Raw genomic sequence first — 45,197 nt, forward strand, 5'->3', positions numbered from 1 at the left:
TCACGGAATCGCCCGTCAACCTCATGATCACCGGAGCTGGCCGAGGTCCGGGGTGGGGCTGGCCGGGGGTTAGGGGTTGGGGTTGGGGGTGCTGAGGCTGGCGGAGGCGGCGTCTCTGGCGGTTTCGCGGGGCATCAGGCGGCCGGAGCGGTAGCCGATGCCGATGCCGGCGATCAGCACGAAGATCGCGCCGAAGGTCTGGAGCGACCCGATCAGTGCCCCGCCGAGGCCGAGCAGCGGCGCGGCGATGATCAGCATGACGCCGTCGCCGAGGCTGAAGGTGCCCGAGCGGGCCACCGCCCACCCGGTGAGGAACCAGCCCGCGCTGTAGAACGTCGCGCCGAGCAGGACCAGCGACCGCGCGGTGGTGCCGAAGACCGGTGTCTGCTCTTCGAACCCGGCGAACGGCAGCATGAGCACGGTGCCGGCGATGCTGACCAGCAGCCCGGCGGCGGCCACCCGGCGGCTGCGGGTCGCGGCCAGCAGCCCGGTGAGCGCCAGCAGCGCGAGCAGGCCGAGCCAGACCGCGGCGACCCAACCGATGAGGTACACCGCCTGGCCGTCGGCCGGATAGGGGTCGTTGCCCACCCCTCCGTCGCTGGCCATCGCCACCGCGCCGTAGAGGATGGCGTACGCGGGCAGCAGCCAGACGGCCGCCCGGGCGAACCGACGCACTGACCAGGCCCAACTGGCGTTCGTGGCGGGGGCGCCCGGGGTCGGCTCGCCGACGAAGGGCAGTACGCCGAACCCGCCGCCGCTGCGCCGGGAGCCCAGCGGGGCGACCGGGTCGTGCGCGCCGGGCACCGGGGCCGAGGACCACATCCGATTCGCCGGATCCTTCATGCGTCACCTCGCTCGTCGTCGAGCGGTGCACCGACGCGCCGGGGCGCCCCGATTGCCTGGTCACCACCCGTCCTAGGACCGATGGTGGCAGGCGTCGGAGCGCCCCATGAGTCTTTCTCGCATTTAGCCGGCCGGGTGGCCGGTGTCCTGCGTCAGCCGCGCTCGCGCTGGTCGGCCGGGTCCTCGGTCAGGCTGGCCGGCGACACCGGTTCCGGGGCGGGCAGCCCCTGCGGCTTGTTGCCGCCGGTGGCCTGCGCCTCGGCGACGCGTACCTCGTCGTGGATCTGCTGGGCGGCGGCCGCCGCGGCCTGCGCCGCCTCCGCGGCCTCGCGCTCCACCTGGCTCGCGTGGTCCGCGGCCTCCGGTGCGGGCAGATCCCCCACCATCTGGCTCAGCCCACCGAGCGCGCCACCCATGCCCTCCAGGGCCTTGGTCAGCTCGGCCGGGACGATCCAGACCTTGTTGGCGCTGCCCTGGGCGATCTGCGGCAGGGCCTGCAGGTACTGGTAGGCGAGCACCTTCTGGCTCGGGTTCGCCTGGTGGATCGCGTCGAAGACCGTACGGATCGCCTTCGCCTGGCCCTCGGCCTGCAGGATCCGGGCCTGCCGGTCACCGTCGGCCCGCAGCACCGCCGACTGCTTCTCACCCTCGGCGGTGAGGATCTGCGACTGCTTGTGCCCCTCGGCGGTCAGGATCGCCGCGCGGCGGTCCCGCTCGGCGCGCATCTGCTTCTCCATCGAGTCGCGGATGCTGGCCGGCGGCTCGATCGCCTTGATCTCGACCCGGGTCACCTTGATGCCCCAGCGGCCGGTGGTCTCGTCCAGCACACCCGAGAGGTGCCGGTTGATCTCGTCCCGGCTGGTCAGCGCCCGCTCCAGATCGAGCGAACCGATCACGTTACGCAACGTGGTGACCGTCAACTGCTCGATGGCCTGGAGGAAGCTGGAGATCTCGTAGGTCGCCCGGACCGAGTCGACCACCTTGAAGTAGAGGACAGTGTCGATCGAGACCACCAGGTTGTCCGAGGTGATCACCGGTTGCGGCGGGAAGCTGACCACCTGCTCCCGCATGTCGACCTTGGTACGCACCGCGTCGATGAACGGCACCAGCAGATTGAGGCCGGGGCTGAGGGTGCGCTTGTACTTGCCGAGCCGTTCCACCACATCCTGGCGCTGCTGCGGCACGATCCGCACCGCCTTGGCCAGCGTAATCACGGCGATCAACGCCACCGCGATGATCAGCACACCGATGACCGTCATCCGTTCACCCTCTCGCTTCCGGCAGCTCGCCGACGGAAGAAACATCGTCCTGCCACACCAGGGCTGTCGCGCCCCGGACCTTTATCACCCGAACCCGTTGACCGGGCTCGAAAGTCTGCGTCGTGTCATACGGTCGGGCCGTCCACAGTTCCCCGTCGATCTTGACCAGGCCGTGCTCGGCGTCCACCCGTTCCAGCACCAGCGCCGTGGAGCCCTCGATCGCCTCCACGCCGAACGGCTGCTCGCCGCTCTCCAGCGCGGAGCGGCTGTGCCGCCGGATGACCGGTCGAACCACCAGCAGGCTCAATGCCGACACCACCGCGAAGACCAGTGCCTGCACGGCGACCGGCGCCCCCAGGGCGGACGCACCGGCAGCGGCGAACGCACCGGCTCCGAACATGATCAGAAATAGCGTCGTCGTGAAAATCTCGGCGACCGCCAGCACCACACCCAAAACGATCCACACCACGGCGTCCACACCGCAAGGGTGACACGTTAATGCACGAGCAGCCCACCCGTGATCATCAGTAGGCTCGGCGAAACGATCGCCGCCCACCGAATCCACCGGCCGAACGAGGAGATCCCCGTGACTCTGCTGCCCGCGACCGCCCGACAGATCGACACCCAGGTGGCCCAGGCGCAGATCGACGGTCGTACCCCGTCACTGGTGCTGGGCGTGGTCCGCGACGGCGCGCTGGTCCACCTGGCCACCGCCGGCGAGCACCCCCGCCCGGACGCCGATCTGCAGTACCGGGTGGGCTCGATCAGCAAGACGATGACCGCCACCTTGATCATGCAGTTGCGTGATGCCGGCCAGCTGTCCCTCGACGACCCGCTGGAACGGCACCTGCCGGGCACCGCGGTGGGCGCGCTCACACTGCGTCAGCTGCTCGGGCACGCCAGCGGCATGCAACGCGAACCCGAGGGCGACTGGTGGGAGCGGAGCGCGGGCACCGACCTGGCCGGGCTGCTCGACGGGCTGAACGCCGACAAGATCGCCTATCCGCCGCACACCGCCTACCACTACTCCAACCTGGCGTACGGGCTCCTCGGCGGCCTGCTCGAACGGCTCACCGGAACGCGGTGGGCCGACCTGCTCGACGAACGGGTGTTCGGCCCGCTGGGAATGCGCCGCACCACCTACACGGCCACCGAGCCGTACGCCCGCGGCTACGTCGTCCACCCCTGGCACGGCACGTTGCGCGAGGAACCCCGTACCGACACCGGCGCGATGGCCCCCGCCGGGCAGCTCTGGTCGACGATCGAGGACCTGGGCCGCTGGGCCGCCTTCCTGGCCGACCCCGACCCGTCGGTGCTGGCCGCCGGGACGCTCACCGAGATGTGCGCGCCCGTGGTGATCAACGATCTCGACTCCTGGACCGGTGGGCACGGGCTGGGGCTGGAGCTCTACCGCGACGGCGAGCGGGTGTACGTCGGGCACGGCGGCTCGATGCCCGGGTACGTGGCCAGCCTCGTGGTACACCGACCCACCCGTACCGCCGTTGTCGGCTTCGCCAACTCGTACGGCTTCCCGATCACCGAACTCGGTCGCCGGGTGCTGACCAGCGTGCTGGACGCCGAGCCGGCGCTCCCGCAGCCGTGGCGGCCGGCCGCCGCCGCGCCCGGTGCCGACCTGGCCGAGCTGAGCGGCCGCTGGTGGTGGATGGGCCTTCCGCTGGATCTGCGCTGGGACGCGGGTGACCTGGTGGCCCATGTCCGTGGTGAGCGGGTGAGCCGGTTCACCGCCGAGGGGCCGGACCGCTGGCGGGGACGCTCCGGCCCGGAGAACGGCGAGATCCTGTCGGTGCTGCGCGACGACAACGGGCGGGCGACGGCTGTCGACATCGCCACCTTCGTCTTCACCCGCAGCCCGGACGAAGCCCCCTGAGCCAGCCGCCGACAGGGCCGGGCGGCGGCGGAGCCGGGCGGCGGCGGAGCCGGGCGGCGACAGGGCCGGCCGCCGGCGGGGCCGGGCGGTCAGGGGGTCTCGGTGACGAAGTCGATGAGGCGTTCCATGGCGTTGATCAGGGGCGTTTCCACGTCGGCGAAGCTGTTCACCCGGGACAGGATGTGCCGCCACATGTCGGCCGGCTCGGCCACCCCGAGGGCCGCGCAGACCCCTTCCTTCCACGGCCGCCCCGGCGGCACCACCGGCCACGCCGCGATGCCCAACGCCGCCGGCTTGACCGCCTGCCACACGTCCACATAGGGGTGGCCGGTCACCAGCACGTACGGCGAGTCGACCCGGGCCACGATCCGGCTCTCCTTGCTGCCAGGCACCAGGTGGTCGACGAGGACGCCGAGCCGTCGGGTCGGGCCGGGGCCGAAGTCGCGTACGTCGGCGTCGAGGGCGTCGATGCCGTCCAACGGCTCCACGACAACGCCCTCGATGCGCAGGTCGTCACCCCAGATCCGCTCGACCAGGGCGGCGTCGTGGATACCCTCCACCCAGATCCGGCTGGCCTTGGCCACCTGGGCGCGGACGTTGTCCACCGCCACCGAGCCGGACGCGGTCCGCCGCCGGGCGGCCGGCACCGGCGCGCGGGTGGGGCGGCGCAGCGTGACCGGGCGGCCGTCGAGCAGGAACGCCGCCGGCAGCAGCGGGAAGTTGCGCCGCTTGCCGTGCCGGTCCTCCAGCACCACGGCACCGGCCTCGAAGCCCACCACCGCTCCGCAGAACCCGGAGTCGGCGTCCTCCACCACGAGGTCCGGTTCGGCGTCCACCTCGGGGGTGACCTTCCGCCGTCGCCAGTCCCCCGCCAACACGTCCTCGCCGTATCGCCCCGCCATGTCGATCACGCTAACTCCCGCGCCATCACCCCGCCCTCCGACACACCGCCCCACCTCGTCCACCCGCCACCACCGCGGCGATCACACAGTGGATTCGAGGCGACCCAGGTCGCTGTCGACCGGTGCCGGCCAGACGGATTCCTCGCCTCCGCCGCGGCCGGTCACGGCCAGCAGGACGCCTGGCGTCCACCGGGGTTGGGCGCTGGCATTGCGCGCACGGTCGCTCCTGGGTGAGTTGGTGTTGGCCTGCCGTTCTGGCATGCTGCATATGTGGAACTTGGTTCCGCTAAAACATACGGAACGAGGTTCCGTTTTCCCCAAGGGATGTGACGGAGGCAACGGTGGCCAGCACCGGGACAGATCCCGCGCGCAAGCAGCGGGCGGATTCGCTGCGCAACCAGACGGCGCTCCTGGAGGCGGCCGCCGCCGCGTTCATCGCCTCCGGGGTCAACGCGCCGGTGCGCGACATCGCCGCCAGGGCCGGCGTCGGGGTCGGGACGATCTACCGCCACTTCCCGACCCGCGCCGACCTGATCGTCGCGGTGTACCGACACCAGGTCGAGGCCTGCGCCGAAGCCGGCCCCGTGCTCCTGGCGCAGAGCGCCACACCGCACGCCGCCCTGGCCAGTTGGATCCACCTCTTCGTCGACTTCCTGGTCACCAAGCACGGTCTGGCCGAGGCGATGCGGTCCGACGACGCCGCCTTCCAGACGCTGCACGCGTACTTCCTCGACCGGCTCGTCCCCGTCTGCGCCGACCTGCTCGCCGCCGCCAGCGCGGCGGGCGAGATCGTTCCCGACATGAACCCCCTGGTCCTGATGCAGGGCATCGGCAACCTCTGCATCGGCGCCGACAACCCCGCCTACGACGCGCGTCTCATGGTCGACGTGGTCATCGCCGGCCTACGGGTGCATTAGCGGCCGGAAAGACCCGCACCCCGGACCGTGCCGCACGCGGGATCGGGCGAAGGGGGCAGTTCGGGGCACGCAGGGCGGCCGGAGCGGCAGTCGAGACAGGGCCGGTCGTGACCACGTACCCTTTCGGCATGTCCACCCCCGCAACGGGCGCGGCCACACTCGCGCCGCGCCGGTCGAGCCGGTTCGTTGCCTGGGTGCGCGCGTGGCGCGCCGGGTTGGTGCCGTACGACGAGGTCGCCGACGCCATCGCCGGCGACGAGGAACATCTCGTTGCGGACGCCCCGGGCACCTGGACCGACGTCCCGCTGGGTTCCGCGCTGCCCACCCTGGCCAAGCTCTCCCCCGACGAGATCCGCCTGGTGCTGCCCGCACCCGGCGACCCCCGGGGTCTGCCCGGCCCCGGCGACTTCGCCGGCGCGGCGCTGGTAGCGGGTGAGGCGGTGGTCGCCGGCGGGCTCGGGTTGATCCCGGAGGTCCGCTCGCACACCTCCGGCTCCGGGGACTGTTTCGAAACGGTGCTGTGGCGGGTGTACCCGCTGCCGGCCAACGCGCCCGCCGCGTCGCTCTCGTTGCCCGGCGCCGCCGAGGCGGAGGCCGAACTGGCCGCCGCGCTGGCCGAGACGACCGCCGCGCTGACCCGCCTCGACGTCGCCCAGTGGCGGCCCGAGCTGGCAGGCGCGCTGGCCGCGTTGCGCCGCCCCGACGGCACCACCGACCTGCCACCAGGGTTCGACCCGAGGGCCCGCCGGCTCTTCGCCCGAGCCGCGGTGCTCGACCGGGTGCTCGCGCTGGCCGGGCACTCCGCGCCCGGCGGGGCGATCAACAACTATGAGGCGCAGCAGCGCGACGCCGCGCTGCGTCCGCTCACCGCCGCCTGCCGCCAGGCCCTGGTGGCCGCCTGCAACGCCCCCCTGCGCCCCTGACCGCCCCCTGACCGACGCGTTACCGCCCGGGACCGCCCGGGGACCGACGCGTTACTGCCCGGGACCGACGCGATACCCCTCATGATCATGCTCGAACATGGATGTAGTGGCCTCCGGCTCCGCCGGTGACCCCTACATCCTGGTTACAGCGCGATCATGGGGGCGGCGCGGCCCAGGAGCGGCGCAGCGCGGCCGCAGCGAGGTCAGACCTCGTCGAGGAGGTCTGCGACCGAGTTGATGATCCGGGAGGGGCGGTACGGGTAGCGCTCGGCCTCGGTGCGGCTGCTGATCCCGGTGAGCACCAGGATGGTCTCCAACCCGGCCTCCAGACCACACAGGATGTCGGTGTCCATCCGGTCACCGATCATCGCGGTGCTCTCCGAGTGCGCGTTGATGGTGTTGAGCGCCGAGCGCATCATCATCGGGTTGGGCTTGCCGACGAAGTACGGCTCCACCCCGGTCGCCTTGGAGATCATGGCGGCGACCGAGCCGGCGGCGGGCAGCGCGCCCTCCACGGACGGGCCGGTCACATCCGGGTTCGTGCAGATGAACCGGGCGCCGTCGTTGATCAGACGGACGGCCTTGGTGATCGCCTCGAAGCTGTAGGTGCGGGTCTCGCCGAGCACCACGTAGTCGGGGGCGAAGTCGGTCAGCACGTAGCCGACGGCGTGCAGGGCTGTGGTCAGCCCGGCCTCACCGATGACGTACGCGGTGCCACCCGGCCGCTGGTCGGCGAGGAACTGGCCGGTGGCCAGGGCCGAGGACCAGATCGACTCCTCCGGCACGTCCAGCCCCATCCGGCTGAGCCGGGCCGTCAGGTCGCGCGGGGTGTAGATCGAGTTGTTGGTCAGCACCAGGAACGGCTTGCCGGAGGCGCGCAACCGGTTGATGAACTCGGGCGCGCCGGGCACCGGCTGGCCCTCGTGCACCAGCACGCCGTCCATGTCGGTCAGCCAACTCTGCACGGGCTTACGGTCATGCATGATGATCCTCAGAGGTCAGGGACGACGGGTCGGCACGCAACAGACGGTGGGGCAGGTGTCCCACATCGGCAGCTCGCCCAGGCGGCGGCGCAACTGCGCGCCGTCCGGGTCGGTCCGCTCGGTGACCAGCTCACGCACCATGGTCACGAAGCGCGGGTCGGTGCCCGGCGTGGCGGCCCGGACGAAGTCCAGGCCGAGCTGCTTCGCCGTCTCCAGCGCTTCGGTGTCCAGGTCCCACACGACCTCCAGGTGATCGGAGACGAACCCGATCGGGCTGACCACCACGCCGGTGGTGCCGCCCTGCGCGAGGGTGGCCAGGTGGTCGTTGACGTCCGGTTCCAGCCATGGCACCTGCGGCGGGCCGGAGCGGCTCTGCCAGACCAGGTCGTATTCCAGGTCGGGGGCGGCGGCCGCGGCGACGAGCCGGGCGGTCTCGTGCAGCTGCGCCTCGTACCGGCCGCCGTGCGGGCCGGCGTTGGCCGCCATCGAGCTGGGGATGGAGTGGGCGGTGAAGACCAGTCGGGTGGTGTCCCGCTTTGCCGGGTCGAGCTGGCCCAGGGCGGCCCGGACGGCGTCGACGTGCGGCTCGACGAAACCGGGGTGGTCCCAGAACTGGCGCAGCTTCTCGATCACCGGGGCGTCCGGGCCGACGGCGGCACGGGCGGCGGCGATGTCCTCCTGGTATTGCCGGCAGGACGAGTAGCCGCCGTACGCGCTGGTGACGAAGGCCAGCGCCCGGGTCACCCCGTCGTCGCGCATCCGGCTCACGGTGTCGGCGAGCATCGGGTCCCAGTTGCGGTTGCCCCAGTAGATGGGCAGGTCGACACCGTGCGCGGCGAAGTCGGCGCGGACGGCGGCCAGCAGGTCCCGACACTGCTGGTTGATCGGGGACACTCCACCGAAGTGCTGGTAGTGCTCGGCGACCTCGGCCAGCCGCTCGGGCGGCACACCTCGACCCCGGGTCACGTTCTGCAGGAACGGCATCACGTCCTCGGGCCGTTCCGGCCCGCCGAAGGACACCAGGACCACCGCGTCGTACGACATGGGGTCATTCTTGCCCCTCGGCCGGGACGCCCCGGCGACGCCCCCTGATCCGGATGCGTGGATCACGCGTCCGGACCTCGGCGGCGTCGCCGGAGAGCGTCAGGCGCCGATGGCGTGGTAGCCGCCGTCGACGTGGACGATCTCGCCGGTGGTGGCCGGGAACCAGTCGGAGAGCAGCGCCAGGCAGGCCCGCGCGGCGGGCTCCTGGTCGGTGAGGCTCCAGCCCAGCGGGGCCCGTTCGGTCCAGGCCTCCTCGAACTGGTCGAAGCCGGGGATCGACTTCGCGGCGATGGTGCGCAGCGGCCCGGCGGCCACCAGGTTGCTGCGGATGCCCTGCTTGCCCAGGTGCAGCGCCAGGTAGCGGGACGCCGACTCCAGGCCGGCCTTGGCCACGCCCATCCAGTCGTAGACCGGCCACGCCTTCGTCGCGTCGAAGGTCAGGCCGACCACCGCGCCACCGGGCGACATCAGCGGCAGCGCCGCCATCGCGAGGGACTTGTACGAGAAGGTGGAGACGTGCAGGGCGGTCGCCACGTCCTCCCAGGGCGCGTCGAGGAAGCCGCCGCCGAGGCAGCTCTGCGGGGCGAAGCCGATCGAGTGCACGACACCGTCGAGGCCGTCGACGTGCTCGCGTACCCGGTCGGCGAGGCCGGCCAGGTGCTCGGTGTTGGTGACGTCCACCTCGATCACCGGCGCCGGCTCGGGCAGCCGCTTCGCGATCCGCTCGACCAGGGAGAGCCGGCCGTAGCCGGTGAGCACGACCTGCGCGCCGTTCTCCTGAGCGAGCTTCGCCACCGAGAAGGCGATCGAGGCGTCGGTGATGACACCGGTGACGAGCAGTCGCTTACCGGCGAGCAGTCCGGACATGCAGATTTCCTCCGTAGTCAAAAGGGTTAGTGGCCCATTCCGAGGCCGCCGTCGACCGGGATGACGGCACCGGAGACGTACCCGGCGCTGTCGGAGGCCAGCCAGGTGACAACGGCCGCGACCTCGTCCGGGCTGGCCATCCGGCCGGCCGGGATGGAGTTGAGGATCTCCGCCTTGCGGTCGTCGGAGAGGCCGGCGGTCATGTCCGTGTCGATGAAGCCGGGCGCCACCACGTTCGCGGTGATGTTGCGGCTGCCCAGCTCCCGGGTGATCGAGCGGGCGACGCCGACGAGGCCGGCCTTGCTGGCGGCGTAGTTGACCTGCCCGGCACCGCCGGCGAGGCCGACCACCGAGGAGATGAAGATCATGCGGCCCCACTTGGCGCGGAGCATCTTGCCGGAGGCCCGCTTGGCGACCCGGAACGCGCCGGTGAGGTTGGTGTCCACCACATCGGTGAACTGCTCCTCGGACATCCGCAGCAGCAGCGTGTCGGCGGTCATGCCGGCGTTGGCGACCAGCACCTCGACCGGCCCCAGCTCGGCCTCGACGGCGGCGAACGCGGCGTCGATCGAGGCGGCGTCGGTGACGTCGGCGCGGACGCCGAACAGCCCGTCGGGTGCCTCGCCGCTGCGGTGGGTGACCGCCACCCGGTCGCCCTGCTTGGCGAAGGCCTGCGCGATGGCCAGGCCGATTCCCCGGTTGCCCCCGGTCACCAGCACGGTACGGGCCACTGTTCCCCCTTGCGAATGGTCAGCACAGACGCGCGAAAGCCTAGGCGTTACCGACAGGTAAGCGCTAACGGGAGTCGCGTCACACTGGGGTACGACACCGGGATCAACCCCTGGTGGCACGCCTCGTGACGGTCTCGGCCCGTAGCCTCCGGGTGGTGAACCGGCATCCGATCGCCGTGGCCCTGCGGGCCCTGCGGCAGACCGTGCTGGGCCCGGACGCACCGGTCGAACGGCCGCTGCTGGCCCGGTGGCCCGGGCCGGCCCGCTACGCCGCCCCGGTCGGCCTGCTGGCCGCTCTCGGCCTCTTCCTGATCACGCTGACCGTGGAGAGCGAGTGGGGCCTGCCGATACTGGTCGCGCTGCTGTTCGCGGCGATGACCGTGGCGCCGCTGCTGGCGCTGCCCCGGCGTCCGCTGCTGGCCTGGCGGCTGACGGTGCTGGCCCTGCTGATCTGCACGTTCAACGCGCCGGCCGACCAGGCCTGGCCGTGGACCCCGCCGCTGGCGCTCGGGTCGATCGTGGTGGTGGCGGTGGTCGTCACGCGGGTCGACCGGCCGGTGCTGGGCTGGGTGGTGGCGATCACGACGGTGCCGGTGCTCACCCTGGTCGAGCCCGAGAACCGGGTCGCTGTCCTGCTGCTGCTCGGGGCGTTGGCGATCGTCGGTGACCTGATCCGACGCAACCGGCTGTCCCGGCGGGCGCTGGCCGCGCAGACCGAGCTGAGCGAGCGGGAGCAGGAACGCCGCGGGGTGCTGGAGGAGCGCACCCGGATCGCCCGGGAGCTGCACGACGTGGTGGCCCACCACATGTCGCTGATCGCGGTGCAGGCGGAGACCGCCCCGTACCGGCTGACCGACGTGCCGGCGCCGGCAGCCGCGGAGTTCGTCGCCATCGCCGCGTCGGCCCGCGACGCGCTCACCGACATGCGGCGACTGCTGGGGGTGCTGCGCAGCGAGACGACCGGGCCGCAGACCGCGCCGCAGCCGGACCTGACCGACCTGGGCGCGATGGTGGACGCCGCCCGCCGGGCCGGGCTGTCGGTCACGCTGGACGCCGAGCAGGTGGACGACGACCGGGTGCCCGCGCCGGTCGGGCTGGCCGCGTACCGCATCGTGCAGGAGGGCCTGGCCAACGCGGCCCGCCACGCGGCCGGCGCCGCGGTGCGGGTCACCGTCCGCGCCGGTGCGTCCGGCCTGGGGGTACGGGTGGAGAACGCGCCACCCGCCACGGCGGGCTCCCGGCCTGGCGAGGCGGGCTCCGGGCACGGGCTGACCGGCATGCGGGAACGGGCCACCTCGCTGGGCGGTACGTTCACCGCCGGGCCGCTGCCCGACGGGGGTTACGCGGTGGCGGCCGAGTTGCCGTACGACGCGGAGGGTGGGGACCGATGATCCGGGTGCTGATCGCCGACGACCAGGCGATGGTCCGGCAGGGCTTCGGCGCGCTGCTCGCCGCCCAACCGGATCTGCTGGTGGTGGGTGACGCCGCCGACGGGGCGCAGGCCGTGGCCGCCGCCCGCCACCTCGACCCGGACGTGGTGCTGATGGACGTGCGGATGCCGGTGATGGACGGGCTGGAGGCCACCCGCACGCTGCTCGGTGACCGGTCGGCGCAGCGTCCCCGGGTGCTCATCCTCACCACGTTCGACCTGGACGACTACGTGTACGAGGCGCTGCGCGCCGGGGCCAGCGGTTTCCTGCTCAAGGACGCCCCGGCGGCCGACCTGGTGCAGGCGGTGCGGGTGGTGGCGGCCGGGGACGCGCTGCTCGCCCCCGCTGTCACCCGCCGGCTGATCGCCGAGTTCGCGGCCCGCCCGGACCGCCGCCGCCCCCGTCCCACCGACCTGGCCGGGCTCACTCCACGAGAGACCGAGGTGCTGCGGTTGATCGCCCGGGGCCGCAACAACGCGGAGATCGCGGGTGACCTGGTGGTGGCCGAGCAGACAGTGAAGACGCACGTCGGGCGGATCCTGGCCAAGCTGGGGCTGCGCGACCGGGCCCAGGCCGTGGTGCTGGCGTACGAGACGGGTCTGGTGGCCGCCGGCGAGTAGCCCCGTGGAGCCAGCCCGGGAACGGCTCCGCGGCACGACGACCGGGTCCCGCCCCTGGGCGCACTCTCCCTCCGGACGACATTCCGGAGGGAGAACGTGATGCGACGACGAGGTGCCAGCCGGTTGGCGGTGGCCGCGCTGCTCGGCGTGAACCTGGTCCTGCCGACCCCGGCCAGGCCGGCCACGGCGGCGGGGTTCGTCGAGGCGTACCCGCAGATGGCGGCGGCGATGCGCGCGGCCGGCCCCCCGTACGCGGACTGGGCGGCCGACGGACGCCGGTTCCTGCTGTTCGACACGCGCGGTGACGGCCGCGCGGTCGAGGTGCTCGGCGACCTCGCCACCGCCGACCGGATCGCGGTGCTGGTGCCCGGGGTCGGCAGCACGCTCGCCGACTTCGACAGGGGGTTGGGTGGGGTGGCCCGGCGGGCGCCCGCCGTGCAGGCCGGGCAGGTGTACCGGGAGCTGCGGGCGACCGACCCGGCGGCGCGGGTCGCGGTGCTGGCCTGGCTGGGCTACGACCCGCCCGACGGGGTGCTGACCGCCGCCGGTGGGGTCAGCGCCCGGCGCGGCGCGGCCGGGCTGGCCCGGCTGCTGCGGGAGCTGGCCGGGCGGCGTCCGGGCGCGACGATCACGCTGGTCGGGCACAGCTACGGGGCGTTGGTGGTGGCACTGGCGGCGGCGCACGCCCCGCCCCAGGTCACCGACGTGGTCAGCCTCGGTGGGGTGGGCGCTGGCGTGCAGCGCGCCGACGACCTGCCCGGCGGGCGGCGGTTCTGGGCCGCCGAGGCGCCGACGGACTGGATCCGACGGGTCCCGCCGCTGCGGCTGCCCGGGTTGGGCTTCGGTCGGCGACCCGGCGACCCGGCGTTCGGCGCCCGACCCCTGCCGGTGGGCGGGGTGGCGGGGCACGACGGCTATCTCGCGCCGGGCAGCGCCGCGCTGGTCGCGGTGGCGGCGGTCGTGCTGGGCGGCGTCGACGCCGACCGGACCGGGGACGCCCGGTGAGCCGGGATCGGGCCGTCGACGCGCTGCGGGCGTACGCCATCGGCGGGGTGGTGCTGGGGCACTGGCTGGTCACCGGCCTGGTGCTGACCGGCGACGGCGGGCTGCACCAGGCCAGTCCGCTGACCGCCCTGCCCGGCCTGGCCCCGCTGACCTGGGTGTTGCAGACGCTCGGGTTGTTCTTCTTCACCGCCGGGTTCGGCTCGGCCCGGTCGCTGGCCCGGCACCCGGGCGGTACGGGCGGTTGGCTGGCCGGTCGGCTGCGTCGGCTGCTGCTGCCCACCGTGGCGCTGCTCGGGGTGGGTGCGGCCGTCCTGCTCGCCGCCACCGTCGTCGGCACCTCCGACGACACGCTCGCCGTCGCGCTGCGGCTCGCGGTCAGCCCGCTGTGGTTCCTGCTACCGCTGGTGATCCTGGTCGCGTCGACCGGCCCGCTGCGCGCCGCCGTACGCCGCTGGGGTGTGCTGCGCTGCGCGACACCGGCGGTGGCCGTGGTGGCCGCGGCCGACCTGGCCGTCCGTCTGGTGCCGGCCGCCGGCGACCTGCCCCCGGTCACCGTGCTGGCGGCCTGGTCGGTGCCGTACCTGCTGGGGGTGGCGCACGCCGACGGGTGGCTGCGGAGCCGGCGGGCCGGTGGCACGGCGGCGGCCGGTGGGGCGCTCGCGCTGGCGACGCTGCTGGCGCTCGGCTACCCGGTGAGCGCGGTGGGGGTGCCCGGGGCCGGGGTGTCCAACCTGAACCCGCCGTCGCTGCTGGTCGTGGCGCTGGCGGTCACCCAGGTCGGGTTGGGGTTGCTGGCCCGGCCGGCGCTGCGACGGCTGCTGGCCCGGCCACTGCCGGGTCGGGCGGTGACCGAAGTGAACCGGTTCGCGGTCCGGATCTATCTGTGGCACCAGCCGGTCCTGGTGGCGGTGACAGCGCTCACCGCCCGTGGCGGGCTCGCCCTGCCCGGTCTGCACACCGTCCCGGACGACTCGGGGTGGGTGCTGGCCCGCTGCTGCTGGCTGCCGCTGCTCGCCGGGGTGCTGGTCACTGTCGTGCGGGTGGGCCAGCCGGGGTCGCCGCGCCGCCGAGGTGTCCGGGCTGGTGATCAGCGGCGTCGCCGACCGGGCGGTGGAGGGGTCGCCGGCCGGTCGGCCGAGTGCGTTCGGCCGGCACCGCAGGTGTACGATCATCGACGTTCCGGCCCGCCCGACTTGCAGGAGGTGATCGCTGTGCGAGATAGCGATCCTCCCAGTCGTGGCCGGGCCGATGGTCAGTCCCGCTGAGCCGCGACTCAGTCTGGTGAGCTGACCCCGCTCCGCTCCCCACCACGTCGGCACCTGCCGAGGTGAGTGTGCCGCGCCGCCCGAACCCGGGCGGTCGCCGGGAGCCGCCCGGTCACGACTTCGTGTGCGCGTCCCTACCCCCTGCGGTCCGCCCCCGCACGCGGACCGTCCAGCCGCCACCCGGAGCCGTCCATGAGCCGCTACGTCGCCCCGCTGGGCTTCACCCTCGCCGCCGTCTGGGTGGCCATCGTCTTCGTCCTCGCCGGCGGCGGCCACTGAGCTGGTCGTCCTCCCCGGCGGCGGCCACTGAGCTGGTCGTCCTCCCCGGCGGCGGCCACTGAGCTGGTCGTCGTCACGGCGACGGCCACCGGGTTGGTGCCGACCGGCGGCGGTGGGTGACCGCCGCCGGTCCCACCGCTCAGAGCATCCGCGACGACCACAGCAGGCTGAGCGCACCGGCGCAGAGGGCAAGCAGCAGCGCCACCCCGGCGTACCACTGGGTCACCTCACGCGGCTCGGTGCGGAACCCGATCGAGCTGCCCATGTCCTGATAGACCTGCTTCAGCTCGCTCACCGAGGCCGCCTCGTAGAAGTAACCCTCGGTGGTCTCGGCGAGTTCGGCGAGGGCCAACCGGTCCACCGGCACCCGCTGCAACTGCCCGCCGATGTCGACCTGGCCGGTGTCCGTGCCGAAGGCGATCGTGGAAACCGGGACGTTGGCGGCCTGCGCGGCGGCCGCCGCCTCCTCCACCGCCCGACCGGAGGTGCGGAAGCCGTCCGAGAGCAGCACGATCCGCGCCGGTGGGATACCCGCCGCGCCGTCGGCGGGCACCGACCGGATCGCCTCCAGGCAGGTGAACACCGCCTCCCCGGTCGCTGTCGCCTCGGCCAGCACCAGCCCGTCGATGGCGCTGGTCACCGCGTCGCGATCCTTGCCCGGCGGCACCAGCACGTTGGCCGCCTTGGCGAACGACACGAGGCCCAGGTTGTAGCTCTCCGGCAGCTCACTGACGAACTGCTTGGCGGCCTCCTGGGCCGCCTCCAGCCGGTTCGGTGACACGTCGTCGGCCTGCATCGACAACGACACGTCGATGGCGAGCATCACGGTGGCCCGCTCCAGCGGCTCCTTGGTGTCGACAGCGGGCCGGGCCAGTGCGGTGGCCAACACCAGCAGGCAGAGCAGGAACGCGGTCGCCGGGACGTGCCGACGCCAGCCCAGGCCCTTCGGCGCCACCGTCCGCAACAGGTCCACATTGGTGAACCGCATCGCGTACGCCCGGCGGTGCAGCTGCCGCCAGACGTAGAACGCGGCGAGGGCGAACACCGGCAGCACGGCCAGCAGCCACCACGGTTGCAGAAAACGGATCATCGTGTCGTCCCCCGGGTGCGTGCGTGCCGTTGCGCGGCCACGAATCGCACCATGTCCAGCAGCCAGTCTCGGTCGGTACGCAGACGCAGGTGGGCCGCACCGGCGCCGCGCAGGGCGGCGGCGATGGTGGCCCGTTGGGCGGTGGCGGCGTCGGCGTAGCGCTGCCGCAGCCGTGGGTCGGCGGTCTGCACCTCGTGCAGTTCGCCGCTCTCCGGGTCGACCACCGGCAACACGCCCACGTCGGGCAGTTCCAGCTCACGCGGGTCGACCACCTCGATCGCCAGTACGTCGTGCCGGACGCGCAGCTTACGCATCGGCCGGGCCCACTGCTCGGCCGGAGCGAGGAAGTCCGAGACGACCACTGCCACCCCACGGCGGCGGGGCGGACGGTTGAGCATCTCGATCAGCGCGCCCAGATCACCACGACCGGGCTGGATGGCGGTGCCGGCGACGGCACGCAGCAGACCCTGCGCCTCCTTGCGCCCGGAGCGGGCCGGCAGCCGGGTGAGCAACCCGGGCCCCGGCGGCGGTGGTCTGCCCCGCCAGCGTCGGGCCGGCGCGGACACCCCGCCGCCGGTGCCGATCACGGCGCCGATCCGGTTACCGCCGCGCACGGTCAGGTGGGTGATGGCAGCGGCGGCGGCCACCACGACCTCCCGCTTGAGCCACTGCCCGGTGCCGAAGTCGAGGCTGGCGGAGAGGTCCAGCGCGAGCCAGGTCTCCAGTTCCCGGTCGGCGACCGTACGCCGCACGTGCGGTGTGGTCGTGCGTGCCGTGACCGGCCAGTCCATCCGACGCACGTCGTCGCCGGGGCGGTACTCCCGGGACTCCCCCGCCTCACTGCCCGGTCCGGGCAGCAGGCCGGCGTAGTCGCCCTGGAGCAGACCGTCGAGCTTGCGGGTGACGAGCAGCTGAAGCCGGGACAGCACGGCCTCGCTACGGTCGCCGAGGGGGGCCGGACGAGGGGTGGGTGAGGTCACGGCCGCTGCCCGGGCCAACCAGCGCCCGGCGGCGGCGCGATCGAGGGCGGGGTGGCCTGCTGCCGGGGCGCGACAGCGGGAAGCGGGATCGTCGACATCACCCGTTGCACGATGTGGTCGGCGGGCACGTCGTCGGCGAGCGCGTCGTAGCTGAGCACCAACCGGTGCCGCAGGATGTCCGGCGCGATGTCCTGCACGTCCTGCGGCAGCGCGTAGTCCCGCCCGCGCAGCAGCGCCAGGGCGCGGGTCGCCCGGACCAGACCCAGCGAGGCGCGCGGGCTGGCACCGTACTGGATCAGTTGCGCGACGTCGGGCATGCCGTGCTCGGCCGGGGCGCGGGTGGCCAGGACCAACCGGACCGCGTAGTCGACCAGGGCGTTGTGGACGAAGACCTGGTCCGCCTTGCGTTGCAGGGCGATCAGGTCCGGTGTGTCGAACACCGCGGTCGGCTCGGGCGCGGCCACGCCCATCCGGTAGACGATCTCCCGTTCCTCAGCGTCTGTCGGGTAGCCCACCACGATCTTCATGAGGAACCGGTCCCGTTGCGCCTCCGGCAGCGGATAGACGCCCTCCTGCTCGATCGGGTTCTGGGTGGCCATCACCAGGAACGGGTCGGGCACCCGGTGGCTCTCGCCGCCGATGGACACCTGCCGCTCGCTCATCACCTCCAGCAGCGCGGACTGCACCTTGGCCGGCGCCCGGTTGATCTCGTCGGCGAGCAGGAAGTTGACGAAGACCGGCCCCAGCTCGACGTCGAACTTCTCGCTCGACTGCCGGTAGATCCGGGTGCCCATGATGTCGGCGGGCACCAGGTCCGGCGTGAACTGCACCCGGGCGAAGGACCCACCGACGACCTTGGCGAGGGTTTCCACCGCCAGGGTCTTGGCCACCCCGGGCACGCCTTCGAGCAGGCAGTGACCACGGGAGAGCAGCGCGACGAACATCCGCTCCACCATCCGGTCCTGCCCGACGATCACACGTTTGATCTCGAACAGCGCCTTTTCCAGCAGGGTGGCGTCCTGCGCGGGTGTGGTCACCGGCGCAGGTGCCGCGCCGTTCGGCGTCGGGGCGTCGGGCATGGTCGGCTGGGCCACCGGTCCTCCACAGCGTTTGTCGGTCGTCGCGGCTTGTGCGGTATCAAGACTCGCACGCCTTGCTGAGTGCCGAGGTGGGGAGAAGCCGATTTTGGCCGCGCCGTCACCAGCAGCCGAATTGCGTATCGCGGGTGTGCACAGACCGGCCCGCCGCGTGTACGATTCACCCCGTCGCCGGGCGGCTCCCCCCGTGGTCGCCCGGCGCTCAACCTCTCCGTCCCGCCGCCCTACACTGGCCGGGATGAGCATTCCCTCCCCCGCCGACGAAGCCCTGGTCTGTTCGGCCCGGGGCTGCCGGTCGGCCGCCGTCTGGGTGCTGGAGTGGAACAATCCCCGTCTGCACGACCCCGATCGGCGCAAGACCTGGTTGGCCTGCGACGAGCACCGGGGCAGCCTCGGTGACTTCCTGGACGCCCGAGGCTTCCTGCGTGCCGTCACTCCGGTGCCCGGATCGCCTACGCTCGACCTGTGAGCGGCGACCCTCCGGCTTCCCCCGGCCCCACTTCTCCGTCCTGGCCGCCCACCCCGGCCGCCACCCCTCCCGGCGTCGATCCGCCGCCCGGCGCGTTCCCGGCACCGGGCACGCTCGGCCCCGAGCCCGCCGCGCCGGACGTCTCGACGCCCGCCCCACTGCCACCGGGCGCGCTGCCACCCGGTCACCGGCCGACACCCGGCGCCGACCACCGCGCACCCGAACTGCCACCCCCCGGTCTCCTGCCGGCCGACCCCGGCGCGTCCGGGGCTCACCCGTCCGACCCCGGCGCGTCCGGGGTGCTGCTGACGGCCGCGCCGGGTGGTCGGGGGCCGCTGGAGCCCTGGCCGGACACCGTCAACTGGCAGCCGATCTCCACCGACCTGATCTGGGTGGAGCTGATCCGGCTGGCGGTCGTGGTCGCCATCGGGCTGGCGGTGACGGCGGTCGGCTGGGCCCTCAGCGGCCACTGGCTGTTCGGGCTCGCCGTCGCCGTGGTGCTGGTGCTCGGCGCGTGGCGGGCCGTCGCGATCGTCCGCGCCGTCCGGGCCTGGGGGTACGCAGAGCGGGAGAACGACCTGTTGGTCCGGCACGGGCTGCTGGTCCGCCGGCTCTCCATCGTGCCGTACTCGCGGATGCAGTTCGTCGACGTGAGCGCCGGGCCGTTGGAGCGCGCCTTCGAGCTGGCCACCGTGCAGTTGCACACCGCGGCTGCGGCCAGCGACGCCCGGGTGCCCGGGCTGCGGCCGGCGGAGGCGTCCCGGCTGCGCGACCGGCTCACCGCGCTCGGCGAGGACCGGGCGGAGGGGCTGTGAACACCCGCGCGGGCAACCGCCGAACGCGTCGAGGGCCGCGCCGATGAGCGACGGACCCGCCGAGCCGAGCACCGTGCCACCCACCGGCCCGACGCCCCCGGGACCGGTGGTGCCCACCGGCACGGCACCCGAGGGCCCGCCGTTCGCTGAGAGACCCGGCGGCGCGCCGTTCGCTGACACACCTGGTGGCGCGCCGTTCGCTGGCGGACCCGGTGGCCCGCCGTTCGCCGGTGCGACGTCGTCCGGGCCGGTGCCGCCGGGGGTGCCCGCGCCGTGGTCGGCACCACCGGGCGGCGGCGTCGGCGAGCCCCGGCAGCGGCTGCATCCGCTCAGCCCGGTGCTGCACGGCGCCAAGTCCCTGGTCGTGGTGATCGCCGGGTTGTCCTGGTCGACGCTGTCCCGGGTGGGCTTCGGCTGGTTCGCCGTCACGGTGGCGGTGCTGGCGCTCGGCGCGACGGTGCTGTCGGTGATCAGCTGGTACAACACCGGCTACCACGTCGTGGGCCGGGAGCTTCGGGTGTACGAAGGGCTGCTCTGGCGGCGTACCCGGGCCATCCCGTTGGAACGGTTGCAGGCCGTGGAGGTGGTCCGGCCCCTGCTCGCGCAGCTCACCGGCCTGGCCGAGCTGCGTCTGGAGGTGGTCGGCGGCGGCAAGACCGAGGCGCCACTGGCGTACCTCGGGGTGGCCGACGCGACAGTGCTGCGCGAGCGCCTGCTGGCGCTGGCCGGGCGGGTGGCGCAGCCGCCCACGCCCGGCGACGCGGCGACCCCGGTCACCCCGGGTGCGCCGGCGCCGCCGCCGGCCGCGCCGGGCCGGCCACTGCACGCGGTACGCAACCAGAACCTGCTGATCAGCCAACTGCTCACCCCGCAGGCGTTCCTGCTCCCGTTCGGTGTGGCGTTCGTCGTGGTGCAGTTCCTCACCGCCGGCTCATGGTCGTTCGTCGCGGTAGCGAGCACCCTGACCGCGATGGCGGGTGTCCTGCTGCAACCGATCCGCCGGGTGCTCGACGACTGGAACTTCCGGCTGGCCCGCGACCGCGGCACGCTGCGGGTGCACAACGGCCTGCTGGAGACGCGCGCGCAGACCGTGCCGCTGGAGCGGGTGCAGACCGTGCGGGCCACCTGGCCGCTGCTGTGGCGGGTGAAGGGCTGGCTGCGGCTGCGGCTGGAGGTGGCCGGTTACTCCGTCGCGGAGGCCGACGACCGCAACCGGCCCGACCGGCTGCTGCCGGTCGGCGACCTGCCGACGGCGACGATGATCGTCGCCGAGGTGCTTCCCGGGGTACGCCTCGACGCGCTCCCGTTGAGCCCACCACCACCGCGAACCCGTTGGCTGCACCCGCTGGGCCGTACCGCGTTCGGCGCGGGCCTGTTCGAGCGGGTGTTCGCCACCCGGTCCGGGCTGCTCACCCGACAACTGGTGATCGTGCCGTACGCCCGGATCCAGAGCGTGCGGGTGGTCCAGGGGCCCATCCAACGCCGTCTGGGCCTGGCCTCCGTCCACGCGGACACCGCTGGCGGCTCCGGTGCCACCGCACAGGACCGCGACCTGGCCGAGGCCTGGGCCCTGGCCGCCGACCTGACCACCAGAGCCCACCAAGCCCGCACCCACCCCCACCCCTCACCTCGTTGATCATGAGGTTATTGCCCGACAGGCCGTGCTGGAGGGCAACAACTTCATGATCAACCGGCCCGGAAGCCGGGGGCCGGGGGGGTGGTTAGTGGTCGGCGGGGACTGAGGTGGGGGTGGCGGGGTCTGGTTCGCGGGGGGTGGGGGGTTCCGGCTGGTTGGTCGGGGTCGGTGGGGGTTCCTTGGCCTGGTCCGACTTGGCGCTCGGGTGGCGGGTGCGCCACGCCGCCCAGCCGCGCTCCGCCAGACCGACCACCAGGAAGGTCATCCCCACGTACGCCCAGCCGACCAGCACGTCGATCACATAGTGCTCACCCGAGTAGACCAGGGTGAAGGTCATCGCCAGCGGGTACGCGAGCAGCAGCGGCCACCAGCGACGACGGGTGGCGGTCAGGAAGAACAGCACCACGAACAGCGCCCACGCGGTGTGCAGCGAGGGCATCGCGGCGACCGGGTTGGAGGCGATCTGGCCGGCGTTGAGGACGTTGCCGGCGCCGTGCATGCCGAACGCCTTCCAACCCCGGGTCGAGATCCGGGCGACCTCGGTGAGCAGGCCGTTCTGCGCCGCCCACCAGGGCGGGGCGGCCGGGTAGACGAAGTAGGTGACCAGGCCGGCCGCGCAGAGGAAACCCCAGCGCCGCATGTACGCCGCCCAGCGGTGCCGGTCGCGTATCCAGAGCACCGCGGCGGCGGCCAGCGCCACCACGAAGTGGGAGAAGTACACCCAGCTCGCCGCGACGTCCCACCAGTGCACCTGCGGGTGGTAGAGGTGCTGCTGCAACCAGACGGTGGGCACCTCACCGCCGGTGGCCCAGCCGAACATGAACCGGTCGGCGACGATCAGCTCCATCGCGTGCGGCGTCGCCCCGTTGTCGGCGAACCCGCGCGAGAGGTTGTACACCACGAACAGCAGCACCACCGGCACCCAGTCCCGGGCGAAGCGCAGGTGACTGCGCCAGGGCCGTTCGCTGTTCCAGGCGATGGTCGCGGCCCAGATCCAGACGAAGGCGTACGCCGGGTCGGTGGGCAGGCCGATGGCCAGCCACGCGGCGACGAAGGCGACCGCCCAGACGGTCATGGCGACGATGCGCCGACGACCCCCGTCCGGGGACGCGGGCGGGTCGGTCCGGGCGGGGGGCTGGGGGTCAGTCACGACGGCCATCGGGGTCAAGGTTAACGACGGGGCCGGCATCGACCGACGGGGACCACCCGGCGGGGTCGTGCACAGGTGGGCGGGCGGGCGGTTCCGGATACCCGGCCGCTTGCTCGGCGGGCCCGGTGAGCACCTAGGCTGACGCCATGCAGGAGCAGCCCGAGCCGGCCCTCGCGCCGGGTCTGACCGCCCAGGTCGAGTTGACGGTCACCGACGCGGACACCGCCCAGGCGGTCGGTTCCGGGGACGTACCGGTGCTGGGCACTCCCCGGGTGCTGGCGCTGGCCGAGGCGGCCACCGTCGCGGCGACGGCGACCGGGATGCCGTCCGGTTCGACGACGGTGGGCACCCGGATCGAGTTGGAGCACCTGGCGCCGACGGTGGTCGGCCGGACGGTCCGTGCGCAGGCGCTGCTGGCGGCCGTCGACGGCCGCCGGTTGTCGTTCGAGGTCACGGTCAGCGACGGGGACCAGACGGTGGCCCGGGGTCGGGTGGAACGGATCCTCGTCGACCGGGCACGTTTCGTCGAGCGCGCCGGGCGGGCGTCGTGAACGCCGGCTTCGCCGAGGTCGCCGACCGGGTGTACGTGCTGGCTGAGCCGCTGCTGCGGGTCAACGTCACACTGGTCGTCGGCGACGACGAGGCGCTGGTGGTCGACACGCTCTCGTCGGCCGCCCAGGCCACCGAGCTGGCCGGGGCCGTCCGGGCGGTCACTGACCGTCCGTTGACGCTGGTCAACACCCATCACCACTACGACCACTGCTTCGGCAACGCGGTACTGGCCGGCGACCCACCCCGCCCGGTGTACGCGCACGAGCTGGCCGCCGCCGCCCTGCGCGAGGAGCCGGAGCGGCTGCGCCGGGAGGCGTACGAGGAGTTGCGCACGCAGCATCCCACGCTCGCCGCGGAGCTGGCCGACACCCCGCTGCTCGCCCCGACGCACACCGTGCACGTCGAGACGGTCCTCGACCTGGGCGGCCGACGGGTGCTGCTGCGACACCCGGGGCGGGGGCACACCGAGGCCGACCTGGTGGTGCACGTGCCGGACGCCGACGTGCTGGTCGCCGGGGACCTGGTGGAGCAGAGCGGCCCGCCCGCCTTCGAGGACTCGTACCCCCTGCAGTGGCCGGACGCGGTCGCGGACCTGCTGCGGCTGACCACCGCGCGCACCGTGGTGGTCCCGGGCCACGGCGACCCGGTGGACGTCGACTTCGTCCGGGCCCAGCACGCGGAGCTGGCGAAGCTGGCCTGGCTGATCCGGGCCGCGCACACCGGCAGCGCCCCGCCGGAGCGGGTGGCCGCCGAGGCCCCGTTCGGCGCCCGCCCCGCCCTGGTCGCCGCCCACCGTGGCTACCTCGAACTGACCGGCACGGCCTGACCGCCTACACCGACGTACGGCGCCACTGCTGGTGGGTGCCGCCGTTGCAGCTCCACTGGTCAACCCACTCCCCACCCGCCATCCCGCGCCGATCTTGCACTTTCTGCGGTGCCACACATGGGCAAAGCTGACCAATCGCCAACCGAAAGTGCAAGATCGGCGGAGTGAGGGCGGGGGCGCGGGGGCGCGCGGGGGGGGTGAGGTCAGGGGTTGAAGCGGTTTTGGACGGCGGCGCGGGTGGGCATGGCGGTGGCACCGCCCGGGGACTCACAGACCAGGCCGGCCACCCGCAGGGCGAAGGCCACCCGGTCGACCCAGCCCGACGGGTTCTCCGGTTCGCCGTTGACGAGCAGATCGGCGATGAGCGCGGCCATCACCGAGTCGCCCGCGCCGGTGGCGTCGATCGCGGTGACCTTGGGAGCCGGAACTCGGACCGGGTCAGCGTTGGCGGCTGCCAGTACCGCACCCGCCGCGCCGAGCGTCACCACCACCGTGGCCGCCCCCAGCTCGCGCAGGTACGCCGCCACCCCCTCCACCGGCTCACCGGGATAGAGCAGGACGGCGTCGGCAGCGCTCAGCTTGACCAGGTGCGCGCCGGCCGCGAACTCCGCCACCACCTCGCGTAACCCTTCCAGCGCGCCCGGCCCGGTCAGCAGCCGGGGACGGACGTTCGGGTCGAAGACCCGCAGGCCCGTGGCGAGCGACCAGGCACGTCGGGCAGCGGCCAGCGTGCCGGGTTGGAGCAGCACTATCGAGCCGCAGTAGAGCACGTCGGCACCCTCCAGCAGCGCCAGCTCCAGATCGTCGGGGCCGAGCAGTCCGTAGGAGGCCGGTTCGCCGTAGAAACGGAAATCCGGTTCCGGCCCGGCATACGTGACGACCGCCAGCGTGGTCGGCGCGGGCACCGTGATCGCACCGGCCACCCCGACGTCGGCCGCGGTGAGGAACGCGCGGATCCGGCCGCCCAGCGCGTCATCACCGAGCGAGCCGACGAACTGTGCCGCGCCGCCGAGTCGGGCCACCCCGACCGCGACGTTGAGCGGCCCACCGCCGATGGCCTGCCGGTAGACCCGCTCCCCGTCCACCTCGCTGTCGAGCAGGTCGACGAGCGCTTCGCCGAGCACCACCGCGTATCCCATGCCGTTCCTCTCGTCGTCGCCGGCCGCCGCTCGCCGAACCGATCGCCGTGGCACCAGGCTGGCACAGCGCGCGCCCCGATGGGCGCCGAAGGCCCGGCACCGACGGGCGCGCTACCCCGACCGGTGGATCGGCCCGTCGAGCGCGGCGAGAGGGCGGCCGGTGCCGCCCCACCGGGCCGCGACGATCTGCGCGGCCACACTCACCGCGGTCTCCTCAGGGGTACGACCACCGAGGTCCAACCCGATCGGTGAGGCGATCCGGGACAGCTGCTGCGGGCTGAGCCCCGCCTCGGTCAGCAGCTTGTGCCGCTCGTCGTGGGTGCGCCGTGAGCCCATCGCGCCGACGTACGCCAGCGGCTGGCGCAGCGCCAACTCCAGCAACGGCACGTCGAACTTCGGGTCGTGGGTCAACACGCACACCACAGTGCGCTCGTCGAGTCGACCGGCCGCCACCTCGGTAGCCAGGTAGCGGTGCGGCCACTGCACCACCACCTCGTCCGCCCCGGGAAGACGTCGCGCGGTGGCGAAGACCCGCCGGGCGTCGCAGACAGTGACCCGGTAGCCGAGGAACGCGCCGATCCGGGCCACCGCGGCAGCGAAGTCGATCGCCCCGAAGACGATCATCCGGGGCGGCGTGGCGTACGTGGTCACGAAGAGACTGACGCCGTTGCCTCGGCGCTGCCCGTGGTATCCGTACCGGAGCATCCCGCTGCGCCCCGCGGCGAGCAGCCCGAGGGTGTCGGCGCTGGCGGCGTCGTCGAGCCGGTCGTCGCCGAGCGAGCCGACGCGGCGCTGGCCGGTCAGCACCAGCCGCCGGCCGAGCCGCCGGGCCGGGTCGCTCGCCCCGGCGGGGTCAGCGGCGGCCGGCGAATCATGGGCGTCGGCCGGTCGGCGGCCGGCGTCGGCGGCCGGTGTGTTGGTGGCGTCATCGACCGGTCGGCTCCCGGCGTCGGCGGCGACGCAGGTGGCGTCGGCGGTCGGTGGGTGGTGGGCGTCGGCGGCGACGCAGGTGACGACTGCCGCCGGGTGGCCGTCGCGGCGGGCGGCGGCGACCGCGTCCAGCGCCGGCAGGGCGCTCGCGTCGACACGCTCGACGAACACGTCGAGGATGCCGCCGCAGGTCAGGCCCACGGCGTAGGCGTCATCGTCGCTGATCCCGTAGCGGCGCAGCTCGGGTTGGCCGGTGTCGAGCACCCGGCGGGCCCGTTCGTAGAGATCCGCCTCGACGCAGCCGCCGGAGACGCTGCCGACGACGGTGCCGTCGGTCGTGACCACCATGGCGGCGCCGGGTGGCTGCGGGGCGGATTGCCAGGTGGCCACGACGGTGGCCAGCGCGACCGGCTCGCCGTCGCGGCACCGGCGGTGCACCTCGTCGAACACGTTCGGCACCGGCGGCCGCCTCTCCGTTCCCGCTCCCCGTAGGCAGGATATGGCGTTCAACGGCGACCGGCGGGTCTTCTCCTGCATCGAGCAATGCCTATTGCGCCCGCCCGGTACGGCATGGTGGGATGACGCGTACCGGGCGGTGCGAGGGCTGCGGCGCCGCCGGTTGCCGGGTTGGTTAGACGCGAGGGCACCGGTCCAGGACAGGACCGTCGACGGCGCACGTCCACCGGCCGATTCCGCCGGGGCACGTCGCTGTGATCGTCGCACCGCTCACGACAGCGGGGCGATCAGGCCACATCCCACCCGATTGCGGCGAGGCGGCTCAGGCAGCGCGCCTCGCGAGTCAGGAGAACCCGTGAATCGTTCCCGTACGGCCGCGTTACTCACCGCGGCCGTGACCCTCGCGCTGGGCGCTGTCGCCGTGGCGTCCGGTCCGGCCACCGCGCACGGCGCGGCGATGACGCCGGGCAGCCGCACGTACCTGTGCTGGCAGGACGGCCGCAGCCAGACCGGTGAGATCAGGCCGAACAACCCCGCGTGCGCCGCCGCGGTGGCGCAGAGCGGGGCGAACTCGCTCTACAACTGGTTCAGCGTGCTGCGCTCCGACGCGGGTGGCCGGACCACCGGCTTCATCCCGGACGGGCAACTGTGCAGCGGCGGCAACTCCGGTTTCCGCGGCTACGACCTGCCCCGCACCGACTGGCCGCTGACCCACCTGACCGCCGGGGCGCGGTTGGACTTCAAGTACAGCAACTGGGCGCACCACCCGGGCACGTTCTACTTCTACGTCACGAAGGACAGCTGGAGCCCGACCCGGGCGCTGGCCTGGAGTGACCTGGAGCAGCCGTTCCTCACGGTGACCAACCCGCCGCAGCGCGGCAGCGTCGGCAGCAACGACGGGCACTACTACTTCAGCGGCAACCTGCCGTCGGGTAAGAGTGGCCGGCACATCATCTACTCCCGTTGGGTCCGCTCGGACTCGCAGGAGAACTTCTTCGGCTGCTCCGACGTGACCTTCGACGGCGGCAGCGGCCAGGTCACCGGCGTGGGTCCGGGTGGTACGCCGACCGACCCGCCGACCGACCCCACCGATCCGCCGACCGACCCGACGGATCCGCCGACCGACCCGACCACCCCGCCGCCGTCCGGCGGTGCATGCATGGCGGCCTACAAGGTGAGCAGCTCCTGGCAGGGCGGCTTCCAGGGCGAGGTCACGATCATGAACCACGGCAGCACGCCGTTCTCCGGTTGGACCGCGAACTGGACCTGGCCCAACGGGCAATCGATCAGTCAGATCTGGGGTGCCACCCAGACGTCGTCCGGTTCAACGGTGACAGCGACAAACGTCGCCTACAACGGCACCGTCGCACCGGAGGGCAGCACGACGTTCGGCTTCCTGGCCAGCAGCACAGGAACGAACGGACTTCCCACTGTCACGTGCGCCGGCCGCTGACCACCACCTGAAATGATCAAGAGGTTTGCGTCACCCGGAGTGCTTCCGGTGACGCAAACCTCTTGATCAACAGGGTGGGGCGTGGGTCAGCGGACCATGGAACCGACCACCGGCTTCGTGAGCAGCGCGGACTGGTTGCGCTGGATACCCGGGTCGAGCGTCTTGGCCACGAAGATCGCGTGCCAGATGCAGAAGATCAGCACCGTCCACACCTTGCGGGAGTGGTCGGCCTCCTCCCGCTTGTGCTCGTCGAGCAGCCGCAGCGCGTACGACAGGTCGAGCAGATCGCCCGCACCCGAGGTGCTGAGCACGTGCCGGGCCCACTCGTACATCTCGCCGCGCAGCCAGACCCGGGTCGGGGTCGGGAAGCCCAGCTTTTTGCGGTTGACGATGGCCGGCGGCACGACCCCCTGCAACGCCTGACGCATCGCGTACTTGGTGGCGTCCGAGCGCGGCGGCAGCTTCAGGTCCACCGGGATCTTCGCCGCGACGTCGAAGACCTCGCGGTCGAGGAACGGCACCCGCACCTCCAGCGAGTGCGACATCGAGATCCGGTCGGCCTTGACCAGAATGTCGCCGCGCAGCCAGGTATAGAGGTCGACGTACTGCATCTTGGTGACGTCGTCCAGCTCCGTGCACTCGGCGTAGATCGGGGCGGTGACATCCGTGTAGCGCACCGAGGGGTCGTAGCGGCGCATCAGCTGCTGCTTCTCCTCCTCGGTGAACATCCGGGCGTTGCCGTAGTAACGCTCCTCGATCGGGGTGGTGCCGCGCTCCAGGAAGCTCTTGCCCTTGACCCCCTGCGGGATCGCCCTGGAGACCGCCCGCAGCCCCTTCTGCACCCCGCCGGGCAGGCCGTTCACGGTGCCCAGCGACAGCGGCTCCCGGTAGATCGTGTAGCCGCCGAAGAACTCGTCGGCGCCCTCACCGGAGAGCACCACAGTGACGTGCTCGGCGGCCTTCTTGGCCACGAAGTAGAGCGGCACCAGCGCCGGGTCGGCCACCGGGTCGTCCAGGTGCCACACGATCTTCGGCAGCGCGTCGATCATGTCCTGCGGGCCGATCTTGGTGGGGATCGTGGTGACGTCCAGGTGCCGGGCCGAGTCCTGCGCGACGTCGATCTCCGAGTAACCCGGCACGTCGTAGCCGACGGTGAAGGTGAGGATGTTCGGGTTGAACTCCCGGGCCAGCGCCACCACAGCCGTCGAGTCGATGCCGCTGGACAGGAACGAGCCGACCGGCACGTCCGAGCGCATGTGCATGCGCACGCTCTCCCGCAGCGTCTCCCGGATCTCGTGGTAGAGCTTCTGCTCGTCGTCCACCGGCGCCGGCCGGAACACCGGCCGGTACCACCGACGCACGTCGATCCGCCCGCCCGGGGTCCAGTTCAGGTACTCCCCCGAACCGATCCGGCTGATCCCCTTGTGCAGGGTGCCCGGCTCGGGGACGTACTGCAGGGTCAGGTAGTGGCTCAGGTTGGCCGTGTCGACGCCCGCGTCGCCCTGGTAGTTGCTGTGCGCGAACGGCAGCAGCGCCTTCTTCTCCGAGGCCAGGTAGAGGCCGTCGGCGGTCTCCAGGTAGTGCATCGGCTTGATGCCGAAGTAGTCGCGGGCACCGAACGCCCGGCGCTCCTGCCGGTCCCAGATGACGAAGGCGAACATGCCCCGCAGGCGGGTGAGCACCTGCTCACCCCAGAAGTGGTAGCCCGCGACGATCACCTCGCCGTCACCGGCGGTGGCGAACTGGGCACCGAAGTTCCTGATCAACTCCTCGCGCAGCTCGATGTAGTTGTAGATCTCGCCGTTGAAGGTCAGCAGGTAACGGCCGTTCGCGTAGGGCAGTGGCTCGTGGCTCGACGCGACGTCGATGATGGCCAGCCGCTTGTGGGCGAACACGCCGTCCGCGTACCGGCCGGAGGCGTCGCCGACCACCTCGACCCCGGTCTCGTCGGGGCCGCGGTGGTGCAGGCATTCCAACGCTCCGGCGATGTGGTCGCGGTGCGCCGCGGCGTTGCCGTTCGCGCTGAAGAAGGCCAGAAGTCCGCACATGGTCGTCATCTTTCCACGCGCGCTGTCGGCCCTTGCAGCCGTCCGTCGATCCACCCGACTCCCGGGGGGCGTTACCGCCAACCGCACGCGCGGTACCGTCGGGACCAGCAACGAAGCGGAGGGAGCGGCGCAATGACCGAGGGACGCACCGACGGTACGCCAACGGACGGTACGGAATCGCACGATCCGGACTTCCCGGAGGCGTTCCTGTCCTTCATGCGGCAGGGCTGGCGCGACACCGCGCTCCCCGTGACGCCCCGCCCGGAGACCCCCAACTACGCCAAGCGGCGGGCTGCCCTCTCGGCGGCCTTCCCCGGCGAGACGCTGGTGATCCCCACCGGCACCGAGAAGGTCCGGGCCAACGACACCGACTACCCGTTCCGGCCGGGCAGCGACTTCGCCTACCTGACCGGCGACCACGACGCCGACAGCGTGCTGGTGCTGCGCCCCAACGGCTCCGGGCACGACGCGATGCTGTACATGCGGCCCCGGTCCTCCCGGGAGACCGACGAGTTCTTCCGCAGCCGCAACGGCGAGCTGTGGGTGGGCCGGCGGCACACCCTCGCCGAGAAGTCGACCGAGCTGGGCCTGCCCACCGCTGACCTGACCGGCCTGGAGGCGACGCTCGCCGACCTGGCTCCGGGGCGTACCCGTGTGTTGCGCGGTTTCGACGCCCAGGTGGACGCGGCCGTCCGCCCCTATGACGGGCCGCGCGCCGACGGCCAACCGGCCCGGGACCGGGAGCTGGCGATCGCCATCTCGGAAATGAAGCTGGTCAAGGACGAGTGGGAGATCGGCCAACTCCAGGACGCGATCGACGCCACCGTCCGCGGCTTCGAGGACGTGGCCCGGATCCTGCCGGCCGACCGGGCGGTCTCCGAGCGGCTGCTGGAGGGTGTCTTCGCGCTGCGGGCCCGCCACGACGGCAACGACGTCGGGTACAGCTCGATCGTCGGTGCCGGCGAGCACGCCACCATCCTGCACTGGGTGCACAACCACGGCGCCACCCGACCGGGTGACCTGCTGCTGATGGACATGGGTGTCGAGGGCCGCAACCTCTACACCGCCGACGTGACCCGGGTGCTCCCGGTGAACGGGCGGTTCACCGCCCTGCAACGCCAGGTCTACGACATCGTGTACGCCTCGCAGCAGGCCGGCATCGAGGCCATCCGCCCCGGGGTGAAGTTCAAGGACGTCCACCTGACCTGCATGCGGGTGCTCGCCGAAGGGCTGTCCGACCTGGGCCTGCTGCCGGTGAGCGTGGACGAGGCGATGGACGAGAAGTCGACCGTCTACCGCCGGTGGACACTGCACGGCTTCGGGCACATGCTCGGCATCGACGTGCACGACTGCTCCAACGCCCGCAAGGAGACCTACCGCGACGGCGCGCTGGGCGAGGGTTACGTGCTCACCGTCGAGCCCGGTCTGTACTTCCAGCCGGAGGACGAGCTGGTCCCCGCCGAACTGCGCGGCGTCGGCATCCGAATCGAGGACGACGTGCTGGTCACCGCGACCGGCGCGGTGAACCTGTCGGCCGGGCTGCCCCGCACCTCTAACGAGGTGGAAACCTGGCTCGCCGAACAGCGCGAAGCCGGCCCCCGCCTACCCGGCTAACCCGCCCCGCCCCTGGCCAGCCCGGCCAGGCCCGCCCCTGGCCCGCCCGGCCCCGGCCCGCCCGGCCCTGGCCCGCCCGGCCCTGGCCCGCCCGGCCCCGGCCCACCAAGCCCCGGCCCACCAAGCCCCGGCCCGTCGACTGACGGGCCGGGGCCTGGCCCGTCTGGCCCCACCCCGCCAGGATGTGGACGTGGCCCCTGGTCCGCCTGGCCCTCGCCTGAGGGCCGGGTTGAGCCCCGCCCGTGATCCACTCGGTTTTCTTGAAGTCGTGCCATCCGCGTCGCTCGGATACCGCGTTATCAGGAAAACCGAGTGGATCACGCTGCAGGGACGAGCGGTGTTCGGTATCCGCACACCGCGACGGCCGCATCCGCGACAGCGACGGCCGTACACCGTCGTCCCCCGACGTCATCGCCATTCAACCTCGCGGCGGCCGACCTCGCCGTCGGCCCGACCTCGCCGTCGGCCCGACCTCGCCGTCGGCCCGACCTCGCCGTCGGCCCGACCTCGCCGTCGGCCCGACCTCGCCGCAGGCCACCCTGCGACAGACCGACCCCCGCACCACAAGGCCACCCCGCGACAGACCCCGCCGCACCAGGCCAACCCCGCGCCACACCAACCCCGCGCCACACCAACCCCGCGACAGACCCCCGCACCACCAGACCACCCCAAGACAGGCCGACCCCGCGGCAACCCCGCGACACCAGGCCACCCCCGCGACACCAGGGCCACCCCGTGACATCCGACCCCGCGACAGGCCCACGGCTCTCTGGTCCGGACGAGGCCCACCGAGCCGGCCCGAGCTAGGCCCGGGGGCAGAACCGGCCGCACCGCCAGTCGGCGTTTGTGCTGGTAGCAGCCTTCTTCTGCCAGCCCGGACGGGTTGATGACCCATGTCCGCCCTGCGCCTAATGTGTGGTTATCTCGGATCCGTCCGCATCGCGAAGATGGTTCTCATACGGTGGGGATCAGTTGGCTACAACCCATTTGTAGCCGGTCGTGGCGCCTCGGGCGGTGCGATCCCGTCTGTAGTAGGAAAGGGCGGAAGGCTCTGATGTCCAACGACGTAACGAGTACCGACGGCGGGGCGTCGACAGCTCCGCCGACACGACGAAGGCGGGCGCTCTGGGTCGCCGGTGTGGCCGGGTTGACCGGGGTGGTCGGCCTGGCGGCGCTCGGCGGCGTCGCCGCTCGAGACGACAAGCCGAAGTCCGACCAGGTGTCCGACGCGCAGCCGTCGACCAACCGGCAGACCGTCAGCGACGACGGCGGTGCGGACAAGAACGGCACCAAGGACGATGGCGGTCAGGACGACGAGTGGAGCGGCGGCGACTGGAGCGGCTTCGACGACCACCCCGGCAAGGACAGCAAAGACGGCAAGGACGGGAAGGACGGCAAGCACGACGAGAAGGACCGCGCCAAACAGGTCCCGTGCGACTCCGACAAGCTGATCCAGGCGATCACGTTCGCCAACAACGAGAACGGTGGCGTGTTGGAGCTGGCCAAGGGCTGCACCTACACCCTGACCCGCAACCAGGACGGCAACGGCCTCCCGTTGATCACCGAGCACATCACCCTGAAGGGTGAGCACACCACCATCGGACGGGATGCCACGGCGGACTACTTCCGCATCCTCAACGTCGGCGCCGGCGGCCACCTCACCCTCAAGGGGCTGAGCATCAGGGGTGGCCAGACCCTTCAGCCCTCGATGACCGCCGACCCGGCGACGGTCTGGGCGCCGTACTCGGCTGCGGTCCGCTCGACGGTGGCCAAGCCGCCGGCCACTGCCGCACCCGGGACCGAGTCACCGGCGGCAGCGGCGAAGCCCACGGCCACCGCCGCCAAACCGGCCGCGAAACCCGCCGCCAAGCCGGTCGCCAAGCCGGCCGCGAAGGCCACCACCAAGGCAGCACCCGCCAAGGCGACACCGACCAAGGCCGCTACGACAGCAAAGGCCGCCACGGCGACAGCCGCCAAGCCGGTAGCCGCACCGGCGAAGCCGACGGGTGCCGGGCCGGCGGTGACGCCGCTGGTCGAGCAGCCTGGGTTCACCGACGGCGCGGGGGTGCTGGTGCAGCCCGGTGGCCGCGCGGAGATCCTGGACAGCGAGTTGCTCTACAACCAGGCCGGCGGCAACGGCGGCGGGTTGGCCAACTTCGGCAACACCAGGCTCAGCAAGACGACGGTCGCGCACAACACCGCCTTCTTCTTCGGTGGCGGCATCTTCAACGCCGGCGTCCTCCAGGTCGACGAGTCGAAGATCAAGGACAACACCGGGATCATCGGCGGCGGTGGCATCGCCAACGGCGCGCCGCGGATCTTCACCGAGGACGTCGACGGCGGCGCGGTCTGGGTCTACAAGAGCGAGGTCACCGACAACGAGACGCTCGGATTCGGCGGCGGTGTCCTGGACGTCGGGGGCACCACGACGTTGCACCAGACGACGGTCAGTGACAACACCGCGGTTCTCGCCGGTGGTGGCGTCGCGGTGGCCGACAGCCAGCTCACGCTCAAGGACGCCACGGTGGCCAAGAACAGCACCGCTGGCGTGGGTGGCGGCGTGGCGGTGGCTTTCGACAGCGTCGCGACGATCGAGGACAGCAGGATCAAGGACAACACCGCAGGGTTCTTCGGTGCCGGTCTCTACAACGACGACAGCGTCACCACGCTGCGCGACAGCGAGGTGGTGGGCAACCGGGCGGTCGGCCCGTTCGCTCGCGGTGGCGGCATCTTCAACACCGAGGGGAGCGAGGTCACGCTCCACCGGACGACGGTGGCGCACAACTTCTCCACCCTCCCGCCGGGGGGCATCTTCAACAGCCTCGGCGGCACCGTGACGCTTGACGACAAGTCCGCGGTCACTGCCAACCGTCCGACCAACTGCTTCAACGTTTCGGACTGCTTCGCCTGATCGGGTGGGGCTGATCCACATAGAGGGCGCGCCCCTCCGAGCCGGTGACGGTTCGGAGGGGCGTACCCATTTGGGCAGGTCACAGGGCGCTCGGCCGGCTTGGGCAGTGGTGTGTCGGTCCGGACCCCGGTGGGGGCAACATGAACCGAATGTGGGCTTCTCTCGGATAAGCCCGCGAGGCGAGGAACCTTCTCATACGGTGGTTTTGGGAGCTACAACCGATTTGTAGCAGGGGACGCCCGTCTGACGGCGGCGACCCTGTCTGGTACGAGGAGAGGGCAGAGAGCTCCGATGTCCAACTACCTAACGAACAACGAAGCCTCCGGGCGGGCGGCGGCCAAGCGTCGCCGCAAGCTCTGGCTCGCCAGTGGCGTGGCCGGTTTGACGGGCGTGATCAGTCTCGCGGCGGTGGGCGTCGCGGGCAGCGCCGGTGCGGTCGGCTTGAACTGGAACACCACGCAGGTCAGCAAGGACGGCGACCAGCGGGGTGACGAGGGGCGCGACTGGGAGGACAAGAACCGGGACGACAAGGGCCGCGACGACAAGGGCCGCGACAAGGACCACGAGCGCGGGAAGGAGGTGCCCTGCGACACCGACAAGCTGATTCAGGCGATCGTGTTCGCCAACAACAAGCACGGCGGTGTGCTGGAGCTGGCCAAGGGCTGCACCTACAACCTGAGCCGCAACGACTACGAGGGCAACGGCCTGCCGGTGATCACCGAGCGGATCACGCTCAAGGGCGAGCACACCACGATCGCTCGGGAAGCCACCGCTGACTACTTCCGGATCCTGAACGTCGGTGCCGGTGGTCACCTCACGATCAAGGGCCTGACCATCAAGGGTGGCCAGACCCTCGAGCTGTTCAACAGCGTCGAGCCGGCGGCCGTCTGGGCGTCCTACTCGGACTCCGAGGCGATCGCGGCTCAGGTGAAGGCGGGCGTTCCGCTGAACCAGGCGCTCACCGCCCGACAGGCCAACCCGAAGGCGGGCCTGAAGGCGGCACCCAAGGTCGCGGCCAAGGCCGCGCCGGCCGCTCAGGGCGGCGTCGTCACGCCGCTCGTCGAGTACCCGGATTCCACCGACGGTGCCGGCATCCTGGTCCAGCCGGGTGGCACCGCCGAGATCCTGGAGTCCGAGGTCGTCCTGAACCAGTCGGGCGGCAACGGTGGTGGTGTGGCCAACTTCGGCACCACGAAGATCTGGCACAGCACCGTCACCCGTAACACCGCCTTCTTCTTCGGTGGCGGCGTCTTCAACGCCGGCCTGCTCAAGGTCGAGGAGTCGAAGATCAAGGACAACACCGCCATCATCGGCGGTGGCGGCATCTCCAACGGCGCGGCGCCGATCTTCACCGACGACGTCAACGGCGGAACGGTCGAGCTCAAGAAGGCCGAGATCACCGACAACGAGACGCTGGGCTTCGGCGGCGGCTACCTCGACATCGAGGGCAACACCACGGCGTACGAGACCAAGTTCGTCTCGAACACCGCGGTCCTCGCTGGCGGCGGTATCGCTGCGGCGGACAGCCAGCTGAACCTGCACAACGTCTCGGTGGAGCGCAACAGCACCGCCGGTGTCGGTGGCGGTGTCGCCATCGCCTTCGGCAGCGCTGTCACGTTCGAGAAGAGCAGCATCAAGGACAACACCGCCGGCTTCTTCGGCGGCGGGCTCTTCAACACCCTGAGCGTCACCACGCTGCGCGACAGCGAGGTCGTCGGCAACCGGGCCATCGGCCCGATCGGGGTCGGCGGCGGCATCTTCAACATCTTCGGCGAGGTCAACCTGTCGAAGACGAAGGTCGCCCACAACTTCTCCACCTTCGAGCCGGGCGGTGTCTTCAGCTTCTTCGGAGACGTGAACGTGGACGACAAGTCCGCCATCACCGCGAACCGTCCGACCAACTGCCTGGCCATCCCGGGCGGCACCATCGAGAACTGCTTCGCCTGATCGGTCACCCTTGGGTGACGATGACTTAGCACCCTCGGGTGACCACAGCGCAGCGCCAGCACCACCGGCCGGCCCCCTTCCGCGAGACGCGGAAGGGGGCCGGTTCACCGTCACTTCTGAACGAAGACCGCCACGCTGCGCGCCGGTACGGTGAACGTGCCGGCCGCCCGGTCGAACGAGGCGGTCCGCAGCGTCGGGTCGGCCGAGTCGACCAGCACCGGGTGCAGTGCCACGTCCGCTCCGCGCAGCCCGGTCACCGTCTGGGTGGCCGCCGACGGGGTGGCGTTGAAGACGACGGTCACCGACGTCCACGCACCGCCCAGCCCGCGGGCGTCCAGGGTCATGGTCAGCACACCCGGCGTCTCCTGGGCACCGGACAGCGGGAAGGCGACCCGCCGCTGCACCTGCTCGGCGCTGGCCAGCCCGAACACCGGCGACGACGCCCGGATACGCAGCAACTCGGCGTATCGGGCGTCGGTGGTGTTGATCGCCGCGCAGTCCGGCACCAGCGCCGGGTCGGCCAGCAGCGGCTTCGCGTACGACCACTTGTCCTCGTTGTCGGGCGCCGGTGGCAGACCAGCGCCGAACCCGTTGCCCCGTTCACAGCCCCAGCGGATCTGGTTGAACCAGTCACCGGAGTTGTACGAGTTGCGGTCCAGCGACTTCGACCGCAGCCGCTCGGTGCCGGCGGTGACGAACCCGGTGCCCTGTCCCAGCAGCACAGTGCCCAGCGCCAGCACCTGCATCCGGGAGCGGTCCGCCGCCGTGGTGGCCTGCGGCAGTTTGTACGCCAACGCGTCGTACAGGATCTCGTTGTCGTGCGCGTCGGCGTAGGTGACGGCCTCCCCCGGCGTCGCGGTGTAGCCGGCCGGGGAGCCGTTGTAGTCGACCTGCGCCCCGGTGACCTGCCGCCCGGCGGTGTCGGTGAACCGGTAGTCGCGCAGGTTGCCGGTGAGCCCCACCTTGATCAGGTCGTGGGCGTGCAGCAGCCGGGCCTTCTGCTCGGCCGGTGAGCCGTTGACCGGGTCGCCGTTCGGGTCGGTGTAGAGCCCGGAGGCGAAGCCCTGCACCCGGGGGTTGGCGTCGAACGGTCCGCCGCCGCGCACCGCGTCGCGCAGCCGGTCGTTGAAGGTGCCGATGCCGGTGCCGGCCATGTTGGCCTGGGTGGCCTGCACGAAACGGGCGTCGTTGGCGACCTCGCCGAAGTTCCAGCCCTCGCCGTAGAGCAGGATCGACCGGCCGTCCACGCCGTCCCGGGCGACGGTCAACCGGTCCAGGGCCGCCCGGACGGCCAGGATGTTGGCCTTCGGGTGGTGACCCATCAGGTCGAAGCGGAAGCCGTCCACCTTGTACTGCCGAGCCCAGGTGACCAGCGAGTCGACCACCAGCTTGCCCATCATGGCGTGCTCGGGGGCGGTGTTGGCGCAGCAGGTGGAGTTGGCAACGGTGCCGTCGTCCAACAACCGGTGGTAGTAGCCGGGCACGATCTGGTCGAGCACCGACTTCGGGTCGGTGCCGGCCGCCGATGTGTGGTTGTAGACCACGTCCATCACCACCCGCAGCCCGGCGTCGTTCACCCCGGCGACCATCCGCCGGAACTCGGTGGTCCGCGCCGCGCCGGCCGGGTCGACGGCGTAGCCGCCCTCCGGGACGGTGTAGTGCAGCGGGTCGTACCCCCAGTTGTAGCCGTCGGTCTCGGCGACCGCCGCCACGCACTTCTGCTGCTCCGCGGAGTCTGGCGGCAGCGCGGCCAGGTCGCAGGCGGGCTGCCGCTGGTCGGCGCGCCGCTCGGGGATCGTCGCGAAGTCGAACGCCGGCAGCAGGTGCAGGTGGGTGACACCGGCGTCGCCGACCGCCCGCAGGTGGGTCATGCCGGCGGTCTTCGGGTCGGTGAACGCGAGGAACGTCCCCCGCCGCTCGGCCGGCACCGTCTCGTCGGCGATGGAGAAGTCCCGCACGGACAACTCGGTGATCTGCGCCTTCGCGGCCGGCACGGGCGCCGGTTTGCGCAGCGTGCGCCACCCGGGAGGGGCCAGCGCCGGGTCGTTGAGGTCGACGAGTTGACTGTGCGTGGAGTCCGCGGCGAGGGCCACCGAGTACGGGTCGGTGACCGACGCGGTGACCATTTTCTGCGCTGCCGGCTGCCAGGCCCGCACCTCGTACCGGTAGAACTTGCCGGTCCAGGAGCGATCGCCGCGCACCGACCAGACGCCGGTGCGGTCGTCGCGGCGCATCGGCACCGTCCTCGGGGCGCTGGTGGTCGAGTCGAACAGCTGCAACGCCACGCTCCGGGCGGTGGGCGCCCACAGCGCGAGGCTCGGCGTCCGGCCCGCGAAGGTGGGCCCGAGGGTGGCGTCGGTCGCCCGGGAGTACACGTCGTCGAGCACGCCGGGGATCTGCACGCCGGTGGCGGCGAGCAGCGCACCCTCGGCGTCGCGCGCGGTGACCAGCAACTGCCCGCGCAACGCCGCCGGGACCTTGGCCAGGTCCGCCCGGTCCAGGGCGAAGCTACGGTACGACCACAGGTGCGGGAACCTGTCGCGTTGCGCCTCGGTGAGCCCGTTGCGCTGCGCCCGCAACGGCAGGCTGGTGTACGTGCCGGTCAGCTCGCCGTCGACCACGCTGACCCCACCGGTGGGCGCGGCGACCAGCGCGTACGTCCTGCCGTCGGTCGGGGGTGTCTGCCACGCCACTGTGGACCTGTCGATCCAGTGCGCCTTCTGCTTGCTGATGTCGGTGTCCCCGCTGGCGGTGGTGGCCGCCGACGGCAGCAGCCGGCCCGGTGTGGCGGCGAGCAGCCACACCTCCCGCCCGGCGCTGGCGAAGTCGAGCCGCTGGTCGTCGGGCAGGTCCTTGGTGTCGCCGTTGTGGATGATGTAGTTCAGGCCGGTGGCGCCGGCGGCCAGCGGCACCCGGAACACCGCCCCGAACGCGTCGACGGCGCTCGGCCGCAGCGGGGCGGACCACTCGGTCGGGTTGGCCGCGCCGTCCCACAGGTGCAGGCCCCAGCCGTCGTAGTTGCCGTCGGCCCGCCGGTAGTGCAGCACGGCGGTGCCCTCCTCGACCGGCGGGTCCGGTTCACCGGTGGCGGCCTGCCTGCTCGGGTAGATCGCCGGGTCGCCCTGCTTGAGCCAGATCTCTCCGGTCTGGCTGAGGTCGATGCTGCGGTCCTGCGCGACGTCCTTCGTGCCAGCCTTGTCGACGACCAGGAAGTTCACCGACGTCGCGCCCGGCTTGAGTTTCACCCAGGCGAACCGGCCGTAGGAGTCCTCCCCGGCGAACGGCTGCCCCTTGGGCCACTCGGTGACGTACGCCGGGTCGATGTCCCCCCAGGCGTACAGCCCCCAGTCGTCGTACCCGCCGGCCGGGCGTTGGTAGTGCACCACCGCCCACTCCCGGGAGCCGCCCTGCTCCGGGGTGCCGACGACTGCGGTGGACCGGGCGGTGGCGGTCCGGCCCCGACCGTCGCGGACCACCGCCTTGTACTCGACCCGGGTACCCCCGGCCAGGCCAGTCAGGTCGTGCTGCACGGTGTACGGGGCGTGGTCGGCGCTGCCCAGCAGCGTCCACCGGCCACCGGCCACCCGGGCCGCGACGGTGACGCTGGCCAGTGGATCACCGGTAACCCGGGCGGTGACCGCGGCCCGGGTGGCGACCGGCGCGTCCGGGATCGGGCTGGTGATGGTGATGGTCGGCTTGTCGGCGGCCGGTGCGATGGGGCTGCCGGCCCGGTACACGACGGCCGACAACGGCGGCACGGTGAGGGCCACTTCGCCGTCACCGTTGGCCCGCGCGTCGCCGGAGGCGCCGTAGATGCCGGTGAAGGTGGCGCCGGCCGACCAGGTGTCCACAGTGACAGTCTGCGCGGTGTCGGCGTTGTTCACGGCCACCACGTACTCGGTGCGGTCGGCCGGGGCGATCCGGGAGGCGGCGAAGACGCCCGGCCCGTCGGCCGCGTACCGGGTGACCTGCGCGCCGTCGCGCAGCGCCGGGTGGGCCTGGCGCAGCTGGCCCAGCTCGGCGATGGTCCGGTACAGCGGATGGGAGGTGTCGAACTGGTCGCTGGCGTGGGTGCGGTCGGTGCCGAGCAGGTCGTCGTCGAGGTAGTCGGGGGTCTTCGACGCGAACATGTCCTGCCGGGCGTCCTTGTCTCCGCCCGGCCCGGTGAAGCCCTGTTCGTCGCCGGAGTAGACCACCGGCTGGCCACGGGTCAGGAACATCAACTGGTGGGCGAGCTGGTCGCGTCGGAGGTGGCTGGCCGCATCGGTGCCACCACCGGCGATGAACGAACCGATCCGGCCCATGTCGTGGTTACCGAGGAAGGTGGTCAACCGGCCCGCGTCGGTGTCCCGGGCGGCGTACAGGTCGTCGCGGGCGTACACGTCGGCGAGCGCCTTGGCCGATCCGGCGCCCGCGGTGAAGCCCCGCGCGGCCTCCTGGAAGGCGAAGTCGAGGGTGGCCGGCAGGCCACCCTGGCGGACGTAGCTGGAGCTGATCTCCGGGTCGGCGCTGTACACCTCGCCGAACATGAAGAAGTCCTTCTTGCCGGCCTTCTCGGCGGCCCGTTGGATGCCCCGGCTGAACTGCGGCCAGAAGTCCATGTTGACGTGCTTCACGGTGTCCAACCGGAACCCGTCGACGCCGGTCGCGCCGATCCAGTCCCCGTACGCCTTGGTCAGGCCCCGGACCACCTCGGGACGCTCGGTCCACAGGTCGTCGAGGCCGAAGAAGTCGCCGTACTCGCTGTTCTCTCCGGCGAAGGTGGAGTCACCCCGGTTGTGGTACATGGTGGCGTCGTTGAGCCAGGCCGGGACCTTGACGCTCGCATCCTCCGGCTCGGCGAAGGTCGGCGTGTACGGGAAGGACTCCTTGTCGACCGGTGGGAACGCGCGGCTGCCGTCGGCGTAGTTGCGGTCCTCGAACGCCCGGCCCCGCGCGTCGGTGTACGGCGAGGTCGCCTTGTCCACGTACGCGTACTTGTCCTCGGCGTACTTGATGACGTCGGCGGTGTGGTTGACGATCACGTCGAGGTAGACCTTGATGCCGCGCTGGTGGGCGAGCCTGACCAGGCGCTTCATCTCCTCCATGGTGCCGAAGTGCGGGTCCACCTGGGTGAAGTCGGTGATCCAGTAGCCGTGGTAGCCGGCCGAGATGTCGTTGCCGGCACCCTGCACCGGCCGGTTCTTGAAGATCGGGGCGAGCCAGATGGCGGTGGTGCCCATCCCCTGGATGTAGTCCAGTTTGTCGATGACGCCCTTGAGGTCACCGCCGTGGTAGAAGCCCTTGTCGGTGGGGTCGAGGCCGGTGCGCAGCCGATCACCGGCGAGGCCACCGGTGTCGTTGCGGGGGTCTCCGTTGGCGAACCGATCCGGCAGGACGAAGTAGAACTGCTCGGCGCGGGCGGCGCTGCCGCCGGCCTTCAGCAGCGCGTCGGCGCTGGGTTCGTCGCGCCACTGGGTCGCGCCGACGACCGAGAGTGAGGCACGGTCGGACGGTTGAGGGCTCGCGGCGGCGGGCTGCACGGCGACCGGAGCGCCAGCGAGGGTGACGGTGAGCAGGGAGGTAAGGGCCAGCACTGCGGTACGCGGTCTCGGCGGGGGTTTCATCGACGCCTTCCTCTGGTCGCTGATGGCCGCACGCTAACCCTTGCCGAAACATTCTGCAATACCTTGCAAACGTGGTCGCAACAAAGCAGCAACCTTGCGAAATCGCCGCTCAGAGGCCGCTGCAGCGCACCCCGTCCACAGTGCACTCCCGTGGCGCGCTGGACGTCCGCTCCATGTGGAACCGCAGCGACACCGAACCGCCGGCCGACACCTCGACCCCGCTGACGTACGTGAAGCCGTCATCGCCCTGCCGGATCGTCCCCTGCGGGACGCCCTCCACCCAGGCGGTCACCAACCGTCCACCGGAGAACTCCAACCGCACCGTCCAGCCGCGGCTCTGGGCGGACGTGTTCACCATCGCCACCTCGCCGATGAAACCGCCGTCGAAGCTCTGCACCACCCGGTACCGCCCGGCCATCCCCGGCTGCCCCGGTGCCGCCCGGGTCGGCGACCGGGTCACCGTCGGCCGCCCGGTCGCAGCGACCGTCGGAACTGCCGACGGTGAACCGGAACCGGCCGCGGCGCTCGGCGGCAGCCCGCTGGCCCGCCCGGACAACCCCGGCAGCACCGGCGCCGGAGACGGCACCGTGGACGGCACCGACGTGGGCACGCTCGGCGCCGCCGCCACGGACGGCACCGGCAGCGCCGGCGGCTGCGCGCCGTCCGGCGCCGGGGTGCGTCCCCGGTACGCGCCCAGCGCCACGAAGAGCAGGACCACCATCACGACGACACCGGCACCCACCACGATCCAGGGCGACGATGCGATCGCGACCGGACCGTGCGGCGGACGCGGAGCACGGCGGCGCATGCCGGACATGTACCTCCCTCAGCGGATCGTCCGCGCAGCGTAGCGATCGGCGGCCCAGGCCGGAAAGCCTCGGCCACGCGGCGTAGCGATCGGCGCCCGGGCGGTAAGCCTCGGCCGTACGGCGTCGCCGGCCACCGACCCGGCCGCGGCTCAGCCGATCCGGCAGTCGACCCCGTTGATCGTGCACGTTCGCGGTCGCTGCGCCGACTCACCCAGGCCGACGCGCAGCCGCAGCGTCCGGGAGTCGCCCGGTTCCAGCGAACGGGTGCCGCGCACCACGAACTCGCCGTCCCCGCGCCCCCGTACCGAGACGCCCGAGTCGTCACCGACTCGCAGCGACCAGGTGTCGTCGTCGAACGCCAACTCCACCTGCCAGTCCACCGACCGGCTCGACGTGTTGGCGATCGACAGGATCGCCGACTCCCCGTTCCAGCCGTTCGTGCCGACCTGGTAGCGGGCGCTGACGGGGTCCTCCGCCGGTGTCGTCGGCGCGGACAGCACGCTCGTCCGCCCCGGCGTCGGCGAGCCGGTCATCGTGGGCCGCGGCGACGGGGACGGTGACCGACTGCTGCGTGACGGTCGCGGCGACACCGAGCGCCGCTCCACAGCGGCCGGGGTCGGCCCGCCGGTGGTGGATGCTCCCGCCGGCACGGTCGGCAGGAACGCCGGAGGCGCTGCCTGCGGCCCGGCGTCGTGCTCCCTGCCCCGGAACGACAACAGCGCCACCACCAGGAGCACCACCAGCGCGCACACACCGAGCAGCACCACGATCCACGGCACCGACACCAACACCCGCGCCGCCCGCGAATCTGCCGCACCGTCCGGCCGCACCGCCATCAGGTCTCCCCTCGTCCCCCACCGACGCGACAGCGTAGCCAGCGCCACGCGGACCGGGAACCTGGCGGGTACGGATCGGACCGACCGGCCCCGGTCGGTCAACCCGTCCGGACGACCGTGCAGATCAGTGGCCCCTCATCGGAGGTACGCAACAGGTAGCGGTACCGCTCCCCGGGCACTGACTGCCCCCGACTGTCCAGGAACTCCCACTCCACCGCCACCATCGTCAACAGCGCGGACACCGGCTGCACGTCCTCGATCCGGGCGTGGGCCGCGACCAGCTCCCGGTCCTGGTAGTCCGGCGCGGCGCCCACGAAGGACAGCGCCACCGCCGCCGCGGTGGTGAACGAGAAGCTGTACGTGTCGGCCACCACCAGCCCCGGCAGGGCGTAACAGCCGGCGATGGCCGGCAGATCGCCGGAGGTCAGCGCCACGCCGTACCGGTCGAAGAAGTCGGCCAACGTGTCAAGATCCGTGGAGGCGTTCACGGTCACAGCAATTGCCGGTCACCGCCCGGGTCAAACCTCAGCGCGGCGGCACCCGTACCTCGATCTCCGACCCCAACCGGGCGTCGGCGGCCAGACCGAGGTCGTCACCACTCCAGAACCGCCCCGGGTCGTACCAGTTCGGACGCCGCCCCGCCGGCAGCAACCCCATGGCCTCGTAGGTCACCGCCACCACCTCGGCGCAGTACGCCGTCTCCAGCGCCCGGTCCCGCTCGCCCGCCGATCCGGCCGGACTGGCCGGGGTCGCCGGGCTGGCCGGGGTCGCCTGGTCCCGCTCACCCGCCGATCCGGCCCGGCCGGCAGGGATCGCCGGGGTCGCCGGGTTTCGCCGAGGTGCTGGCCGGCCGGGCAGGGGCAGCGTCGGCACCCGACCACGCGCCCAGCGCCACGCCAGCTGCGCTGTCGACGGGAACGGTGTGCCGTCCAACCGCGCGATCGTCCGCAGCACCGCCCGTTCCATCTCCCCGTCGGCGGGCGGGTCGAGCTGTCGCAGCCAGGCCCGTTGGCCGTACCGGTTGGCCCAGACGCAGACCGCGTCCCGCAGGTCGTGCAGCTGCACGCCGCGCTGGTGGGTGCCCGACCACAGGTCCGGCAACGACCTGCCCAGCTCCGCGTGCCACATCAGCGGCGGCATGTCGTCCAACACCACCGCCATCCCGACGTGGTTCACCGGGCTGTTGGTGGTGAACTGGATGGCCCGGTCCGGCACGCTGCGACCCCGGAAAACCCACACGTCACCGGTGCGGGTCAACTCGACGGCCTCGTCCAGGCTGATGCTCATGAGGGACTAGCCTAGGCCGATGCGGCAACGAATGCGGTGGTGGAAGGTTCTCGGGCTGGCCGGGCTCGCCGGCGTCGCGGCCTCCGGTGTGGTCATCGCGCGGGCCGAACGGCGTCGGCGCGCGTACACCCCGGAGGAGATCCGGCAGCGACTCCTGGAGCGGCACGCCCAGGCCAACGACGCGGCGAAGCCCGCCGACCCCGCCTGACCGACCGTCCCCTGTAGAGAATCGGCGGGGCAACCCGGCGGGCCACCCGGCGACCAACCGACTTGGGCAAACGGGCGAACAACCCGGCGAACGACCCGACGAACGACCCGGGCAGACAGCCGACCCGGGCAGACAGCCGACCCGGGCGAACGGGCGGACGGCCCGGCGGGCGAACGGGGCCGCGGCGTGACCCAAGGGTGGGACCGGGTCCGGCCAAGTCGCCCGGTTCCGTCAGGCACTGTCTCCCCGCGTCGGCCCCGGTCGAGCGGGCGCAAATGCGCGGTTTTCAGGAACCCGAGTCGATCATCCCGTTCGTCCGTCATGTCGGGGCATCCCGGCGAGCACCGGTGTCCGGTTTGGGTGGGGGTGTCGGGTGGTCGGG

The 45,197-nt window shown here is 72.2% G+C and carries 37 protein-coding genes; 17 read left to right on the forward strand and 20 right to left on the reverse strand.

Annotated features, from left to right (window positions below; genetic code table 11):
- Positions 1–69: 69 nt before the first annotated feature.
- The 3 genes from IF22_RS0130450 to IF22_RS0130460 form a co-directional block, all read right to left on the reverse strand.
- Complete coding sequence (locus tag IF22_RS0130450) at positions 70–843, reverse strand: hypothetical protein (protein WP_030337790.1); 774 nt, start codon at positions 841–843, stop codon at positions 70–72.
- A 152-nt stretch (positions 844–995) separates the two neighbouring features.
- Entirely contained in the window at positions 996–2,102 is a 1,107-nt protein-coding gene (locus tag IF22_RS0130455) for an SPFH domain-containing protein (protein WP_030337791.1), read from the reverse strand.
- Between the two features lie 4 nt (positions 2,103–2,106).
- On the reverse strand, positions 2,107–2,580 hold the full coding sequence (locus IF22_RS0130460) for an NfeD family protein (protein WP_030337792.1): 474 nt from the start codon (positions 2,578–2,580) through the stop codon (positions 2,107–2,109).
- 108 nt (positions 2,581–2,688) lie between these two features.
- Between IF22_RS0130460 and IF22_RS0130465 the strand changes: the two genes are divergently transcribed.
- Complete coding sequence (locus IF22_RS0130465; RefSeq protein ID WP_030337793.1) at positions 2,689–3,990, forward strand: serine hydrolase domain-containing protein; 1,302 nt, start codon at positions 2,689–2,691, stop codon at positions 3,988–3,990.
- An 89-nt stretch (positions 3,991–4,079) separates the two neighbouring features.
- Here IF22_RS0130465 and IF22_RS0130470 read toward each other — a convergent pair whose 3' ends face one another.
- Entirely contained in the window at positions 4,080–4,892 is an 813-nt protein-coding gene (locus IF22_RS0130470; RefSeq protein WP_030337794.1) for a DUF3097 domain-containing protein, read from the reverse strand.
- Between the two features lie 341 nt (positions 4,893–5,233).
- On the opposite strand from IF22_RS0130470, the gene IF22_RS0130475 reads away from it, so the two are divergent.
- Positions 5,234–5,809, forward strand: coding sequence for a TetR/AcrR family transcriptional regulator (locus IF22_RS0130475; RefSeq protein ID WP_030337795.1), 576 nt, complete (start codon positions 5,234–5,236; stop codon positions 5,807–5,809).
- A 128-nt stretch (positions 5,810–5,937) separates the two neighbouring features.
- Positions 5,938–6,732 (forward strand): hypothetical protein, encoded by a 795-nt coding sequence (locus IF22_RS0130480; protein WP_030337796.1) that lies wholly within the window; start codon positions 5,938–5,940, stop codon positions 6,730–6,732.
- Between the two features lie 203 nt (positions 6,733–6,935).
- On the opposite strand, the gene IF22_RS0130485 is transcribed toward IF22_RS0130480, so the two are convergent.
- The 4 genes from IF22_RS0130485 to fabG all read right to left on the reverse strand — a co-directional run bounded on the left by IF22_RS0130485 (position 6,936) and on the right by fabG (position 10,357).
- The gene (locus IF22_RS0130485) at positions 6,936–7,715 is read right to left on the reverse strand and encodes an HAD-IIA family hydrolase (RefSeq protein WP_030337797.1); all 780 of its coding nucleotides are present in this window, start codon (positions 7,713–7,715) and stop codon (positions 6,936–6,938) included.
- 15 nt (positions 7,716–7,730) lie between these two features.
- Positions 7,731–8,759, reverse strand: a complete 1,029-nt coding sequence (locus tag IF22_RS0130490; RefSeq protein ID WP_030337798.1) for a ferrochelatase — start codon at positions 8,757–8,759, stop codon at positions 7,731–7,733.
- 99 nt (positions 8,760–8,858) lie between these two features.
- Positions 8,859–9,626, reverse strand: coding sequence for an enoyl-ACP reductase FabI (gene fabI, locus IF22_RS0130495; RefSeq protein ID WP_030337799.1), 768 nt, complete (start codon positions 9,624–9,626; stop codon positions 8,859–8,861).
- A gap of 26 nt (positions 9,627–9,652) precedes the next feature.
- Positions 9,653–10,357 (reverse strand): 3-oxoacyl-ACP reductase FabG, encoded by a 705-nt coding sequence (fabG, locus tag IF22_RS0130500; protein WP_030337800.1) that lies wholly within the window; start codon positions 10,355–10,357, stop codon positions 9,653–9,655.
- Between the two features lie 155 nt (positions 10,358–10,512).
- Between fabG and IF22_RS0130505 the strand changes: the two genes are divergently transcribed.
- From IF22_RS0130505 to IF22_RS0130520, 4 genes are all read left to right on the forward strand, one after another.
- Complete coding sequence (locus IF22_RS0130505) at positions 10,513–11,748, forward strand: sensor histidine kinase (protein WP_156058005.1); 1,236 nt, start codon at positions 10,513–10,515, stop codon at positions 11,746–11,748.
- Complete coding sequence (locus IF22_RS0130510) at positions 11,745–12,407, forward strand: response regulator (protein ID WP_030337802.1); 663 nt, start codon at positions 11,745–11,747, stop codon at positions 12,405–12,407. The genes IF22_RS0130505 and IF22_RS0130510 overlap by 4 nt, the downstream gene beginning before the upstream one ends.
- A gap of 99 nt (positions 12,408–12,506) precedes the next feature.
- The gene (locus IF22_RS0130515) at positions 12,507–13,412 is read left to right on the forward strand and encodes an alpha/beta hydrolase (RefSeq protein WP_051708880.1); all 906 of its coding nucleotides are present in this window, start codon (positions 12,507–12,509) and stop codon (positions 13,410–13,412) included.
- Complete coding sequence (locus IF22_RS0130520) at positions 13,409–14,677, forward strand: acyltransferase family protein (protein WP_051708881.1); 1,269 nt, start codon at positions 13,409–13,411, stop codon at positions 14,675–14,677. Before IF22_RS0130515 ends, IF22_RS0130520 begins: the two co-directional genes overlap by 4 nt.
- A 418-nt stretch (positions 14,678–15,095) precedes the next feature.
- Here the strand turns inward: IF22_RS0130520 and IF22_RS0130530 are convergent, their stop codons facing one another.
- Genes IF22_RS0130530 through IF22_RS0130540 form a run of 3 tightly spaced genes read right to left on the reverse strand, consistent with a single transcriptional unit; the run spans position 15,096 to position 18,120 of the window.
- Positions 15,096–16,046, reverse strand: coding sequence for a VWA domain-containing protein (locus IF22_RS0130530; protein WP_030337805.1), 951 nt, complete (start codon positions 16,044–16,046; stop codon positions 15,096–15,098).
- The gene (locus IF22_RS0130535) at positions 16,043–17,044 is read right to left on the reverse strand and encodes a DUF58 domain-containing protein (protein ID WP_030337806.1); all 1,002 of its coding nucleotides are present in this window, start codon (positions 17,042–17,044) and stop codon (positions 16,043–16,045) included. Before IF22_RS0130535 ends, IF22_RS0130530 begins: the two co-directional genes overlap by 4 nt.
- Positions 17,023–18,120 (reverse strand): AAA family ATPase, encoded by a 1,098-nt coding sequence (locus tag IF22_RS0130540; protein ID WP_030337807.1) that lies wholly within the window; start codon positions 18,118–18,120, stop codon positions 17,023–17,025. Before IF22_RS0130540 ends, IF22_RS0130535 begins: the two co-directional genes overlap by 22 nt.
- Before the next feature lie 241 nt (positions 18,121–18,361).
- Between IF22_RS0130540 and IF22_RS0130545 the strand changes: the two genes are divergently transcribed.
- From IF22_RS0130545 to IF22_RS0130555, 3 genes are all read left to right on the forward strand, one after another.
- Positions 18,362–18,592 (forward strand): hypothetical protein, encoded by a 231-nt coding sequence (locus tag IF22_RS0130545; RefSeq protein ID WP_030337808.1) that lies wholly within the window; start codon positions 18,362–18,364, stop codon positions 18,590–18,592.
- A 299-nt stretch (positions 18,593–18,891) separates the two neighbouring features.
- Positions 18,892–19,407: a PH domain-containing protein gene (locus tag IF22_RS0130550; RefSeq protein ID WP_051708882.1), complete on the forward strand. Its 516-nt coding sequence runs from the start codon at positions 18,892–18,894 to the stop codon at positions 19,405–19,407.
- A 43-nt stretch (positions 19,408–19,450) separates the two neighbouring features.
- On the forward strand, positions 19,451–21,043 hold the full coding sequence (locus IF22_RS0130555; protein WP_245233780.1) for a PH domain-containing protein: 1,593 nt from the start codon (positions 19,451–19,453) through the stop codon (positions 21,041–21,043).
- A gap of 85 nt (positions 21,044–21,128) precedes the next feature.
- On the opposite strand, the gene IF22_RS0130560 is transcribed toward IF22_RS0130555, so the two are convergent.
- The gene (locus IF22_RS0130560; protein WP_245233781.1) at positions 21,129–22,202 is read right to left on the reverse strand and encodes a phosphatase PAP2 family protein; all 1,074 of its coding nucleotides are present in this window, start codon (positions 22,200–22,202) and stop codon (positions 21,129–21,131) included.
- Positions 22,203–22,339: 137 nt separating this feature from the next.
- Between IF22_RS0130560 and IF22_RS0130565 the strand changes: the two genes are divergently transcribed.
- Together IF22_RS0130565 and IF22_RS0130570 are read left to right on the forward strand one after the other, a co-directional pair.
- Entirely contained in the window at positions 22,340–22,744 is a 405-nt protein-coding gene (locus IF22_RS0130565) for a thioesterase family protein (RefSeq protein ID WP_030337812.1), read from the forward strand.
- Positions 22,741–23,571 (forward strand): MBL fold metallo-hydrolase, encoded by an 831-nt coding sequence (locus IF22_RS0130570; protein ID WP_030337813.1) that lies wholly within the window; start codon positions 22,741–22,743, stop codon positions 23,569–23,571. Before IF22_RS0130565 ends, IF22_RS0130570 begins: the two co-directional genes overlap by 4 nt.
- Positions 23,572–23,774: 203 nt before the next feature.
- Here the strand turns inward: IF22_RS0130570 and IF22_RS0130575 are convergent, their stop codons facing one another.
- A complete protein-coding gene (locus tag IF22_RS0130575; RefSeq protein WP_030337814.1) occupies positions 23,775–24,710 on the reverse strand; it encodes a PfkB family carbohydrate kinase in 936 nt (311 codons plus the stop codon).
- A gap of 111 nt (positions 24,711–24,821) precedes the next feature.
- Positions 24,822–26,099: an XdhC family protein gene (locus IF22_RS0130580; RefSeq protein WP_030337815.1), complete on the reverse strand. Its 1,278-nt coding sequence runs from the start codon at positions 26,097–26,099 to the stop codon at positions 24,822–24,824.
- A 352-nt stretch (positions 26,100–26,451) separates the two neighbouring features.
- On the opposite strand from IF22_RS0130580, the gene IF22_RS0130585 reads away from it, so the two are divergent.
- The gene (locus IF22_RS0130585; RefSeq protein WP_030337816.1) at positions 26,452–27,549 is read left to right on the forward strand and encodes a lytic polysaccharide monooxygenase; all 1,098 of its coding nucleotides are present in this window, start codon (positions 26,452–26,454) and stop codon (positions 27,547–27,549) included.
- Between the two features lie 86 nt (positions 27,550–27,635).
- On the opposite strand, the gene asnB is transcribed toward IF22_RS0130585, so the two are convergent.
- On the reverse strand, positions 27,636–29,597 hold the full coding sequence (asnB, locus tag IF22_RS0130590) for an asparagine synthase (glutamine-hydrolyzing) (RefSeq protein ID WP_036412658.1): 1,962 nt from the start codon (positions 29,595–29,597) through the stop codon (positions 27,636–27,638).
- Between the two features lie 132 nt (positions 29,598–29,729).
- On the opposite strand from asnB, the gene IF22_RS0130595 reads away from it, so the two are divergent.
- The 3 genes from IF22_RS0130595 to IF22_RS0130605 all read left to right on the forward strand — a co-directional run bounded on the left by IF22_RS0130595 (position 29,730) and on the right by IF22_RS0130605 (position 36,069).
- Complete coding sequence (locus IF22_RS0130595) at positions 29,730–31,211, forward strand: aminopeptidase P family protein (protein WP_030337818.1); 1,482 nt, start codon at positions 29,730–29,732, stop codon at positions 31,209–31,211.
- Positions 31,212–32,265: 1,054 nt separating this feature from the next.
- The gene (locus tag IF22_RS0130600; RefSeq protein WP_030337819.1) at positions 32,266–34,122 is read left to right on the forward strand and encodes a hypothetical protein; all 1,857 of its coding nucleotides are present in this window, start codon (positions 32,266–32,268) and stop codon (positions 34,120–34,122) included.
- A gap of 291 nt (positions 34,123–34,413) precedes the next feature.
- Positions 34,414–36,069: a hypothetical protein gene (locus tag IF22_RS0130605; RefSeq protein WP_030337820.1), complete on the forward strand. Its 1,656-nt coding sequence runs from the start codon at positions 34,414–34,416 to the stop codon at positions 36,067–36,069.
- Between the two features lie 110 nt (positions 36,070–36,179).
- On the opposite strand, the gene pulA is transcribed toward IF22_RS0130605, so the two are convergent.
- The 5 genes from pulA to IF22_RS0130630 all read right to left on the reverse strand — a co-directional run bounded on the left by pulA (position 36,180) and on the right by IF22_RS0130630 (position 44,607).
- A complete protein-coding gene (gene pulA / locus IF22_RS0130610; protein WP_030337821.1) occupies positions 36,180–41,675 on the reverse strand; it encodes a pullulanase-type alpha-1,6-glucosidase in 5,496 nt (1,831 codons plus the stop codon).
- Between the two features lie 109 nt (positions 41,676–41,784).
- Positions 41,785–42,492 (reverse strand): cellulose binding domain-containing protein, encoded by a 708-nt coding sequence (locus tag IF22_RS0130615; protein WP_030337822.1) that lies wholly within the window; start codon positions 42,490–42,492, stop codon positions 41,785–41,787.
- Positions 42,493–42,633: 141 nt separating this feature from the next.
- A complete protein-coding gene (locus IF22_RS0130620) occupies positions 42,634–43,320 on the reverse strand; it encodes a hypothetical protein (protein ID WP_030337823.1) in 687 nt (228 codons plus the stop codon).
- Positions 43,321–43,418: 98 nt separating this feature from the next.
- The gene (locus tag IF22_RS0130625) at positions 43,419–43,808 is read right to left on the reverse strand and encodes a hypothetical protein (RefSeq protein WP_030337824.1); all 390 of its coding nucleotides are present in this window, start codon (positions 43,806–43,808) and stop codon (positions 43,419–43,421) included.
- Between the two features lie 37 nt (positions 43,809–43,845).
- On the reverse strand, positions 43,846–44,607 hold the full coding sequence (locus IF22_RS0130630) for a hypothetical protein (protein ID WP_030337825.1): 762 nt from the start codon (positions 44,605–44,607) through the stop codon (positions 43,846–43,848).
- Between the two features lie 19 nt (positions 44,608–44,626).
- Between IF22_RS0130630 and IF22_RS33470 the strand changes: the two genes are divergently transcribed.
- Positions 44,627–44,815: a hypothetical protein gene (locus IF22_RS33470; protein ID WP_036412665.1), complete on the forward strand. Its 189-nt coding sequence runs from the start codon at positions 44,627–44,629 to the stop codon at positions 44,813–44,815.
- Positions 44,816–45,197 lie beyond the last annotated feature (382 nt).

Origin of the sequence: Micromonospora parva (assembly GCF_000718515.1) — a bacterium.
GTDB lineage: Bacteria > Actinomycetota > Actinomycetes > Mycobacteriales > Micromonosporaceae > Micromonospora > Micromonospora parva.

Coding starts and splice junctions, on each gene's coding strand:
- IF22_RS0130450 (WP_030337790.1), bottom strand. CDS start 843: ATGAAGGATCCGGCGAATCGGATGTGGTCCTCGGCCCCGGTGCCCGGC.
- IF22_RS0130455 (WP_030337791.1), bottom strand. CDS start 2,102: ATGACGGTCATCGGTGTGCTGATCATCGCGGTGGCGTTGATCGCCGTG.
- IF22_RS0130470 (WP_030337794.1), bottom strand. CDS start 4,892: ATGGCGGGGCGATACGGCGAGGACGTGTTGGCGGGGGACTGGCGACGG.
- IF22_RS0130480 (WP_030337796.1), top strand. CDS start 5,938: ATGTCCACCCCCGCAACGGGCGCGGCCACACTCGCGCCGCGCCGGTCG.
- IF22_RS0130485 (WP_030337797.1), bottom strand. CDS start 7,715: ATGCATGACCGTAAGCCCGTGCAGAGTTGGCTGACCGACATGGACGGC.
- IF22_RS0130490 (WP_030337798.1), bottom strand. CDS start 8,759: ATGTCGTACGACGCGGTGGTCCTGGTGTCCTTCGGCGGGCCGGAACGG.
- fabI (WP_030337799.1), bottom strand. CDS start 9,626: ATGTCCGGACTGCTCGCCGGTAAGCGACTGCTCGTCACCGGTGTCATC.
- IF22_RS0130510 (WP_030337802.1), top strand. CDS start 11,745: ATGATCCGGGTGCTGATCGCCGACGACCAGGCGATGGTCCGGCAGGGC.
- IF22_RS0130515 (WP_051708880.1), top strand. CDS start 12,507: ATGCGACGACGAGGTGCCAGCCGGTTGGCGGTGGCCGCGCTGCTCGGC.
- IF22_RS0130530 (WP_030337805.1), bottom strand. CDS start 16,046: ATGATCCGTTTTCTGCAACCGTGGTGGCTGCTGGCCGTGCTGCCGGTG.
- IF22_RS0130545 (WP_030337808.1), top strand. CDS start 18,362: ATGAGCATTCCCTCCCCCGCCGACGAAGCCCTGGTCTGTTCGGCCCGG.
- IF22_RS0130555 (WP_245233780.1), top strand. CDS start 19,451: ATGAGCGACGGACCCGCCGAGCCGAGCACCGTGCCACCCACCGGCCCG.
- IF22_RS0130560 (WP_245233781.1), bottom strand. CDS start 22,202: ATGGCCGTCGTGACTGACCCCCAGCCCCCCGCCCGGACCGACCCGCCC.
- IF22_RS0130565 (WP_030337812.1), top strand. CDS start 22,340: ATGCAGGAGCAGCCCGAGCCGGCCCTCGCGCCGGGTCTGACCGCCCAG.
- IF22_RS0130575 (WP_030337814.1), bottom strand. CDS start 24,710: ATGGGATACGCGGTGGTGCTCGGCGAAGCGCTCGTCGACCTGCTCGAC.
- asnB (WP_036412658.1), bottom strand. CDS start 29,597: ATGTGCGGACTTCTGGCCTTCTTCAGCGCGAACGGCAACGCCGCGGCG.
- IF22_RS0130595 (WP_030337818.1), top strand. CDS start 29,730: ATGACCGAGGGACGCACCGACGGTACGCCAACGGACGGTACGGAATCG.
- IF22_RS0130600 (WP_030337819.1), top strand. CDS start 32,266: ATGTCCAACGACGTAACGAGTACCGACGGCGGGGCGTCGACAGCTCCG.
- IF22_RS0130605 (WP_030337820.1), top strand. CDS start 34,414: ATGTCCAACTACCTAACGAACAACGAAGCCTCCGGGCGGGCGGCGGCC.
- pulA (WP_030337821.1), bottom strand. CDS start 41,675: ATGAAACCCCCGCCGAGACCGCGTACCGCAGTGCTGGCCCTTACCTCC.
- IF22_RS0130615 (WP_030337822.1), bottom strand. CDS start 42,492: ATGTCCGGCATGCGCCGCCGTGCTCCGCGTCCGCCGCACGGTCCGGTC.
- IF22_RS0130620 (WP_030337823.1), bottom strand. CDS start 43,320: ATGGCGGTGCGGCCGGACGGTGCGGCAGATTCGCGGGCGGCGCGGGTG.
- IF22_RS0130630 (WP_030337825.1), bottom strand. CDS start 44,607: ATGAGCATCAGCCTGGACGAGGCCGTCGAGTTGACCCGCACCGGTGAC.
- IF22_RS33470 (WP_036412665.1), top strand. CDS start 44,627: ATGCGGCAACGAATGCGGTGGTGGAAGGTTCTCGGGCTGGCCGGGCTC.